The 56,116-nt window shown below is 71.1% G+C and carries 51 protein-coding genes (1 of these 51 only partly in view); 23 read left to right on the top strand and 28 right to left on the bottom strand.

Annotated elements, in window-relative coordinates:
- Window positions 1-242 carry the end of a DUF3109 family protein gene (locus ACZ4EG_RS38035; protein ID WP_453547715.1) on the top strand. 607 nt of this gene lie to the left of the window's left edge, so the window shows 242 of its 849 coding nt (coding positions 608-849); its start codon lies off the left edge, out of view; the stop codon is at window positions 240-242.
- A 31-nt stretch (window positions 243-273) separates the two neighbouring features.
- Here the strand turns inward: ACZ4EG_RS38035 and ACZ4EG_RS38030 are convergent, their stop codons facing one another.
- The gene (locus ACZ4EG_RS38030) at window positions 274-1,977 is read right to left on the bottom strand and encodes a BACON domain-containing protein (RefSeq protein WP_467793853.1); all 1,704 of its coding nucleotides are present in this window, start codon (window positions 1,975-1,977) and stop codon (window positions 274-276) included.
- Between the two features lie 199 nt (window positions 1,978-2,176).
- Between ACZ4EG_RS38030 and radA the strand changes: the two genes are divergently transcribed.
- Both radA and disA read left to right on the top strand, forming a co-directional pair.
- Window positions 2,177-3,586: a DNA repair protein RadA gene (radA, locus tag ACZ4EG_RS38025; protein ID WP_467793852.1), complete on the top strand. Its 1,410-nt coding sequence runs from the start codon at window positions 2,177-2,179 to the stop codon at window positions 3,584-3,586.
- Window positions 3,587-3,665: 79 nt separating this feature from the next.
- A complete protein-coding gene (gene disA, locus ACZ4EG_RS38020) occupies window positions 3,666-4,790 on the top strand; it encodes a DNA integrity scanning diadenylate cyclase DisA (protein WP_263211139.1) in 1,125 nt (374 codons plus the stop codon).
- 53 nt (window positions 4,791-4,843) lie between these two features.
- Here the strand turns inward: disA and ACZ4EG_RS38015 are convergent, their stop codons facing one another.
- Window positions 4,844-5,686, bottom strand: a complete 843-nt coding sequence (locus ACZ4EG_RS38015) for a hypothetical protein (protein WP_467793851.1) — start codon at window positions 5,684-5,686, stop codon at window positions 4,844-4,846.
- Window positions 5,687-5,866: 180 nt separating this feature from the next.
- Between ACZ4EG_RS38015 and ACZ4EG_RS38010 the strand changes: the two genes are divergently transcribed.
- The 5 genes from ACZ4EG_RS38010 to cseC all read left to right on the top strand — a co-directional run bounded on the left by ACZ4EG_RS38010 (window position 5,867) and on the right by cseC (window position 10,352).
- On the top strand, window positions 5,867-6,742 hold the full coding sequence (locus ACZ4EG_RS38010; RefSeq protein WP_467793850.1) for an HhH-GPD family protein: 876 nt from the start codon (window positions 5,867-5,869) through the stop codon (window positions 6,740-6,742).
- Window positions 6,743-7,010: 268 nt separating this feature from the next.
- Window positions 7,011-7,550 carry a SigE family RNA polymerase sigma factor gene (locus ACZ4EG_RS38005; protein WP_263211134.1) on the top strand — a complete coding sequence of 180 codons (540 nt, stop codon included), beginning with the start codon at window positions 7,011-7,013 and terminating at the stop codon, window positions 7,548-7,550.
- Window positions 7,538-8,191, top strand: a complete 654-nt coding sequence (locus ACZ4EG_RS38000) for a hypothetical protein (protein WP_467793849.1) — start codon at window positions 7,538-7,540, stop codon at window positions 8,189-8,191. Before ACZ4EG_RS38005 ends, ACZ4EG_RS38000 begins: the two co-directional genes overlap by 13 nt.
- 104 nt (window positions 8,192-8,295) lie before the next feature.
- Window positions 8,296-9,000 carry a two-component system response regulator CseB gene (gene cseB, locus ACZ4EG_RS37995; protein ID WP_467793848.1) on the top strand — a complete coding sequence of 235 codons (705 nt, stop codon included), beginning with the start codon at window positions 8,296-8,298 and terminating at the stop codon, window positions 8,998-9,000.
- A 47-nt stretch (window positions 9,001-9,047) separates the two neighbouring features.
- Window positions 9,048-10,352: a two-component system sensor histidine kinase CseC gene (gene cseC / locus ACZ4EG_RS37990; RefSeq protein ID WP_453547702.1), complete on the top strand. Its 1,305-nt coding sequence runs from the start codon at window positions 9,048-9,050 to the stop codon at window positions 10,350-10,352.
- 203 nt (window positions 10,353-10,555) lie between these two features.
- Here cseC and ACZ4EG_RS37985 read toward each other — a convergent pair whose 3' ends face one another.
- The 3 genes from ACZ4EG_RS37985 to ACZ4EG_RS37975 all read right to left on the bottom strand — a co-directional run bounded on the left by ACZ4EG_RS37985 (window position 10,556) and on the right by ACZ4EG_RS37975 (window position 13,211).
- Window positions 10,556-11,002 carry a VOC family protein gene (locus ACZ4EG_RS37985; protein ID WP_453547700.1) on the bottom strand — a complete coding sequence of 149 codons (447 nt, stop codon included), beginning with the start codon at window positions 11,000-11,002 and terminating at the stop codon, window positions 10,556-10,558.
- Window positions 11,003-11,061: 59 nt separating this feature from the next.
- Window positions 11,062-11,484 carry a helix-turn-helix transcriptional regulator gene (locus ACZ4EG_RS37980; protein WP_453547803.1) on the bottom strand — a complete coding sequence of 141 codons (423 nt, stop codon included), beginning with the start codon at window positions 11,482-11,484 and terminating at the stop codon, window positions 11,062-11,064.
- Between the two features lie 104 nt (window positions 11,485-11,588).
- Entirely contained in the window at window positions 11,589-13,211 is a 1,623-nt protein-coding gene (locus ACZ4EG_RS37975; RefSeq protein WP_453547698.1) for an MDR family MFS transporter, read from the bottom strand.
- Window positions 13,212-13,358: 147 nt separating this feature from the next.
- Between ACZ4EG_RS37975 and ACZ4EG_RS37970 the strand changes: the two genes are divergently transcribed.
- Entirely contained in the window at window positions 13,359-13,970 is a 612-nt protein-coding gene (locus ACZ4EG_RS37970) for a TetR/AcrR family transcriptional regulator (RefSeq protein ID WP_453547695.1), read from the top strand.
- Here ACZ4EG_RS37970 and ACZ4EG_RS37965 read toward each other — a convergent pair.
- The gene (locus ACZ4EG_RS37965) at window positions 13,960-14,511 is read right to left on the bottom strand and encodes a M23 family metallopeptidase (protein ID WP_453547692.1); all 552 of its coding nucleotides are present in this window, start codon (window positions 14,509-14,511) and stop codon (window positions 13,960-13,962) included. The two genes, ACZ4EG_RS37970 and ACZ4EG_RS37965, sit on opposite strands and share 11 nt — an antisense overlap.
- 372 nt (window positions 14,512-14,883) lie before the next feature.
- Between ACZ4EG_RS37965 and ACZ4EG_RS37960 the strand changes: the two genes are divergently transcribed.
- Both ACZ4EG_RS37960 and ACZ4EG_RS37955 read left to right on the top strand, forming a co-directional pair.
- A complete protein-coding gene (locus ACZ4EG_RS37960) occupies window positions 14,884-18,171 on the top strand; it encodes an NACHT domain-containing protein (protein WP_467793847.1) in 3,288 nt (1,095 codons plus the stop codon).
- Between the two features lie 159 nt (window positions 18,172-18,330).
- Window positions 18,331-18,924 carry an HAD family acid phosphatase gene (locus ACZ4EG_RS37955; RefSeq protein WP_453547688.1) on the top strand — a complete coding sequence of 198 codons (594 nt, stop codon included), beginning with the start codon at window positions 18,331-18,333 and terminating at the stop codon, window positions 18,922-18,924.
- A gap of 85 nt (window positions 18,925-19,009) precedes the next feature.
- On the opposite strand, the gene ACZ4EG_RS37950 is transcribed toward ACZ4EG_RS37955, so the two are convergent.
- The gene (locus ACZ4EG_RS37950) at window positions 19,010-21,535 is read right to left on the bottom strand and encodes an ATP-dependent Clp protease ATP-binding subunit (RefSeq protein ID WP_453547686.1); all 2,526 of its coding nucleotides are present in this window, start codon (window positions 21,533-21,535) and stop codon (window positions 19,010-19,012) included.
- A 430-nt stretch (window positions 21,536-21,965) separates the two neighbouring features.
- On the opposite strand from ACZ4EG_RS37950, the gene ACZ4EG_RS37945 reads away from it, so the two are divergent.
- On the top strand, window positions 21,966-22,664 hold the full coding sequence (locus tag ACZ4EG_RS37945; protein ID WP_467793846.1) for an SCO3374 family protein: 699 nt from the start codon (window positions 21,966-21,968) through the stop codon (window positions 22,662-22,664).
- On the opposite strand, the gene ACZ4EG_RS37940 is transcribed toward ACZ4EG_RS37945, so the two are convergent.
- From ACZ4EG_RS37940 to ACZ4EG_RS37895, 10 genes are all read right to left on the bottom strand, one after another.
- Entirely contained in the window at window positions 22,643-22,978 is a 336-nt protein-coding gene (locus ACZ4EG_RS37940) for a histone-like nucleoid-structuring protein Lsr2 (protein WP_453547682.1), read from the bottom strand. The genes ACZ4EG_RS37945 and ACZ4EG_RS37940 overlap by 22 nt on opposite strands.
- Window positions 22,979-23,212: 234 nt before the next feature.
- Window positions 23,213-23,746, bottom strand: a complete 534-nt coding sequence (locus tag ACZ4EG_RS37935; protein WP_467793845.1) for an amino-acid N-acetyltransferase — start codon at window positions 23,744-23,746, stop codon at window positions 23,213-23,215.
- Window positions 23,747-23,755: 9 nt separating this feature from the next.
- Entirely contained in the window at window positions 23,756-24,151 is a 396-nt protein-coding gene (locus ACZ4EG_RS37930; RefSeq protein WP_390711636.1) for a BlaI/MecI/CopY family transcriptional regulator, read from the bottom strand.
- A gap of 201 nt (window positions 24,152-24,352) precedes the next feature.
- Window positions 24,353-24,532, bottom strand: coding sequence for a hypothetical protein (locus ACZ4EG_RS37925; protein WP_453547677.1), 180 nt, complete (start codon window positions 24,530-24,532; stop codon window positions 24,353-24,355).
- Window positions 24,533-24,618: 86 nt separating this feature from the next.
- On the bottom strand, window positions 24,619-25,263 hold the full coding sequence (locus ACZ4EG_RS37920; RefSeq protein ID WP_453547801.1) for a hypothetical protein: 645 nt from the start codon (window positions 25,261-25,263) through the stop codon (window positions 24,619-24,621).
- 1,015 nt (window positions 25,264-26,278) lie between these two features.
- A complete protein-coding gene (locus ACZ4EG_RS37915; protein WP_453547674.1) occupies window positions 26,279-27,076 on the bottom strand; it encodes a type III pantothenate kinase in 798 nt (265 codons plus the stop codon).
- A gap of 5 nt (window positions 27,077-27,081) precedes the next feature.
- Window positions 27,082-28,068 carry a carboxylating nicotinate-nucleotide diphosphorylase gene (nadC, locus tag ACZ4EG_RS37910; protein WP_453547672.1) on the bottom strand — a complete coding sequence of 329 codons (987 nt, stop codon included), beginning with the start codon at window positions 28,066-28,068 and terminating at the stop codon, window positions 27,082-27,084.
- Between the two features lie 5 nt (window positions 28,069-28,073).
- On the bottom strand, window positions 28,074-29,795 hold the full coding sequence (locus ACZ4EG_RS37905; RefSeq protein WP_467793844.1) for an L-aspartate oxidase: 1,722 nt from the start codon (window positions 29,793-29,795) through the stop codon (window positions 28,074-28,076).
- The gene (panC, locus tag ACZ4EG_RS37900; RefSeq protein WP_467793843.1) at window positions 29,792-30,793 is read right to left on the bottom strand and encodes a pantoate--beta-alanine ligase; all 1,002 of its coding nucleotides are present in this window, start codon (window positions 30,791-30,793) and stop codon (window positions 29,792-29,794) included. Before panC ends, ACZ4EG_RS37905 begins: the two co-directional genes overlap by 4 nt.
- 70 nt (window positions 30,794-30,863) lie before the next feature.
- On the bottom strand, window positions 30,864-31,784 hold the full coding sequence (locus ACZ4EG_RS37895; RefSeq protein WP_363296471.1) for a Rossmann-like and DUF2520 domain-containing protein: 921 nt from the start codon (window positions 31,782-31,784) through the stop codon (window positions 30,864-30,866).
- A gap of 196 nt (window positions 31,785-31,980) precedes the next feature.
- Here ACZ4EG_RS37895 and ACZ4EG_RS37890 point away from each other — a divergent pair, with 196 nt between their 5' ends.
- Both ACZ4EG_RS37890 and ACZ4EG_RS37885 read left to right on the top strand, forming a co-directional pair.
- Window positions 31,981-33,153: a threonine aldolase family protein gene (locus ACZ4EG_RS37890; RefSeq protein ID WP_467793842.1), complete on the top strand. Its 1,173-nt coding sequence runs from the start codon at window positions 31,981-31,983 to the stop codon at window positions 33,151-33,153.
- Between the two features lie 120 nt (window positions 33,154-33,273).
- The gene (locus ACZ4EG_RS37885) at window positions 33,274-34,380 is read left to right on the top strand and encodes a DUF5937 family protein (RefSeq protein ID WP_453547663.1); all 1,107 of its coding nucleotides are present in this window, start codon (window positions 33,274-33,276) and stop codon (window positions 34,378-34,380) included.
- 30 nt (window positions 34,381-34,410) lie between these two features.
- On the opposite strand, the gene ACZ4EG_RS37880 is transcribed toward ACZ4EG_RS37885, so the two are convergent.
- The 3 genes from ACZ4EG_RS37880 to ACZ4EG_RS37870 form a co-directional block, all read right to left on the bottom strand.
- Window positions 34,411-35,043 (bottom strand): AAA family ATPase, encoded by a 633-nt coding sequence (locus tag ACZ4EG_RS37880; protein WP_453547661.1) that lies wholly within the window; start codon window positions 35,041-35,043, stop codon window positions 34,411-34,413.
- A 102-nt stretch (window positions 35,044-35,145) separates the two neighbouring features.
- Window positions 35,146-35,817: a response regulator transcription factor gene (locus ACZ4EG_RS37875; protein WP_363296467.1), complete on the bottom strand. Its 672-nt coding sequence runs from the start codon at window positions 35,815-35,817 to the stop codon at window positions 35,146-35,148.
- Window positions 35,818-35,939: 122 nt separating this feature from the next.
- Window positions 35,940-37,145 (bottom strand): sensor histidine kinase, encoded by a 1,206-nt coding sequence (locus ACZ4EG_RS37870; RefSeq protein ID WP_467793841.1) that lies wholly within the window; start codon window positions 37,143-37,145, stop codon window positions 35,940-35,942.
- Window positions 37,146-37,263: 118 nt separating this feature from the next.
- Here ACZ4EG_RS37870 and ACZ4EG_RS37865 point away from each other — a divergent pair, with 118 nt between their 5' ends.
- Window positions 37,264-38,310: an SAM-dependent methyltransferase gene (locus ACZ4EG_RS37865; RefSeq protein ID WP_453547656.1), complete on the top strand. Its 1,047-nt coding sequence runs from the start codon at window positions 37,264-37,266 to the stop codon at window positions 38,308-38,310.
- Between the two features lie 27 nt (window positions 38,311-38,337).
- Here ACZ4EG_RS37865 and ACZ4EG_RS37860 read toward each other — a convergent pair whose 3' ends face one another.
- A complete protein-coding gene (locus tag ACZ4EG_RS37860) occupies window positions 38,338-39,489 on the bottom strand; it encodes an NADH-quinone oxidoreductase subunit D (protein WP_453547654.1) in 1,152 nt (383 codons plus the stop codon).
- A 31-nt stretch (window positions 39,490-39,520) separates the two neighbouring features.
- Between ACZ4EG_RS37860 and ACZ4EG_RS37855 the strand changes: the two genes are divergently transcribed.
- Both ACZ4EG_RS37855 and ACZ4EG_RS37850 read left to right on the top strand, forming a co-directional pair.
- A complete protein-coding gene (locus tag ACZ4EG_RS37855; protein ID WP_453547652.1) occupies window positions 39,521-40,024 on the top strand; it encodes a PH domain-containing protein in 504 nt (167 codons plus the stop codon).
- Complete coding sequence (locus ACZ4EG_RS37850) at window positions 40,021-41,352, top strand: PH domain-containing protein (protein WP_467793840.1); 1,332 nt, start codon at window positions 40,021-40,023, stop codon at window positions 41,350-41,352. Before ACZ4EG_RS37855 ends, ACZ4EG_RS37850 begins: the two co-directional genes overlap by 4 nt.
- Window positions 41,353-41,422: 70 nt before the next feature.
- Here the strand turns inward: ACZ4EG_RS37850 and ACZ4EG_RS37845 are convergent, their stop codons facing one another.
- Together ACZ4EG_RS37845 and ACZ4EG_RS37840 are read right to left on the bottom strand one after the other, a co-directional pair.
- Window positions 41,423-42,655 carry a hypothetical protein gene (locus ACZ4EG_RS37845; RefSeq protein WP_467793839.1) on the bottom strand — a complete coding sequence of 411 codons (1,233 nt, stop codon included), beginning with the start codon at window positions 42,653-42,655 and terminating at the stop codon, window positions 41,423-41,425.
- Window positions 42,656-42,787: 132 nt separating this feature from the next.
- On the bottom strand, window positions 42,788-43,915 hold the full coding sequence (locus ACZ4EG_RS37840; protein WP_467793838.1) for an alpha/beta hydrolase: 1,128 nt from the start codon (window positions 43,913-43,915) through the stop codon (window positions 42,788-42,790).
- A gap of 228 nt (window positions 43,916-44,143) precedes the next feature.
- Between ACZ4EG_RS37840 and ACZ4EG_RS37835 the strand changes: the two genes are divergently transcribed.
- The 6 genes from ACZ4EG_RS37835 to ACZ4EG_RS37810 all read left to right on the top strand — a co-directional run bounded on the left by ACZ4EG_RS37835 (window position 44,144) and on the right by ACZ4EG_RS37810 (window position 49,238).
- Window positions 44,144-45,955, top strand: coding sequence for a phosphatidylglycerol lysyltransferase domain-containing protein (locus ACZ4EG_RS37835; RefSeq protein WP_453547642.1), 1,812 nt, complete (start codon window positions 44,144-44,146; stop codon window positions 45,953-45,955).
- Between the two features lie 98 nt (window positions 45,956-46,053).
- The gene (gene folP / locus ACZ4EG_RS37830) at window positions 46,054-46,965 is read left to right on the top strand and encodes a dihydropteroate synthase (RefSeq protein ID WP_390711654.1); all 912 of its coding nucleotides are present in this window, start codon (window positions 46,054-46,056) and stop codon (window positions 46,963-46,965) included.
- Complete coding sequence (locus tag ACZ4EG_RS37825; RefSeq protein WP_363296457.1) at window positions 46,962-47,465, top strand: nuclear transport factor 2 family protein; 504 nt, start codon at window positions 46,962-46,964, stop codon at window positions 47,463-47,465. Before folP ends, ACZ4EG_RS37825 begins: the two co-directional genes overlap by 4 nt.
- Window positions 47,466-47,713: 248 nt before the next feature.
- On the top strand, window positions 47,714-48,073 hold the full coding sequence (folB, locus tag ACZ4EG_RS37820; RefSeq protein ID WP_453547638.1) for a dihydroneopterin aldolase: 360 nt from the start codon (window positions 47,714-47,716) through the stop codon (window positions 48,071-48,073).
- Entirely contained in the window at window positions 48,070-48,681 is a 612-nt protein-coding gene (gene folK, locus ACZ4EG_RS37815; RefSeq protein ID WP_453547636.1) for a 2-amino-4-hydroxy-6-hydroxymethyldihydropteridine diphosphokinase, read from the top strand. The genes folB and folK overlap by 4 nt, the downstream gene beginning before the upstream one ends.
- 71 nt (window positions 48,682-48,752) lie before the next feature.
- Window positions 48,753-49,238 carry a DUF3180 domain-containing protein gene (locus ACZ4EG_RS37810; protein ID WP_467793837.1) on the top strand — a complete coding sequence of 162 codons (486 nt, stop codon included), beginning with the start codon at window positions 48,753-48,755 and terminating at the stop codon, window positions 49,236-49,238.
- A gap of 650 nt (window positions 49,239-49,888) precedes the next feature.
- On the opposite strand, the gene folE is transcribed toward ACZ4EG_RS37810, so the two are convergent.
- From folE to ACZ4EG_RS37785, 5 genes are all read right to left on the bottom strand, one after another.
- Window positions 49,889-50,494: a GTP cyclohydrolase I FolE gene (folE, locus tag ACZ4EG_RS37805; RefSeq protein ID WP_390711658.1), complete on the bottom strand. Its 606-nt coding sequence runs from the start codon at window positions 50,492-50,494 to the stop codon at window positions 49,889-49,891.
- 128 nt (window positions 50,495-50,622) lie between these two features.
- The gene (gene ftsH / locus ACZ4EG_RS37800; RefSeq protein ID WP_467793836.1) at window positions 50,623-52,662 is read right to left on the bottom strand and encodes an ATP-dependent zinc metalloprotease FtsH; all 2,040 of its coding nucleotides are present in this window, start codon (window positions 52,660-52,662) and stop codon (window positions 50,623-50,625) included.
- A gap of 187 nt (window positions 52,663-52,849) precedes the next feature.
- Entirely contained in the window at window positions 52,850-53,410 is a 561-nt protein-coding gene (gene hpt, locus ACZ4EG_RS37795; RefSeq protein ID WP_328876609.1) for a hypoxanthine phosphoribosyltransferase, read from the bottom strand.
- 77 nt (window positions 53,411-53,487) lie between these two features.
- The gene (gene tilS, locus ACZ4EG_RS37790; protein ID WP_453547628.1) at window positions 53,488-54,528 is read right to left on the bottom strand and encodes a tRNA lysidine(34) synthetase TilS; all 1,041 of its coding nucleotides are present in this window, start codon (window positions 54,526-54,528) and stop codon (window positions 53,488-53,490) included.
- Window positions 54,529-54,720: 192 nt separating this feature from the next.
- The gene (locus tag ACZ4EG_RS37785; RefSeq protein ID WP_453547625.1) at window positions 54,721-55,845 is read right to left on the bottom strand and encodes a zinc-dependent metalloprotease; all 1,125 of its coding nucleotides are present in this window, start codon (window positions 55,843-55,845) and stop codon (window positions 54,721-54,723) included.
- Window positions 55,846-56,116: the final 271 nt, after the last annotated feature.

Below are 56,116 nucleotides of genomic sequence, written 5' to 3'. Positions count from 1 at the left end.
AGGTCTCCATCGGTGAGTACGACCGCCGGGGCTGGGGTCCGGGCGGCCACGACCTGCACTGGTGGTGCACGTCGGCGACGTCGGCGCACGGCGCGGGCGACCCGGTGTACGTCTCCTACCGGGCCGAGCTGACCGAGCTGATGGGCAAGGCCGGCTACGACCGGCTGGTCGAGCTGTGCGAGGAGCGGCTGGCGTCCGGGCTGCCGCTGCTGGCACCGCACCCGGCGGACCCGACGGCCTGACCGGCTGCCGGTCACCGCTCGGGCGCCCCGATCACGGGTTCTGGCCGCCCGAGGGGGCCGGCGCGCCACTGTCGGTCGGCGGTGGGGTCGAGCCACCGGAGGGGGTCGGGGACGGGTCGGTCGGTGTCGGGGTCGGGTCGGGTGACGGCGGGTCGCTGGGCGAGGGGTCGGTGGGGGCCGAGGTCGTGGGCGTCGGGTCCGGGGCGGAGGTCGGGGGCGGGCCCGACGGGTTCGTGGGGCCGGTGGGCGCGGTGCCGTAGCCGTCGATCGAGACGACGGCGCCCGCCGGTGACACCGCCACCTGGGCGCTCCAGCGGCCGGACGGCTCGCGCAGATGGTCGACGTACACCTTGATCGTCAACGACTCGCCGGGCCGGAGGGTTCCCGTGGACCGGCTGAGGTAGAGCCAGCGGGCCGAGCTGGCGACGGACCAGCGGACCGGCGAGGGACCGGAGGCGGTGAGCGTGATCAGGGTGGTGTCGCCGCTGTTGCCCGCCGACACCGCGAGCTGCCCGGCCCCCTTCTTCCCGGCCCCGGAGACGCTGATCACCTGCACGGAGACGTCGGACTTCCCGTTCCTGCCCACGTGGGCGCCGGGTCCGGGGTTCGCGTTGCCCGCGTTCTCGTAGTCGCCGGCCGGGTGGCCGCCCAGGCTGTCGGGTCCGTGTGCCTCGCTGGCGGTGGCCGTGTTGCTCTCCGGGTCGTCCCCGGCGGGGGAGCCGCGGTAGGCGGCCCACAGGGCGAGCACGGGGGCGGCGACGACGGTGGCGACGACGGTCGTCGTGACGGCACGCGCGCGTAGCCGGTCACGGCGGGCGGCACGGTCCTTGGGGTCCATAGGGAAGCCGCGCCGGTCGAAACGCGGAAGCGCCGCGCCCCGCGCACGCGGGTGGCGTGCCGGCGCGCCGTTCAGGGCGGCGCGGGGCGCCTCAAGGACGGGCAGCTCGGCGGGCGTGACGCTGGCGCCGGGCCAGCGGCCCGGGACCGCGCGTTCGGCGGTCCGGCGGCAGCGCGGGCAGTCGTCGACGTGCCGGATCAGCTCACGCCGTACGGCCGTGCTGAGGACGAGCTGGTCGTCCCCGGTGAGGAGGGCCACGCCGGGACAGCCGCCGGTCTCGACGACGGCGAGGGCCGCGCGGGTGCGCTCCACCTCGCAGGCGGCGGAGGCCAGCAGCTCGCGGGCGACGGTCCGGTCCATGCCGAGGACGGCGGCGACCTCGTGGGCGGCGAGGTGGTGCCGGACGGCGAGTTCGAGCGCCTCGCGCTGCTCCGGGGTGGTCCCGGCGGCCTCCGGCCAGGCGAGCAGCGCGAGTTCGCGCCGCCGCTGCTCCTGGACCTCCCCGGACGCGGGCGGGTCGGCGGGCTGCGGGCCTTGCCGCTGGGCTCCGGCGCGGCCCGCCGCGTGCGTGCCCTGACGTTTCTGCTTGGCCTCGGCCAGCTTGCGCAGGCACGCCCAGCGGGCCAGCGCGTACAGCCAGGCCCGGCGGTCCGCCTCGTCCGGGACGCGCTGCCCGCGCCGCTCGGCCAGCGCGAGGACGTCGCCGAGCGCGGCGGTCGCCGTGTCGTGGTCGCACAGCACCGACAGGCAGTAGGTGAACAGACCGTCCAGATACGGCTCGTAGCGCGCCGGCGTCCGGTGCGCCAGCGCGCGCGCCGCGGCACGGTCACGCGCCTCCCGGTGCGCCCGGTGCGCGCCGGTGGTGCGGGTCGAGGTCTCCGGGCTGCTGCTCATCACCTGTGCGACCGTAGGCGGCGGTGGATGGCCCCTTCTTCCCACTTGAGCACTTTTAATCCGTACGGGTGAAACGATCCCTCATAAGGGGACAGGAACCCCTCATTCCGCGGCTCGTTCACGACGGTGAGTGGCCGGTCCGGTCCCGTACCCGTCCGGTGGCCGGTGCCGCACTGTCAGTGCAGGCGGCTACGGTTTCCGCATGGCTGCCCGTACCAAGACCACCAAGGACCGCCCGTCCTACCGCTGCACGGAGTGCGGCTGGCAGACGGCCAAGTGGCTCGGCCGGTGCCCCGAGTGCCAGGCCTGGGGGACGGTCGAGGAGTACGGCGCGCCCGCGGTGCGGACGACGACGCCAGGGCGCGTCACCACGTCCGCGCTCCCCATCGGGCAGGTCGACGGGCGCCAGGCCACCGCCCGCCCGACCGGTGTGCCCGAGCTGGACCGGGTGCTCGGCGGCGGACTCGTGCCCGGCGCGGTGGTGCTGCTGGCGGGCGAGCCCGGCGTGGGCAAGTCGACGCTCCTGCTCGACGTGGCGGCCAAGTCCGCGAGCGACGAGCACCGCACGCTCTATGTGACCGGCGAGGAGTCGGCGAGCCAGGTGCGGCTGCGCGCCGACCGCATCAAGGCCATCGACGACCATCTGTATCTCGCGGCCGAGACCGATCTGGCGGCCGTCCTCGGCCACTTGGACGCGGTGAAGCCGTCCCTGCTGATCCTCGACTCCGTACAGACGGTGGCCTCGCCGGAGATCGACGGGGCGCCCGGCGGCATGGCCCAGGTGCGGGAGGTGGCGGGGGCGCTGATCCGCGCCTCGAAGGAGAGGGGCATGTCCACGCTCCTTGTGGGCCATGTCACCAAGGACGGGGCCATCGCCGGACCCCGCCTGCTCGAACACCTCGTGGACGTCGTGCTGCACTTCGAGGGCGACCGCCACGCGCGCCTCCGGCTCGTGCGGGGCGTCAAGAACCGGTACGGCGCCACGGACGAGGTCGGCTGCTTCGAACTGCACGACGAGGGCATCACCGGCCTCGCCGACCCGAGTGGACTCTTCCTCACCCGCCGTGCCGAACCCGTCCCCGGCACCTGCCTCACGGTGACCCTGGAGGGCCGCCGCCCGCTGGTGGCGGAGGTCCAGGCGCTGACCGTCGACTCCCAGATCCCCTCCCCCCGCCGTACCACCTCCGGCCTGGAGACCTCCCGCGTCTCGATGATGCTCGCCGTGCTGGAGCAGCGGGGCAGGATCAGCGCGCTCGGCAAGCGGGACATCTACTCGGCGACGGTGGGCGGGGTGAAGCTCTCGGAGCCTGCCGCGGACCTCGCCATCGCCCTGGCCCTGGCCTCCGCGGCCGGCGACACCCCGCTGCCGAAGAACCTCGTCGCCATCGGCGAGGTCGGTCTCGCGGGCGAGGTCAGACGGGTCACGGGCGTGCAGCGCAGGCTCTCGGAGGCCCACCGTCTGGGCTTCACGCACGCGCTCGTGCCGGGCGATCCGGGCAAGATCCCTCCGGGTATGAAGGTCCTGGAAGTCGCCGACATAGGGGACGCGCTCAGAGTCATTCCCCGCTCCCGTCGCCGAGAGGCCCCACGGGAGGCGGAGGACCGCCGGTAGACTTTGCCCTGGTCTCGCCCGTCCGTGCGAACCGAGTGCGCGAACGGCAGCGCCCAGAACCTGCGACCGGAGGAGTGCAGTGGCAGCCAACGACCGGGCAGCAGCTCCCGGAAAGTCCGGTGGGAGTGCCGGTTCCGATGGCCTGATGCGCGCCTCGCTGAGTGCCGTGGCACCCGGTACGGCCCTGCGTGACGGGCTCGAACGCGTACTGAGGGGCAACACGGGCGGACTCATCGTGCTCGGCTCCGACAAGACCGTCGAGGCGATGTGCACCGGCGGTTTCGTCCTGGACGTGGAGTTCACGGCGACGCGACTGCGCGAGCTGTGCAAGCTCGACGGCGGCATCGTGGTCTCCTCGGACCTCTCGAAGATCCTGCGAGCGGGTGTCCAGCTGGTCCCGGACCCCACGATCCCCACGGAGGAGACGGGCACCCGGCACCGCACGGCGGACCGTGTCTCCAAGCAGGTCGGCTTCCCCGTGGTCTCCGTCTCCCAGTCGATGCGCCTGATCGCCCTGTACGTCGACGGGCAGCGCAGGGTGCTGGAGGACTCGGCGGCGATCCTGTCCCGCGCCAACCAGGCCCTGGCCACGCTGGAGCGCTACAAGCTCCGCCTGGACGAGGTCGCGGGCACGCTGTCTGCGCTGGAGATCGAGGACCTGGTGACGGTCCGCGATGTGTCCGCCGTCGCACAGCGCCTGGAGATGGTGCGCCGTATCGCCACCGAGATCGCCGAATACGTGGTCGAGCTGGGCACGGACGGGCGGCTCCTGGCGCTCCAGCTGGACGAGCTGATCGCGGGTGTGGAGCCGGAGCGCGAGCTGGTGGTCCGGGACTATGTGCCCGAGCCGACCGCCAAGCGTTCCCGCACGGTCGACGAGGCCCTGTCCGAGCTCGACGCCCTCAGCCACGCCGAGCTCCTCGAACTGCCCACGGTGGCCCGTGCCCTCGGCTACACCGGCTCCCCCGAGGCCCTCGACTCGGCGGTGTCCCCGCGGGGCTTCCGCCTCCTGGCCAAGGTGCCGAGGCTGCCGGGCGCGATCATCGACCGTCTCGTGGAGCACTTCGGCGGCCTGCAGAAGCTCCTCGCGGCGAGCGTGGACGACCTCCAGACCGTGGACGGCGTGGGCGAGGCCCGGGCACGCAGCGTGCGCGAGGGTCTGTCGCGGCTGGCGGAGTCGTCGATCCTGGAGCGGTACGTCTGAGCCGAGGCAGGAACTGGTCCGCCAAGGCAGGGACTAGTCCGCCAAGGCAGGCCCTAGTCCGCCGACAGCACGAACGACGTCGGCGCGATGCTGTACCCCGAGGCCTTCGCCTCCAGCAGATACGTACCCGCCGCCGCCGACCCCGCCGGAGGCGTGGCGCACTGCGGAGCGCTCGGCTTGCGGTCCCACTTCACCGTGTAGGTGATGCTGCTGCCCGCCGGCACCCGGTAGACCAGGCTTCCGGCGCCTTTCGGGCAGTCGGCCGACGACCAGTACGAGTCGCTGCCGTGGGCCTGCGTGATCGTCAACACCGCGCTCTTCGGACCGAGATCCACCTTGCAGTCGCCGGACGACGAGTTCTTCGCGGTGAGTTCGAAGGTCGGTGTCAGATCCGGCGAGTACGAGTTGTGCCGGCTGCGCAGGCTCAACGTGACCGCTCCGGAGGAGCAGTTGGGCAGCCCCGAGGAGGCGGGCAGCGTGGCCGCCGCATTGACGCTGCCGTCGGAGGAGCCGGAACCCGATCCCGATCCGGAGCCGTCGCCCGAACCGCTGCCGTCCGTCGAGCCGGAGCCACCGCCGTCGCCCGACCCGCCGTCACCGGACCCGCCGTCGCCGGACCCGGTGTCGCTCCCGCCGGTGCCCCCGCCCCCCGACTCGTCACGTCCGCCGGGGTGTTGGCTGTACGCCGGCCCGCTCCCGGACGGACCCGCCGTGATCGTGGACGCGGGATTCTTGCCGTCGGGCGTGCCGGTGTTCTTCTTGCCGCCCCCGCCACCCGCCGTGGCGATCCAGGCGATCAGCAGCGCCAGGACGGCGACCACCGACAGCATGACGACCCTCCGTCGCCAGTAGATGGAGGAGGGAAGCGGCCCGACCGGATTGCGCAGAGATCCCACGGCGCAAACTTTACGAGAGATCCGCCCGCTTGCTCGCGCCACCCGCCGCCCGGAACCAACTTTTCCGGATCATCATCCCGGCAACTTCCCACGAAGTGGCTTCGCTTCACGCTCCGCACGCCCCGCCCCGGCGCCGCCACGAACCGTGTCCGGCCAACGCGTGGCAGGATCGGAAGGGCCATGACTGAGATGCTCCACGCCCCCGTGATCGCCTGGTTCGACACCCACGCCCGCGACCTCCCCTGGCGCCGCCCGGCGGCGGGCCCGTGGGGCGTGATGGTCAGCGAGTTCATGCTCCAGCAGACCCCGGTCAGCCGGGTCCTGCCCGTCTACGAGCAGTGGCTGGCCCGCTGGCCCCGCCCCGCGGACCTGGCCGAGGAAGCGCCCGGTGAGGCCGTCCGCGCCTGGGGCCGGCTCGGCTACCCGCGCCGAGCGCTGCGTCTGCACGGCGCCGCGGTCGCCATAACGGAACGGCACGGCGGCGACGTACCGACGGACCACGCACAGCTGCTCGCGCTGCCCGGCATCGGCGAGTACACGGCCGCGGCGGTGGCCTCCTTCGCCTACGGGCAGCGGCACGCCGTGCTGGATACCAACGTCCGCCGGGTCTTCGCCCGCGCGGTCACCGGTGTGCAGTACCCGCCGAACGCCACCACCGCCGCGGAGCGCAGGCTCGCCCGTGAGCTGCTGCCCGAGGACGAGGGCACCGCCGCGCGCTGGGCCGCCGCCTCCATGGAGCTGGGCGCGCTGGTGTGCACGGCGAAGAACGAGAGCTGCCCGCGCTGCCCGATCGCCGCCCAGTGCGCCTGGCGGCTGGCGGGCAAGCCGGAGCACGAGGGCCCGCCGCGGCGCGGCCAGACGTACGCCGGTACGGACCGTCAGGTCCGCGGCAAGCTCCTCGCCGTACTGCGCGAGGCGCACGTCCCCGTGCCGCAGCCGGCTCTGGACCGGGTGTGGCACGAGCCGGTGCAGCGCGCCCGGGCGCTGGACGGGCTCGTCGCGGACGGTCTGGTGGAGCCGCTGCCGGGCGGTCTGTATCGGCTGCCGCTGAGCTGACGCACAGACAAGTCACAGAGCCAGGGGGCTGTTTCACAGCCACCCCACCCACCAAATCACCCCATACAAAGGCAATTCGAGCGCCCCCCTTACCCCGAACTCATTTCCGTTACACAACCGACGGACAGCCGAGTGCTACCCGCAGGCTGCTTCGGACAGCGCCGTGACAACAGCTCCGTAACTTCATTCCTGTGCCCGGCACGACCAACCGGAGCACAGCGACAGAGGCACGGGGCCGGAGAAAAACGGGGAACGGAGGCGGTTGATCATGGCGCAGGGCGAGGTGCTCGAATTCGAGGAGTACGTCCGCACTCGGCAGGACGCGCTGCTGCGCAGTGCACGCCGTCTGGTCCCGGACCCGGTCGACGCGCAGGACCTGCTCCAGACGGCGCTGGTGCGGACGTACGGCCGCTGGGAGGGCATCGCGGACAAGCGGCTCGCGGACGCCTATCTGCGCCGGGTGATGATCAACACGCGTACCGAGTGGTGGCGGGCCCGGAAACTGGAGGAGGTCCCCACCGAGCAGCTGCCGGACGCCTGTGTGGACGACGCCACCGAGCAGCACGCGGACCGCGCGCTCCTCATGGACATCATGAAGGTGCTCGCTCCGAAGCAGCGCAGTGTCGTCGTGCTGCGACACTGGGAGCAGATGTCCACGGAGGAGACGGCCGCCGCCCTCGGCATGTCGGCCGGAACGGTCAAGAGCACGCTGCACCGGGCGCTCGCCCGGCTCCGCGAGGAGCTGGAGGCCCGCGATCTGGACGCACGCGCGCTGGAGCGTGAGGAGCGGGAGCGGTGCGCGGCCTGACCGACGAAGAGCCCACAGCGGCTCGCGGGGTCTACCAGGCGGCGATCACGGCGGTGGCCGTGATCGCCGCCCTCGGCCTTTTCGTCGCCGCCTGTGCCACAGGCGGCACCGGTGCCCGTGACGAGGGCCCGGCACACTCCGACTCGGTGGCGGGGGCGGTGGCCTCCCCCGCCCCCAACCCCTCAGACACGTACCAGCAGGTGGACGCGGTCGCGCTGGTCAGGAGCGACCCGCGGGTCTCGACCGCGGTCAAGCGGTATCTGAAGCCGTGCGCCGGCGACGAGTACCCGGTCGACGTGTCGTACGGCGATCTGACCGGCGGCCCGGTGGAGGACATCGTGGTCAACGTGCTGACCTGCGCGGACGCGGTGGGTGTCGGGTCGTATGTGTACCGCGCGGAGGGCGGCGCGTACGAGAATGTGTTCAAGGCCGAGGAGTCCCCGGTCTACGCGGAGATAGACCGCGGCGACCTGATGGTGACCAAGCAGGTGTACGACAAGGGCGACCCGGTGTCGAGTCCGTCCGGGGAGAACGTGTACACGTACAGCTGGACCGCGGGGCGCTTCGTCCAGGAGGACTACCACCACACCGACTACAGCAATGCGGTCGGTGGCGATCCGTCGCCGGTGCCGTCCGGCTGATGTGAACCCGACACACGATCCGTGCGTCAAGTCAATGACGGCACGAGAACCGCACGGCACGAGAACCACACGGCACGAGAATCACGAGGACTGAGAGCAGCGGGATGGCAGACCAGACCCATGTCCTGTTCGTCGAGGACGACGACGTCATCCGCGAGGCCACCCAGCTCGCCCTGGAGCGGGACGGCTTCGCGGTCACCGCGATGCCCGACGGGCTGTCCGGCCTGGAGGCGTTCCGGGCGAACCGCCCCGACATCGCGCTGCTGGACGTCATGGTCCCGGGCCTGGACGGGGTGAGCCTGTGCCGGCGCATCCGGGACGAGTCGACGGTGCCGGTGATCATGCTGTCGGCGCGGGCCGACTCCATCGACGTCGTCCTCGGTCTGGAGGCGGGCGCCGACGACTATGTGACCAAGCCCTTCGACGGCGCCGTCCTGGTCGCCCGGATCCGCGCGGTGCTGCGCCGCTTCGGCCACGCGGGCGGGGGCGTCCATGCGGACCCCGGCCCCTCCGCGATGGACGGCGGCGTGCTGACGTTCGGCGAGCTGGAGATCGACACCGAGGGCATGGAGGTGCGCCGGGCCGGACAGCCGGTGGCCCTGACGCCCACCGAGATGCGGCTGCTGCTGGAGTTCTCCTCGTCGCCGGGCACGGTGCTCTCGCGCGACAAGCTGCTCGAACGCGTGTGGGACTACGGCTGGGGCGGGGACACCCGGGTCGTCGACGTCCATGTGCAGCGGCTGCGCACGAAGATCGGCCAGGACCGCATCGAGACGGTCCGTGGCTTCGGCTACAAGCTGAAGGCCTGAGCGGGGCGGGCATGCGGGGGAGCAAGCGGCGGCCGATGGGGCGGCACATGCGGCGCGCCGGCATCCGTACGGGACTCAGATGGAAGCTGAGCGCGGCCATCGCGCTGGTCGGCGCGCTGGTGGCGATCGCGCTGAGCCTGGTCGTGCACAACGCCGCGCGGGTGTCGATGCTGGACAACGCGCGCGACCTCGCCGACGAGCGGCTGCAGATCGCCCAGCGCAACTACGACCTGTTCGGGCGGCCGAACTTCCCCAGCATCGACGTCGACGACCCCGGGCTGCCGCCCGCGCTGCGGGAGAAGGCCGAGGAGGGCCGCCGGGCCACCTACGTCACCGACCACGGCGGCGTGCCGGACATCTGGGCGGCGGTCCCGGTGAAGGGCGGGCACATTCTGTCGCTGCACACCCGCTTCACCGACCGCAGCACGAACGTGATGAAAGACCTCGACCAGGCCCTGGTCATCGGCTCCATCGCGGTCGTGCTCGGCGGCAGCGCGCTCGGTGTGCTCATCGGCGGGCAGCTGTCGGGCCGGCTGCGCAAGGCGGCGTCCGCCGCGAACCAGGTCGCCAAGGGCGAGCCGGACGTCCGGGTGCGGGACGCCATCGGCGGTGTCGTACGGGACGAGACCGACGACCTCGCCCGGGCGGTGGACGCCATGGCGGACGCGCTGCAGCAGCGGCTGGAGGCCGAGCGCCGGGTCACCGCCGACATCGCGCACGAGCTGCGCACGCCGGTGACCGGGCTGCTGACGGCCGCCGAGCTGCTGCCGCCGGGGCGGCCGACCGAGCTCGTGCTGGACCGGGCCAAGGCGATGCGCACGCTCGTCGAGGACGTGCTGGAGGTGGCCCGCCTCGACGGCGCCTCCGAGCGAGCCGAGCTGCAGGACATCATGCTGGGCGAGTTCGTCAGTCGCCGCGTGGCCGCCAAGGACCCGGCGATCGCCGTACACGTGGTGCACGAGTCGGAGGTCACGACCGACCCACGTCGTCTGGAGCGGGTGCTGTTCAACCTGCTCGCCAACGCCGCCCGGCACGGCAAGCCGCCCATCGAGGTCATCGTGGAGGGCCGGGTCATCCGGGTCCGCGACCACGGCCCCGGCTTCCCCGAGGAACTCCTCGCCGAGGGCCCGAGCCGCTTTCGCACCGGCAGCAAGGACCGCGCCGGGCAGGGCCACGGCCTGGGCCTGACCATCGCCGCGGGCCAGGCCCGGGTCCTCGGCGCCCGCCTGACGTTCCGTAACGTACGCCCCGCGGGCGCACCGCCCCACGTACCGGCCGAGGGCGCGGTAGCAGTCCTGTGGCTCCCGGAACACGCCCCGACGAACACGGGCAGCTATCCGATACTGCCGTAGCACCGATCCGCTGCCGCGGCGCCGGGCCACCGGGTCGCCGAGGGGACGGGCTCAGCAGACCCCACGCGATCCCCGGCGCGCACTGGCGACGGACCGCTGGAGGCTGGGCGCCGCCGCGGATCGACGCCGTCTCACCCGGCGTCGCGGACAGCCCACGACGGCCCGTGCCGAGAAAAATCGCCCGCGCCGCAAGCCACAACGGCTCAGCAGGCCCAGTCCTTGTCCATGTCGAGGCCACCCTCGCGGGGCTGGGTGAAGGAGAACCAGTTGCCTGAGTCGTCGCGGAAGAGGGCCTCCGTGCCGTAGGGGCGCTCCTGCGGCTCCTGGAGGAACTCCACGCCGCGGTCCTTGAGCCGCTTGTAGTCGCCGTGGATGTCGTCGGTGGTCAGTACACCCGCGCCCAGCGCCCCCTTGGCGACGAGCTTCTTGACCATCTCGGCGGACTCGGGGTCCATCGCCGGCGGCCCGGGCACCATCAGCGTGAGCTCGACGTCGGGCTGGTCCGGGGAGCCGACGGTGAGCCAGCGCATCCCACCCTCGCCCATCGACATGTCCGTACGGACCTCAAGGCCCAGCTTCTCGGTGTAGAACTCCTTGGCCCGGTCCTGGTCGAGTACCCAGACGGTGGAAATCCTGAGTCCCTTGATCATGGCGTGCTCCTGTCCGCGGGGATCGGCTGCTTGCCCCGCCACCGTAGGCAGCCGGGATCTCAGCCCGCTTCTCCAGAATTGCTCCGGGTGCTGCCGGGGCCGCTTCTGAACCCGCCCGCCCAGAGCATGGCGTAGCAGCCCGGTATGAGCGCGGCCCCGCGGCCCACGTGCTTGACCCGGTACTCGCTGGGAGTCAGCCCGGTCCACGCCTTGAACCGCGTCGAGAACGTGCCCAGGCTGCTGAAGCCGACCAGATGGCAGATCTCGGTCACCGAGAGATTGGCGGTGCGCAGCAGGTCCTGGGCCCGCTCGATGCGACGGTGCGTCAGATACTGGCCGGGCGTCTCGCCGTACGTCTCCTTGAAGGCGCGGATGAAGTGATAGCGCGAGTACCCGGCGTGGGCCGCCACCGCGTCCAGGTCCAGCTCCGGGTCGGCCCAGTCGCGGTCCATGGCGTCCTTCGCCAGGCGCAACTGGCGCATCTTGTCCATACGGCGATGGTGGCACGCGGCACTGACATCGGGTCCCGGGCACGAAGAAGGCCCCCGGGGCGGACACCGTCCGGGGGCCTTCGTTCAGGGGCGGCTCAGACGGCCTCGATCACCGGGGCCGGCGCCGCGTCACCGCTGTCGGCCGCGGTCTCCGCCTTCTGGGGCCCGCTCTTGAGCGGGACCTCCTTCACGAACAGCGCCGCGGCCAGCACGATCACCGCGATCACCGCGCCGAGCAGGAACGCCGAGTGCGTACCGGCGGACACCGCGTGCTGGTACGCCTCCCGCACCGGCGCGGGCAGCTTGGCCAGGCTGGCCGCATCGAGCTGTGCGGACTTCTCGGTCATCTTGGCGGCCAGCGCCCCGCCCCGCTCGGCCATGACGTCCTGGACCCGCTGGTTGAACAGCGCGCCCATGATGGCGACACCGAAGGAGGAGCCGAGCGTACGGAACAGGGTGGTCGACGAGGACGCGACGCCCATGTCCTTCATCTCCACGCTGTTCTGCGCGACCAGCATGGTGATCTGCATCAGGCAGCCCATGCCGAGACCGAGGACGGCCATGTACACGCCCGAGGTGAACCGGGAGGTGCCGGTGTCCATCAGCGACAGCAGGTACAGGCCCGTGACCATCAGGACGGCGCCGACGATCGGGAAGACCTTGTAGCGGCCGCTGTTGGTGGTGACCCGCCCGGCCACCATCGAAGTCACGAGCATCGCGCCGAGCATCGGCAGGAGCAGCAGACCGGAGTTGGTGGCGGAGGCACCCTGCACCGACTGCTGGTACAGCGGCAGGAACAGTGTGGCGCCGAACATCACGAAGCCGGTGATGAAGCCGATGACCGACATCAGCGTGAAGTTGCGGCTGCGGAAGATGTGCAGCGGCAGGACCGGCTCGGCGGCCTTGGTCTGCCAGAACACGAAGCCGACCAGGGCGACGACGCCGATGGCGATCAGTTCCATGATCCGCGCGGACGTCCAGGCGTACTCGGTGCCACCCCAGGTGGTCACGAGCACGATCGAGGTGATGCCGACGGTCAGCAGCGCGGCGCCCAGGTAGTCGATCCGCGTCTTGGTGCGCTTCTTCGGCAGGTGCAGCACGGCGCTGATCAGCAGCAGCGCGACGGCGCCGAGCGGCAGGTTGATGTAGAAGGACCAGCGCCAGCCCCAGTTGTCGGTGATGGTGCCGCCGACCAGCGGGCCGCCGATCATCGCGAGCGCCATGACGCCGGCCATCATGCCCTGGTACTTGCCGCGCTCCCGCGGCGGGACGAGGTCGCCGATGATCGCCATGACGCCGACCATCAGACCGCCGGCGCCAAGACCCTGGACGGCCCGGAACCCGATCAGCTCGCCCATGTTCTGGGCCATGCCGCTCAGCGCGGAACCGATCAGGAAGATCACGATCGAGGTCATGAAGGCGCCCTTGCGCCCGTACATGTCGCCGAGCTTGCCCCAGATCGGGGTGGACGCCGCGGTGGCCAGTGTGTAACCGGTCACCACCCAGGACAGGTGCTGCAGGCCGCCCAGCTCACCGACGATGGTCGGCATCGCCGTGCCCACGATCATGTTGTCGAGCATCGCGAGCATCATCGCGATCATCAGCGCGAGCAGGACGACCCGCACGCTCCGCTGCTTCTTGCCCGGCCTCCCCGGCTGCTCGTCGGAGACCCCTTCGGGTGACTCCTGGCTCACCGAAGCCGCTTGTGTGTCCGCCATCTTTCCCACTCCCCCAGCGACTGGTACTTACTTGCCGCCCGGCTAGTTGTCTACACTGGGAAGTTAGCGTCGCAACTAGCCGGGCGTCAAGTAAGTTCCCTAGTCGGGCGGCAAGTAAGTTTCCGCGGGAGCGCGAGGAGTACGAGGATGGGCGTCACCATGGACGGCACCAAGCAGCAGCGCCGCGGCAACACCCGCCAGCGCATCCAGGACGTCGCGCTCGAACTCTTCGCCGAGCAGGGCTACGAGAAGACGTCATTGCGAGAGATCGCCGAGCACCTCGACGTGACCAAGGCGGCGCTCTACTACCACTTCAAGACGAAGGAAGAGATCATCGTCAGCCTCTTCGAGGGTCTGACGCAGCCGATGGAGGACCTGATCGAGTGGGGCAGCCGGCAGCCCCACACCTTGGAGACCAAGCAGGAGATCGTACGGCGCTACAGCCAGGCCCTGGTCGGCGCGGAACCGCTCTTCCGCTTCATGCAGGAGAACCAGGCGACGGTCCGCGAACTGCGCATCGGCGAAACCTTCAAGGACCGGATGCACAGTCTGCGGGACATCATGATCGACCCCGCGGCACCCCTCGTCGAGCAGGTCCGCTGCGTCAGCGCGCTGTTCACGCTGCACGCCGGGATGTTCGTGATGCAGGACCTGGAAGGCGACCCCGAGAAGCGGCGCGAGGCCGTTCTCGAAGTCGCCGTGGACCTCGTCACGCAGGCGCACCGGGGCGCCTGCCGGGAGGATCAGGTCAGACCTTGACGCCCTTGGCGTGCAGGAAGGCGACCGGGTCGACCGCGGAGCCGTAGTTCGGGGTCGTACGGATCTCGAAGTGCAGGTGCGGACCGGTGGAGTTGCCGGTGCTGCCGGACAGGGCTATGTGCTGGCCGGTCTTGACGACCTGCCCGATCTTGACGTCGATCCGGGACAGGTGGGCGTACTGCGAGTACGTCCCGTTGCCGTGCTTGATGACGACGGCGTTGCCGTACGCGGGACCGTCACCGGCGCCGTTGCCACCGGCCTTGACGACCGTGCCGCCGTGCGCGGCGACGACTTCCGTGCCCGTCGGCACGGCGAAGTCCTGCCCGCTGTGCTTGTGCGCCCAGTGGCTGCCGTCCTGCATGAAGCTGGCCGAGAGCGTGTACTTCTGCACCGGGTCGACCCAGGAGGTGGCGGACGCGGTGGCGGCGCTTGCGACCCCGGTTCCCACGACGGCCGTGGCACCCAGGCCGGCGGCCAGGACGGCCACCCGGGTACGGAGGTTGGACGTGCGGGTGGAACGGGACGTAACGCGCTTGAACATCTGGACCTCGTGGAGTCGGGGACTTGGAACCACCCGGCGCACAACCGTCCGCCGGATGGGGCATCTCTTGGTAACCCGCCGTCCCGCCTGGTCTCAAACCCCCCCGTCTACGGCGAAAGCTAGTACTCAGCCGCATAATCCGAAGACTCTTGACAGACAGGAGTTTTTCGGGCATCACCCCTCCGACGTCGCCCATTCACGGAGGATTGGGTAGCAAACATCCCTTTTGGCCTGCATTGAAGTCCCACTATCTCCTCTAGTAACGGACATATCGCCTGTGCGGCATGTCACCGGCTTCCAAGATCGACGGACACCGGAATGTGACCGGCGCTACGCTGGCCGGCGTTCGCGCGACTACGGGGGTGGGCGGGGATGGATCCGGCAGTGCTCGGCACCAGGCTCGCGTCGGGTCTGGTCGGCCCGCTGGTGAAGAAGCTCTTCGTGCAGGACGGGCCGGGGGCGGGGCTGGTCGACAAACCGGTGCGGCTGTCGGCCCTCGTCTCCTTCCGGGGCGAGAAGCGGACCCTGACCGACAAGGACGTACGAAAACTCGCGACCCGTCTGGTCAAGGAGGCCGTGGACTCGCCCGGGGAGCGGCCGTTCCCGGCGGACGAGGAAGAAGCGGTCACCCACGCCCTCACCGGCAAGCTCCTCGCGCTGGGCGAGCTCGACATGGACGACGTGCAGGCGGTGCAGCTCGGCTACCGGGAGCTGGCACGCAAGCTGCACCACCGGGCACCGACCAGGGACCTGACGGCCGACGCGTCCTTCTTCCTCGACTCGGTCACCGAGTGGGCCTGTCTGCACATCATCGACTTCTTCACCCGGCGCTCCACCTTTGTCGCCCACACGCTGATCGAGCAGAGCCGGGCCCAGGCGGAACTCATCGCCAAGCTGGACGAGCTGATCATCCGCAGCCCGCGACCGTTCGCCCGGGACGCGACGTTCGAGCGGCGGTATCTGGCGTATGTGGCCAAGAAGCACGGGCAGCTGACGATCTACGGCATCGATCTGGTGAACTCACCCGCCAAGTGGCCCTTGGACGTGGCGTATCTGAGCCTGGAGGCCACCGGGGAGAAGGCCCGTCTCGCGGACTTCGCCACGGGTCTTTCGCGGGAGGCCTTACCGGGCGGCGACGGCACGACGGCCGACGCCGTGCTCGCCGAGCTCCGGGCGGAGCTGCGGACCCTGGAGTCCCGCCCCGCCGACCAGATCCTGGCCGAACACGATCGCGTCCTGCTGCGCGGCGTCGCCGGCTCCGGCAAGACCACCCTCGTGCAGTGGCTGGCCGTCTCGGCCACCCGCGGCGAACCCGAGGGCCCGATGGCCTATCTGTACGGCCGCGTTCCGCTGGTCCTCCCGCTGCGCTCGCTCACCCGGCACGGAGAGCGGCTCCCCTCCCCGGACGGCTTCCTGAAGGCCTCCGGCTGTCCCCTGGCCGGGGCCCAGCCGGAGGGCTGGGCGGACCGCGTGCTCGACCGCGGCCGGGGCCTGGTCCTGGTCGACGGCATCGACGAGGTCCCCGAGACCGAGCGCGAGCGCGCCCGCGTCTGGCTCGGCGAGCTGGTCGCGGCCTACCCCGGCAACCGTTGGCTGGTGACCTCGCGCCCGAGCGCCGTACAGGACGACTGGCTGGCCGACGACGAGTTCACCGAGCTCACGCTCTCCGCGATGAGCCCGGCGGACGTGGCGTCCTTCGTCCGCCGCTGGCACACGGCGGCCCGCGGCGGGAACGAGGACGAGGACGCCGACCTGCGGACGTACCAGAGCCAGCTGCTCGCCGCCATCCGCGGCAAGGCCGACCTGGGCCGCCTCGCCACCAACCCCCTGATGTGCGGTCTGATCTGCGCCCTGCACCGCGACCGTCGCGGCTATCTCCCGCACGGCCGCAAGGAGTTGTACGAGGCCGCGCTCACCATGCTGCTCACCCGCCGGGACCGGGAGCGGGACGTGTCGGCCGTCGTGGAGCTGCAGCAGGAGCCGCAGACACAGCTCCTGCAGCGGCTCGCCTACTGGCTGATCCGCAACGGCCGTACGGAGCTGGACCGGGAGCGCGCCGAGCAGATCATCGCCGAGGCACTGCCCGCCGTACCGGCCGCCGCCGCGCTCGGTGAGGCGCCCGTCGTCTACCGCCACCTCCTCAACCGCAGCGGGCTGCTCCGTGAACCCGCCCCGGACACGCTGGACTTCATCCACCGCACCTTCCAGGACTATCTGGGGGCGCGCGCCGCGGTGGAGGTCTGGGACATCGGCCTGCTCGTCGAGCACGCGGCCGACGACCAGTGGGAGGACGTGATCCGGATGGCGGTGGCCCACGCCCGCCCCCGGGAGCGGGCCGAGATCCTGACCGGGCTGCTGGAGAAGGGCGACGCGTCGCTCGAAGGACGGGAGCGCGACCGGGTCTTCCTGCTGGCCGCCGCCTGTCTGGAACATGCGGCGGAGCTGGATCCCGGGGTCCGGGCCGCCGTGGAGAAGCGGGCGGGAACGCTGATTCCCCCGGCGAGCGTCACGGCGGCGGAGCAGCTGGCGGCCGTGGGTCCGCTCGTGCTCGACCTGCTGCCGGATCCGGAGGAACTGGAGCAAGGGGACGCGGTGATGGTGCTGATGACGGCCACGCGCGTGCGGTCGGACGCGGCGATCCCGTATCTGGCGCGATTCGCCAAGAACGTCTCGTCGCTGGTGATGTCGCGCCTGTTGTGGGCATGGGACCAGTTCGACACCGAGCGCTACGCCCTGGAAGTGCTCGCTCATGTCGATCCGACGGCGGTCGTGTTCCCCGTCACCAACACGGCCCGGCTGCGGGCGCTGCGCGCACTGGGCGGGCGTCCCATGGTGGAGTTCGTCGGCCGGGGCGTGGGGGTGGGCGAGCTGAGGTCGTACGTCGCCGACTTCCCGCCGGACAGGCTGGCCATCAGGGGCTATCTGGGACTCGACGACCTCTCCTTCCTCAAGAACGCGCCGTCGCTGACCGAGCTCGACATCACCGACTGCCCCAGCCTCAAGGACCTGGCCCCCCTGGCCGGACTCGGCCTGCGGACGCTGCATCTGCGCAGGCTGGGCTCCGGCCCGGAGCTGCGGGCCCTGGCGACGCTCGACCGGCTGACGGATCTCGTGCTCGAACTCGCGCCGACCGACACCTGGAACCTGGACCTGCTCTCGCAGCGCGCTCCCTTGAGCCGGCTCGTCCTGGACGCCGGCACCGCCCCGGAGGACGGACTGGCGGGCCTCGGGCGTCTCACCCGGCTGGTCGAGCTGAGCCTCAACGCCCGCAGCAGCCCCTCGTCGGCGGCCGACTGGGCGGATCTGGTCTCGCTGCCCGCGCTGGGCCGTCTCAGCCTGAACGGCGCCTCGCTCGGGCTGTGTCCGCGCTCCTTCGCCCTGCCCTCCGTGCATCTTCTGGCCCTCGCGGACGACCGCCCCGAACCCCTGGCCATGGAACGGATCCCCACGCTGTTTCCCCGGCTGGTCGAGTTGCACATCCTCGGCGGCGAGGACGTCAGGCAGCGCCTCGACCTCGAACCGCTCCTGGATCTGCCCGACTTGAGGTGTGTCTACTTCCCGGCCGGGCCCGCGCCGGTGCGCGGGCTCGACCAACTGCGAGGCAGACAGGTCCAGATCCTGGAGCAGATGGGGGGCGCGCCGTGGAAGTCGCGGCGCTAGACGGCGAGTTCGGGTTGGGGCGCGCCCAGAATTCACAGCACGGTGTGACGCAGATCTCTGTACGCCTACCCCCCGGTAACCTTACGGTTCCCCTCGCGCCATCCTCACCCAAGATCATGCCCCTGACAGGCCTGTACGGACGTGAGAGGACCCCCACCGATGACCAGACGCCCCTGGGCTCGCCGTATCACCGTGACCGCCGTCTCGGCGGCCGCGCTGGCGGCCATGGCCACCCCGGCCGACGCCGCGACCGCCACCAAGGTCGACTACGCGACCTGGCAGCAGGACTGCCAGAGCGTGATGGGCCAGGCCCTGCCGTATCTGAAGGACCGTATCGACGACGCCAAGCCCGGCGAGAAGCAGGCGATCGTCTTCGACATCGACAACACCACGCTGGAGACCGACTTCGGTTTCAGCTACCCGCAGCCGGCCAACAAGCCGGTCCTGAACGTCGCGAAGTACGCCCAGGAGCACGGCGTCTCCCTCTTCTTCGTCACCGCCCGCCCGGGCATCATCGCCGCGCCCACCGAGTTCAACCTCGAATACGACGGCTATGACGTCTCCGGTCTCTATGTCCGCGGCTTCTTCGACCTCTTCAAGGACGTCGGCGCGTACAAGACCGCCCAGCGCGTCGCGATCGAGAACAAGGGCTACACGATCATCGCGAACATCGGCAACAGCGCCACCGACCTGTCGGGCGGCCACGCCGAGAAGACGTTCAAGCTGCCCGACTACGACGGCCAGTTGTCGTAACCGCGGATCTTCGCGGCGCAGCGCATACGAAAGGGGCCGGTGCTCGAAAGCACCGGCCCCTTTCGTCGGCTCGACCCGCGGGGGGTCAGGCGTCCTTGCTCAGGTTCGGCCCGGCACCGCCGGCCGCCTGCTCGATCGGCGGGACGTCGGGCAGCGCCGACTTCTCCTCACCCCGGAAGGTGAAGGTCTGGGTCTCGCCCTCGCCCTCGGTGTCCACGACCACGATGTGACCGGGGCGCAGCTCGCCGAAGAGGATCTTCTCCGAGAGCGAGTCCTCGATCTCGCGCTGGATCGTGCGGCGCAGCGGCCGGGCGCCCATCACGGGGTCGTAACCCTTCTTGGACAGCAGCTCCTTGGCGGCCTGGGAGAGCTCGATGCCCATGTCCCGGTCCTTCAGGCGCTCGTCCACCTTGCTGATCATCAGGTCGACGATCCGCAGGATGTCGGCCGGGGTCAGCTGCGGGAAGACGACCACGTCGTCGACGCGGTTCAGGAACTCGGGGCGGAAGTGCTGCTTGAGCTCGTCCGACACCTTGTTCTTCATGCGCTCGTAGTTGGACTTCGTGTCGCCCGTGGCCGCGAAGCCCAGGTTGAAGCCCTTGGAGATGTCCCGGGTGCCGAGGTTGGTCGTCATGATGATGACCGTGTTCTTGAAGTCCACGACCCGGCCCTGGGAGTCGGTCAGACGACCGTCCTCCAGGATCTGCAGCAGCGAGTTGAAGATGTCCGGGTGGGCCTTCTCGACCTCGTCGAAGAGGACGACGGAGAACGGCTTGCGGCGGACCTTCTCGGTCAGCTGGCCGCCCTCTTCGTAGCCCACGTAGCCGGGGGGCGAACCGAAGAGCCGCGACACCGTGTGCTTCTCGCTGAACTCCGACATGTCGAGGGAGATCAGCGCGTCCTCGTCGCCGAAGAGGAACTCGGCGAGCGCCTTGGACAGCTCGGTCTTACCGACACCGGACGGACCGGCGAAGATGAACGAGCCACCCGGACGCTTCGGGTCCTTCAGACCCGCGCGAGTACGGCGGATCGCCTTCGAGAGCGCCTTGACGGCGTCGTCCTGGCCGATGACCCGCTTGTGCAGCTCCTCCTCCATGCGGAGCAGGCGGCTGGACTCCTCCTCGGTCAGCTTGAAGACCGGGATGCCGGTGGCCGTGGCGAGGACCTCGGCGATCAGCTCGCCGTCGACCTCGGCGACGACGTCCATGTCGCCGGCCTTCCACTCCTTCTCCCGCTTGGCCTTGGCGGCCAGGAGCTGCTTCTCCTTGTCGCGCAGGGAGGCGGCCTTCTCGAAGTCCTGCGAGTCGATCGCGGACTCCTTGTCCCGGCGGACGGCGGCGATCTTCTCGTCGAACTCGCGCAGGTCCGGCGGCGCGGTCATCCGGCGGATACGCATCCGGGAGCCGGCCTCGTCGATCAGGTCGATCGCCTTGTCCGGCAGGAAGCGGTCCGAGATGTACCGGTCGGCCAGGGTGGCGGCCTGGACCAGGGCCTCGTCCGTGATCGAGACGCGGTGGTGGGCCTCGTAGCGGTCGCGCAGACCCTTGAGGATCTCGATCGTGTGCGGCAGGGACGGCTCGGCGACCTGGATGGGCTGGAAGCGGCGCTCCAGGGCCGCGTCCTTCTCCAGGTGCTTGCGGTACTCGTCCAGCGTGGTCGCACCGATGGTCTGCAGCTCACCGCGGGCCAGCATCGGCTTCAGGATCGAGGCGGCATCGATGGCGCCCTCGGCGGCACCCGCACCGACCAGCGTGTGGAGCTCGTCGATGAACAGGATGATGTCGCCGCGGGTGCGGATCTCCTTGAGCACCTTCTTCAGGCGCTCCTCGAAGTCACCGCGGTAGCGGGAGCCGGCGACCAGGGCGCCGAGGTCCAGCGTGTAGAGGTGCTTGTCCTTGAGCGTCTCGGGCACCTCGCCCTTGACGATGGCCTGGGCGAGACCCTCGACGACGGCGGTCTTGCCGACGCCGGGCTCACCGATCAGGACCGGGTTGTTCTTCGTACGGCGGGACAGCACCTGCATGACCCGCTCGATCTCCTTCTCGCGCCCGATGACCGGGTCGAGCTTGGACTCACGAGCGGCCTGGGTGAGGTTCCGGCCGAACTGGTCCAGGACGAGGGAGGTCGAGGGGGTGCCCTCGGCCGGGCCGCCGGCGGTGGCGGTCTCCTTGCCCTGGTAGCCCGACAGCAGCTGGATGACCTGCTGGCGGACACGGTTGAGATCGGCACCCAGCTTGACCAGGACCTGGGCGGCGACGCCCTCGCCCTCACGGATCAGGCCGAGCAGGATGTGCTCGGTGCCGATGTAGTTGTGGCCCAGCTGAAGAGCCTCGCGGAGCGACAGCTCCAGGACCTTCTTGGCACGGGGGGTGAAGGGGATGTGCCCGGAAGGGGCCTGCTGGCCCTGGCCGATGATCTCCTCCACCTGCTGGCGGACCGCCTCGAGCGAAATCCCGAGGCTCTCAAGGGCCTTGGCGGCGACACCCTCACCCTCGTGGATCAGGCCCAGGAGGATGTGCTCGGTGCCGATGTAGTTGTGGTTGAGCATCCGGGCTTCTTCCTGAGCCAGGACGACAACCCGCCGCGCGCGGTCGGTGAACCTCTCGAACATCGTTAATCGCTCCTCAGAGCGGTCAGGCAGTGGGGGGAACTTCCCCTCCCTGTCCTTCCGCAGCTTAGTCCCGCAAGCGGGGACCGCTCATTCCAACTGCCGACACCGTCGATGGCCTCCTGACCCCGAACGCCGACATATGCTCCAACCCGATGGTGCGAGACGATGTTCCCGCAGGCCAGGCAGTTACCCCTGTCTCCAGTACGCCGATGGCGAACGTGAGACGGCCCGCCCTGCGTGTCGCCCCCTCCCACTAGGGATGTCTTACCCGTACGGACTGACACTCCATGCCGTGGGCACCGGTTCCCTCCGCTATGGGCGAACAACCTTGCGTCTGCCCGGGCCCCCTCGAGCCCCCTCGTCGGAGACTCTCCGCTGTCGATTGAACACTCAGCGTAACTCGCGAGGGTCTTCGGCGGTTGCACTTGGCATGGCTGGCACAGTCCCCAAGGTTCCGCTCCCCCGTCGTCCACTCGATGCGCACGATCCCTCCGGTCCGTACGACCCCTACGATCCGGTCGGCCCGGGCGACCCCGCGGCCCGGATCCGGCACTGGTACGAGAACGAACTGGGGTGGCCGACAGTGCCCGGTGAGCCGGTACGGCTCATCACCGGGCTGCGCTTCGACGTGCTGGACGTGCCGGCCGGGGCGGGCGCCGTGGCGCTGCGGCACCTGGCGCCGGGCTCTCCCGTGGCCCTTCAGGGGGACCGGATGCGGCTACTGGTGGCCGCGGGCAGCGCGGAGGAACTTCCGGGGCTGCTGGACTGGCTGGAGTGGGGCGCGCTGGTCCTCGATCTCGTCGCGCTGGGCGCGGGCGGGCGCATGGACGCGCCACTGCCTCCCGAGCGGGCCTCCACCGGGCCCCGGCCGCTGCCCCGGGGCCGCTCCGGTGCCGGTCCCGCCCTGCGCGCCCCCGACTCCGTGGAGGGGGCCGCCGTATGGCTGCGGCCCCCCGAGCCAGGGTGCGGGGCCGAGGCTTCGCTGCCGACGCTGTCGGCCATGGGGGGCGTGGGGGGCACCCCCGATCTCGTACGACTCGTGGACACGGTGGCGACGCAGTGCCACCGGATCCGGCTGCGGCGCGTATGCGCCGGGCCGCCGGTTTCTCAGCCGTTGGCCTTCTCATAGGCCTCGCGGATGGACGCGGGAACACGGCCACGGTCGTTGACCTCGTAACCGTTCTCCTTCGCCCAGGCACGGATCTGCGCGGTGTCCTGGCTGCCACCGGAAGCGGCACGGGCCTTTCCGCGCCCGCCCGAAGCACGGCCACCGGTACGCCGACCGCCCTTCACATAGGGCTCAAGAAGGCCACGCAGCTTGTCCGCATTGGCGGTCGTGAGGTCGATCTCGAACGTCTTGCCGTCCAGCGCGAACGTCACGGTCTCGTCCGCCTCGCCGCCGTCGAGGTCGTCGACAAGAAGGACCTGAACCTTCTGTGCCACCGGATTTCCTTTCATCGATAACTTCAAGGGCCGGGGGTCTGCGGCGTCCGCCGTTTCGCCGCCCCCTGTTATATGCAGTACTGCAGTACGTCGGAAAGCAAACCGCTTTTGCTGGAAAAACACAAACCCCTGGGAGAGACTCAGGGGCCGCCCCCGCCCTGGAAACATGCGCGTTTCGGACATAGGGAACCTGGGCATGGCCGTAGGGCCGGAATACCGGACCAAGCGCGGCGATCACAGATGCAGAAGCATCCGGCTGTTGCCCAAGGTGTTCGGTTTCACTCGTTCGAGACCGAGGAACTCCGCGACGCCCTCGTCATAGGAACGCAACAGCTCCGCGTAGACATCGGTGTCGACGGGTGTCTCGCCGATCTCCACGAAGCCGTGCTTCACGAAGAAGTCGACTTCGAAGGTCAGACAGAAAACACGGCGAACGCCGAGCCAGCGCGCGGTGTGCAGCAACTTCTTCAGCAACTGATGGCCGACACCCGCGCCCTTCAGGCCGGGCTTCACCGCGAGAGTTCGGACTTCCGCGAGGTCTTCCCACATCACGTGCAGTGCGCCGCAGCCGACCACCTCGGCGTTGTCGTCCCGTTCCGCGACCCAGAACTCCTGGATGTCCTCGTAAAGCGTGACGGTCGCTTTGTCGAGCAGGATGTGGTCTCGGACGTACACGTCGAGGAGGCGGCGCACGGCCGGCACATCGCTGGTCCGGGCCCGCCGGACCGTGATGGCTCTAGCGGTGACTTCGGGACGCTCTGCTGACATGAGCGGACGCTATCGCCCGCCGCCGTCCTGTGCGGAGCCGGGGTTCTCGGCGCCGGTATCGGTGGGGGTATCCATGGTTTCCGGACCCTGGACGATCCGCACCGCGTCCCTGAGGGCCTGTCGCTGTTCGTCGCTCATCATCCCGAAGAAGGCGACGAGAGCGGCGGCCGGGTTGTCGCTCTGCGACCAGGCGTCGTTCATCAGGGCGGCGGCGTACGCGGCGCGTGTGGAGACGGCCTCATATCGATAGGCCCGGCCTTCCGCCTCGCGGCGCACCCAGCCCTTCTGATGGAGATTGTCCAAAACGGTCATCACCGTGGTGTACGCGATGGACCGTTCCTGCTGAAGGTCTTCAAGGACTTCTCGAACGGTCACCGGGCGGTTCCACTTCCACACCCGCGTCATGACCGCGTCTTCGAGTTCTCCCAATGGGCGAGGCACACCTCAGAACAATAGTGGGAGATCCCGGCAATGGCGTGCCGGACGTGCACTTTCAGCGCCAAACGCGAACAAAAGGGGCGTACGGCTCGAAGGACGTGAGCGGCCGGGAGCCGTACGCCCTGGTTCCGGTCGTTCCGGGCGTCGCCGAACGCCTGTCGGAGTCCGTCAGGCGTCGCTGCTGCTGGCGGAGGCCTTCCGTGCGCCCTCCGCGCGCGCGATGGCGTCGACGACGGCGTCCTCCTTGGCCTTGGCGGCCCCGCCCTGGGTCTTCACGATCACGCGGACCAGACCGATGAAGAACACGGCCATGACGACCGGGGGCACGAGCGCGGAGACGTAGTCCATGCGACCAGGGTAGCCACGGGAGGACGAACAGCCGGGTTGGGGTGGACCCATCCCTGTTTCGGCACGTCGCCCGTCCGCCGTGTCCGTCAGCCCGCCGCGAGCCGGTGCTGCGGCGGATCGGCGGGCGGCGAGGACGGCTTCCGGCGCGGGAAGACCTCGCCCGGGGTCGGAATGGGCCGGGAGGGCTTGGGGGCGGCGGGCTCGGCGGGCTCGGGTCCCGGACGCTCCGCGGGACGCTCGGCGGGCTTCTCCGCGGGCTTCTTCCCCTGCTCCTCGCTCGCGCCCTTTGCACCCCTCGCGCCCCCGGGAAGGGCCATCAGCCGCGTACGGGCCTGTACGGGCGTACGGCAGGCGGGCACGCTCGGGAGCCCGGCGCCTCGGCCCGCGCCGCGCACAGGCCCCTCACAGCGCTCCAGGAGGGCCGCGGCGACCGGACTTCCGCTCAGCGCACGCAGTGCGGCGAGGTCGTCCCCGACGGGCCGGTAACCGGCCTCCAGCGCCTCGTCCAGGAGGGTGAAGTACCCGGTGGCGGTCCCGGGCAGGGCGGCGCGGTACCGGGCGAGGTCGGCCACCAGGAAGGCACGCAGCCGGGCGCCCTCGCGCATCGCCTCGTCGAGCGAATCAGCGAGGCTCAGACAGTCCTGGACGTCCTCTGCCGAGGTGGGACCGGGGTGAAGGGCGAGGGCGAGAGCGCGGCGGAGCACACGCAGCTCCGCCACACCGAACACCATGCCGCCGCGGGATCCGTATGGCGTGGGCATGCACCGAAGATACGCACTAATCAGACAAACCCGACATAGAAGCCGGGCGTGGCGCCCACAAGCCACCCGCCTGGCCGCTGCCACGCCCCACCAGGCTCCGGGCTGCCCGCCGCCGACTCCGGCCTGAACATCCACCCGCCCAAACACCGCCCGAACGAAAGCAGGGGCGACGTCCCGGCGGGAGCATGGGCACCGTCCCGGCGGAAGCGCGGGCGCCGCCTCAGCGGGAACACAGGCCCCACCCCGGCAGAAGCAGGGGCACCACCCCAGCGGGAACACAGGCCCCACCCCAGCAGAAGCAGGGGCACCACCCCAGCGGGAACACAGGCCCCACCCCAGCGGGAGCAGGGGCACCACCCCAGCGGGAACACAGGCCCCACCCCAGCGGAGCACGAGCCGCGCCCCAGCGGGAAGACAGGCACCGCCCCGGCAGGAGCAGGGGCACCGCGGCCCGGAGGAAGCACAGGCCTTATCCCAGCGGGAGCACAGGCACCGCCCCGGCAGGAGCGCGCGCCGCCCCAGCACGAGCACAGGCCCCAGCCCAGCGGACCACGAGCCCCGCCCCCGGCAGGAGCACAGGCACCGCCCGGGCAGGAGCGCGGGCGCCGCCCTGGCAAGAGCGCGCGCCATCCCGGCAGGAGCACAGGCCCCAGCCCGGCGGGAGCACAGGCGGCGGCCCAGCACGAGCGCGCGCCGCCCCGGCACGAGGACGAGCCCCACCCAAGCGGGAGCACAGGCCTCGCCCCGGCAAGAGCAGGGGCACCGTCCCGGCGGAAGCACAGGCCCCATCACAGCGGAGCACGAGCCCCGCCCCCGGCGGGAGCACAGGCGGCGGCCCGGCAGGAGCGCGGCACGTGGGAGGGTGCCCGGCCGGCGGGTTGGAGGCGCTGGCGGTAGGCCGGTCCGAACCAGGTCGTGCCGGTGTCTGTCGGCACAGGAGCGGGGCGCACAGGTGTCTCGACCGGTCGGTGGGCCGGTGCCGGGCTCACATGCGCGAGACGTTGCGCTCGTACACCAGGCGCAGTCCGATCAGGGTCAGCCACGGCTCGTGTTCGTCGATGACCGACGACTCGCCGAGGACCATCGGGGCCAGGCCGCCCGTCGCGATCACCGTCACGTCCTCGGGGTCGTCGGTCAGTTCCCGGGCCATCCGGCTCACCACACCGTCGACCTGCCCGGCGAACCCGTACACGATGCCCGACTGCATGGCCTCGACCGTGTTCTTGCCGATCACGCTCCTGGGCCGGGCGACCTCGATCTTGCGCAGCTGTGCGCCCCGGACGCCGAGCGCCTCGACCGAGATCTCGATGCCGGGCGCGATGACACCGCCGACGTACTCCCCGCGCGCGGACACCGCGTCGAACGTCGTCGCCGTACCGAAGTCCACAACGATCGCGGGGCCCCCGTACAGCTCGACGGCCGCCACCGCGTTGATGATGCGGTCCGCGCCGACCTCCTTGGGGTTGTCGGTGAGGATCGGCACTCCGGTCTTCACGCCGGGCTCCACCAGCACGGCGGGCACATCGCCGTAGTAGCGCCGGGTCACCTCGCGCAGCTCGTGCAGCACCGACGGGACGGTCGCGCAGATCGCGATGCCGTCGATGCCGTCCCCGAGGTCGTCGCCGAGGAGCGGGTGCATGCCCATCAGGCCCTGCAGCAGCACCGCCAGCTCGTCCGCCGTGCGGCGCGGGTCCGTGGAGATCCGCCAGTGCTCGACGATGTCCTCGCCGTCGAACAGGCCGAGAACGGTCTGTGTGTTGCCCACGTCGATCGTGAGGAGCATGGCCGTTACTCCGCCTCGCGCAGGTCCAGGCCGATGTCCAGGATCGGCGAGGAGTGGGTCAGGGCCCCGACGGCCAGGTAGTCCACGCCGGTGTCCGCATAGGCCTTGGCGTTCTCCAGCGTGAGCCGGCCGGAGGCCTCCAGCATCGCCCGGCCGTCGACGATCGCCACCGCCTCCTCGCACTCCAGGGGCGTGAAGTTGTCCAGCAGGATCAGGTCGGCGCCCGCGTCCACGACCTCGCGCAGCTGGTGCAGGGTGTCGACCTCGACCTCGATCGGCACGTCGGGGAAGGCCGCCCGCACGGCCTCGAAGGCCTGGGCGACGCCGCCCGCGGCGACCACGTGGTTGTCCTTCACCAGCGCCGCGTCCGACAGCGACATGCGGTGGTTGACGCCGCCGCCGCAGCGCACCGCGAACTTCTCCAGCGACCTGAGACCCGGCGTCGTCTTGCGGGTGTCCCGGACCCGGGCCTTCGTGCCCTCCAGGACGTCCTCCCACGCGCGCGTGGCGGTCGCGATGCCCGACAGACGGCACAGCAGGTTGAGCGCACTGCGCTCGCCGGTCAGCAGGTCCCGGGTGTGCGTGGTGACCGACAGGAGCTTCTGCCCGGCCTCCACCCGGTCGCCGTCCTCGACGTGCCGCTCGACCTCGAACTCATCCGTGCAGACCACGGAGAGCACGGCCTCGGCGACCCGGAGGCCGGCCACCACGCCCGCCTCGCGTGCGGTGAAGTCGGCGGTGGCCACGGCGTCCTCGGGAATGGTCGCGACGCTCGTCACGTCCACGCCGTGGGCGAGGTCCTCCTGGATGGCCACGTTGGCGATGTCCTCGACCTCCACCGGGTCGAGTCCGGCGTCGGCCAGGAGCTGCGCGAGCGCGGGGTCGAGCCCGCACTCCAGGTACGCGTCGTCTCCTTCGGCACCCTCGGCGCCGCAGGCGCAGCCGTCGCCGCAGCCGCCGGTGGGGGCGAGGGGAAGGTCGTCGGTGCTCACTTCTGTCACTGCTCCTGGGGACGCGGGTGGTGCTGGGTAGGGGGGAAGTCTGCGGTGTCGGTGGTGCGTACGGCCAACGTGCGGTCCGGATTCAGCCGTACGACGATGTGGCGCCGCCAGCCGGCGTCGTCGCGGTCGGCGCTGTCCTCGCGCCAGTGGCAGCCGCGGGTCTCCTCGCGCAGCCGCGCGGCGGCGACCAGGACGCGGGCCACGCACATGAGGTTGGTGGCCTCCCAGGTGTCGACGCCCGGCTCGGCGGTCTTGCCGTTCTCGTCGAGGGCGTCGCGGGCCTCGGTGTGCAGCTGCTGGAGCTGGTCGGCGGCCTTGGCGAGGGAGTCGTCCGAGCGCAGGACGGCCGCGCCCTCGGTCATGATCCGCTGGATCGCGAACCGGGCCTCGGGGGCGAGGAGCGGGTGGGCGGGCGTCTCGGGGTGCTCGACCGGCTCGGGCACGCGCGCGTGCAGGCCGTTGCCCGCGTGGCTCGCCGCGATGTCGGCGGCGATCCGCTCGGCGTAGACGAGCCCCTCCAGGAGGGAGTTGGAGGCGAGCCGGTTCGCGCCGTGCACGCCGGTGCAGGCGACCTCGCCGCACGCGTACAGGCCCGGGACGGTCGTACGGCCCCGGGCGTCGGTGCGCACGCCACCGGAGGCGTAGTGGGCGGCCGGGGCGATCGGGATGGGCTCGGTGACCGGGTCGATGCCGTTGGCGCGGCAGGCGGCCAGGATCGTCGGGAAGCGGTGCTCCCACATGTCGGCGCCGAAGTGCCGGGCGTCGAGGAACATGTGCTCGGCGTCCTGCTCCTGCATGCGCCGCATGATGCCCTTGGCGACGATGTCCCGGGGCGCGAGCTCGGCCAGTTCGTGCTGCCCGATCATGAAGCGCACCCCGTCGGCGTCGACCAGGTGGGCGCCCTCGCCGCGCACCGCCTCGGAGACCAGCGGCTGCTGGCCCTCCGCGTCGGTGCCGAGGAACAGCACGGTCGGGTGGAACTGCACGAACTCCAGGTCGGAGACCTCCGCGCCGGCACGCAGCGCGAGGGCCACGCCGTCGCCCGTGGACACGGACGGGTTGGTGGTCGCCGAGAACACCTGTCCCATGCCGCCGGTCGCGAGGACCACGGCGGGGGCGTGCACGGCGCCCACGCCGTCGTGCTGGCCCTCGCCCATGACGTGCAGGCTGACACCCGCGGTACGGCCGTCCGCGTCCGTGAGCAGGTCCAGGACCAGCGCGTTCTCGATCGTACGCAGGCCACGCGCGCGTACGGCCTCGACGAGCGCCCGGGAGATCTCCGCGCCGGTGGCGTCGCCGCCGGCGTGCGCGATGCGGCGGCGGTGGTGGCCGCCCTCGCGGGTGAGCTCCAGCCGCCCTTCGGAGGACTCGTCGAAGTGCGCGCCGGTGTCGATGAGCCGCCGTACCGCGTCGGGACCCTCCGTGACGAGGATCCGTACGGCCTCCTCGTCGCACAGGCCCGCGCCCGCGATCAGGGTGTCGTCCAGGTGCTGTTCGGGGGTGTCGCCCTCGCCGAGGGCCGCGGCGATGCCGCCCTGGGCCCAGCGCGTGGAGCCGTCGTCGAGCCGGGCCTTGGTGACCACGACGGTCTTCAGGCCCGCGGCCTCGCAGCGCAGGGCCGCGGTGAGGCCGGCCACCCCGGAGCCGACGACCACCACGTCCGCGGAGATGGACCACCCGGGGGCGGGCGCGTGCAGTCGTATGCCTGTGCTGGTCACGAGGCGGCTCCGAAGGTTCCGAAGGTGAGAGGGAGGTTGTCGATCAGCCGGGTCGTCCCGACCCGGGCGGCGACGGCGAGGACGGCTTCGCCGGTGAAGTCGTCACCGATGTCGGTGAAGTCGGACGGGTCGACCAGGGCGAGGTAGTCCAGTTCGAGCGGCGGGTCGAGGCGGGCGGCCTCGTCCAGGACCAGACGGGCGGCGGCACGGACGGCCGCGGCGGCCCCGGGCACGGCCTTGGCGACGGCGTGCGCGTCGGCGGCCGCGCGGGACTCCCCTATGGCGCTGAGCGCCTCGGCACGCGCGCGTGTGGAGGGCACTTCGAGGGCCCGAGCGCGCAGCGCCTCCTGCGCGGCGTGCCGGTCGCGGCCGGCGAACAGGGACTGGGACAGGGCGAGGGCCGTGTGCCGCTCCTGGGGCGAGAGATACCGGTTGCGGCTCGACAGGGCGAGGCCGTCCTCCTCGCGCACGGTCGGTACGGCGACGATGTCGACGCCGAAGTTCAGGTCCCGCACCATGCGGCGGATCAGGGCCAGCTGCTGGGCGTCCTTCTGGCCGAAGAGGGCCACGTCGGGGCGGGTGAGGTGGAGCAGCTTGGCGACCACCGTGAGCATGCCGTCGAAATGCCCGGGCCGCGAGGAGCCCTCCAGGCGCTCGCCCATGGGGCCCGCGGTGATACGCACCTGGGGTTCGCCGCCGGGGTAGACCTCGTCCACGGAGGGGGCGAACACGGCGTCCGCGCCGGACTGTTCGGCGATCTTCAGATCGGCTTCCAGGGTGCGCGGGTAGCGGTCGAGGTCCTCGCCCGCGCCGAACTGCAGCGGGTTGACGAAGACGGTGACGACGACCTCGCCGTCCGGCCCGGCGCTCTCGCGCGCGCCGCGGATGAGCGTGGCGTGGCCCTCGTGCAGGGCGCCCATGGTCATCACCACGGCACGGCGACCGTGACGCACACGCGCGTGCAGCTCGTCGGCGGTGCTCAGCAGGGCGGTGGTCATCGGAAGTCTCCGTTCCGGGGCACGCGTGTGGTCGGACGGCTCTCCTGCGCGGTCGTGGGCCCGGACCGGCTCATCGGGTGTCCCCCTCGGTCCGGCCGGCGAGCACCCCGAGGAGGTCCTCCGCGAGTTCCGGCTTCAGCAGCCCGTGCGCGAGCGCGCGGTCGGCGGTCGCGCGGGCCATCGCCAGATAGCCCGCGACGGTCTGCGGGGAATGCCTGCGCAGTTCGGCGACGTGTGCGGCGACCGTGCCCGCGTCGCCGCGCGCGACCGGCCCGGTCAGCGCCGCGTCGCCGGAGCGCAGGGCGTTGTCCAGGGCGGCGCCGAGCAGCGGGCCGAGCATCCGGTCGGGGGCCTCGACGCCGGCGGTGCGCAGCAGCTCCATGGACTGGGCGACCAGGGTCACCAGGTGGTTGGAGCCGAGGGCGAGGGCCGCGTGGTAGAGCGGGCGGTTCTCCTCGGCGATCCACTCGGGCTCGCCGCCCATCTCGATGACGAGGGCCTCGGCGGCCAGCCGCAGTTCCTCGGGGGCGGTGACGCCGAAGGAGCATCCGGCGAGCCGCTGGACGTCAACCGGGGTGCCGGTGAAGGTCATCGCGGGGTGCAGGGCCAGCGGCAGCGCGCCCGCGCGCAGGGCGGGGTCCAGGACCTTCGCGCCGTACCGCCCGGAGGTGTGCACGAGCAGTTGGCCCGGCCGTACGGCGCCGGTCTCGGCGAGGCCCGCCACCAGGCCGGGCAGGGTGTCGTCGGGGACCGTGAGCAGCACCAGGTCGGAGCGCTGGAGGACGTCGGCGGGCGGGGCGACCGGGACGTCGGGCAGCATCAGCGCGGCACGTCGCCGGGAGGCTTCGGAGACCGCGGAGACGGCCACCGGCCGGTGCCCGGCGAGCTGGAGGGACGCGGCCAGCGCGGGGCCCACGCGACCGGCGCCGACGACGCCGACGGTGAGCCGCGCGGGGCGGTCCTTGAGGTCTGGCTGCTGGTCTGTACTCACGCCACGGTGGCCTTCCCGTTCCAGTCCGCTCTGGGTACCGGACGATTTCTCGTCATGTTAACGCTATCGGCTTGAGGACCGATCGCGTTGTCCACAGGCTGTGGGTTTCCACACGTCCGCACGGCGGGCCCGGCGGCAGTTCGCCCGGCGAAAATCCGGCTGCTCGCGCGGAGGCCGACAGGGCATGATCCGGCGCATGACTGATACGGGTGAACAGGGCGAAGAGCGCTCGGCGCAGCAGCGGTTGCGGGAGCGGCGGTCTGCGGCCCACCGGAACGCACAGCGCGTCCTGTCGCGCGCGGGCTGGCGGGGCACGATCCGCGAACGGCTCACGCTGCTGCGGGAGACACCGCCCCAGGTGTACGACCTGGACGAACCGGCGGACATGTACGGCGACCGGATCGTCGCGTCCCTGGAGGAACGGGTCGCCGCGCTGCTGGGCACGGAGGCGGCCGCGTTCTTCCCGACCGGCACGATGGCCCAGCAGGTGGCCCTGCGCTGCTGGGCGGGCCGCACCGGCGACCCCACGGTCGCCGTGCATGCGCTGGCCCACCCCGAGGTGCATGAGCGGAACGCGTTCAGCCAGGTCAGCGGGTTGCGCCCGGTCCGGGTGACCGATGCGCCCCGGCTCCCCACCGCCGAGGAGATACGCGACTTCCCGGAGCCCTTCGGGGCGCTGATGCTGGAACTGCCCCTCAGGGACGCCGGTTTCGTACTGCCTTCGTGGGAGGAGCTCACCGAGCTCGTCGCGGCCGCCCGGGAGCGCGACGCGGTGGTGCACTTCGACGGCGCGCGCCTGTGGGAGTCCACCGTCCACTTCGGCCGCACCCTGGATGAGATCGCGGGCCTCGCGGACAGCGTCTACGTCTCGTTCTACAAGTCCCTCGACGGCTTCGGCGGAGCCGCGCTCGCCGGTCCGAAGACCCTGGTGGAGGAGGCGAAGACCTGGCGGCACCGGTACGGCGGCATGGTCTTCCAGCAGTTCCCCACCGCGCTGTCGGCGTTCGTCGGGCTGGAGCGGGAGTTGCCCCGGCTGCCGGACTATGTGCGCCACGCGCGCGTGGTGGCCGCCGCGTTGCGCGAGGGGTTCGCGGAGTCCGGGGTGCCGTGGGCGCGGGTGAACCCCGAGGAACCGCACACCCACGAATTCCAGGTGTGGCTGCCGTACGACCCCGAGGTGGTGGCGGAGGCGGCGGTGCGCCAGGCCGAGGAGACCGGGACGCTCCTGTTCGGCAACGGGTGGCAGCCGGGCGGCCCCGGCCTTGCCCTCACCGAGGTCACGGTGCGCTCCGCGGGCCTGGAGTGGACGGCGGCCGACGTACGGGCAGCCGTCGCGGACTTCGTGACCAGGTTGCCGGAGAAGGCCTAGCCACAAGATCCGCGGGCGACGCCGCCGGACGGACCGCGCCGGTCGAGGCGGGAAGTCCCCGATTGACGGCCGCCGTCAATCGGGGACGGGCTTGTCAGTGGCGGCGTGCACCATGGGGGCATGAGCGTGCGCATCGACATCGCGGGGCTGCGGCCGGAGAGGGTCGCCGTCGTGCCCTCGCCCCTGGCCGAGCTCGGCATGGCGCTGCACGCGCTGTCCGAGCCGGGGCACCACCCGGGGCTGCAGGGCTGGGTCACCGGCGTGAGTGCCCGGCTCGACTCGCATCTGGCCGACCGGATGTGCGAGGCCGACTTCCTGTGGCGGACGACGTTCTCCGATCTGTTCCTGCCGTTCGCGGGCATCCCGGGCGGGTCCGGGCTTCCGGGCGCCACGCTCGCCGAGGACCTCGATCTGCTGGACAAGCTGACGGACGAGCAGTTCGTGGACACAGCGCTTGAGTTCACCTGCGCGCTTCCCTACGGACTGCCTGGCCCCGGCCCGCTCGCCGACGCCGAGCTGCGCCGACGCGCCTTGGAGCTGGCCGCGGCGCGGGGGCCGCAGCAGATGCGCTTCGCCGAGCGGCTGCTGGCCGACCCGCCCCGGATCCGGGGCTGGCTGCGGCAGTTCCTGGAGGACTGCGACGAGGCGTTCTTCGCGGAGACCTGGTCCCGGCTGCGCCACCAGCTCACGGCGGACGCCCGGCACAAGACGGAGCTGCTGCGCCGCAAGGGCCTGGCGGAGGCGCTGGCATCCGTGTCCCCGGTCGTGACCCTGGACGAGCCGGCCGGCCGGATCACGGTCGACAAGCTGGGCGAGGGGCGTACGGCCACGGCGGACGGCGGCCTCCTGCTCGTACCGACGAGCCTGGGCTGGCCCCACCTGATGGTGCTGCACCGGTACGACTGGCAGCCGGTCCTGCACTATCCGGTCGGCTCCCCCGAACTCGCCGCCCCGCCCTCCGTCGAGCAGCTCACCCTGCGGATGACCGCCCTGTCCCACCCCGTCCGCATGCGCATCTGCCGCAATCTCGCCCGCAGCGCGTACACCACGAGCGAGCTGGCCCAGGTCCATGGCATGACCGCCCCCGAGATATCCCGGCACCTGAGCGTCCTCAAGAAGGCGGGCCTGATCACGACCCGGCGCCGCGGGCGGTACGTCCTGCATCAGCTGGACGTGTCGGTGGTGGCGCGGCTGGGCAGCGACTTCCTGGAGGGGATCCTCAGATAGCCGGGCCGCCGGAGACAGCCGGGCAGCCCGTCAGTCGAAGCGGATGTGCTTCACACCGACCCCGGCCTGCCTGAGCCGCGTCCGCAGCGCTCCCTCGGTGTTGGGCCTGAGGGTCAGCCCGGCCAGGACGGCGATCCGGTCAGCGGTCTTCGGCACGGTCGAGTGGTCGGTCCACAGGTGCTCGGCGAACTCCGGCTCGCTCAGCCGCTCCAGGCAGTGGTCGAGCTGCCGCACGGCCCAGCTCTCCCTGCGCAGACCGGCGTTCTTCCCGGCGACGTGGCGCAGGAGGTGCCCGAAGCCGCGCTCGCGCAGCCGCCGAAGGACGGTCTCGCGCTGGGCGAGGAGCGTGAAGTGGCGTACGTCGTGGCCCAGTTCGCGCAGCCGGCCGACCGTCTCCTCGAAGCAGACGGGGTCGGTGACGGTCATGGGGGCGATCACCGCGCCGTCGCGCTTGGTGAGGGCGAGGTCGAGCACCTCGACGACGCCCTGTCGCCAGGAGGTCAAGTCCCGGAAGTCTCCGCGTAGTTCGGGCGGGAGCGTACGGTGCAGGCCGAAGCCGGCGTACTCCGGATCGCAGATCACGCTGCCCGGAAGCCGACGCTGGATCTCGTGTGCGGTCTGTGTCTTGCCGCCCCCGAAGGGGCCGTTGATCCACAGGAGCATGCGCAGACCCTAGTGCCCGCCGGGCACGCGGGAGTCACGTTTCCGGGAGTCGTCCCGGAGTCGCGCTTCCGGGAGTCGCCCCCGAGACACGGTTGCGCGGACTCAGCCGAGCCCGCCGGCCCGTACCAGCCCCGTCTCGTACGCCAGGACCACCACCTGCACCCGGTCCCGCAGTCCCAGCTTCGTCAGGATGCGGCCGACGTGGGTCTTGACCGTCGCCTCGGACAGCACCAGCCGGGCGGCGATCTCGCCGTTCGACAGGCCCTGCGCCACCAGCACCATGACCTCGCGCTCACGGTCGGTGAGCCGCTCCAGCTCCTTGTGCTGGGGTTCGCGGCCGGTGGCGGGCAGCATCGGCGCGAAGCGGTCGAGCAGGCGGCGGGTGGTGGAGGGGGCGACGACGGCGTCGCCGCTGTGCACGGCGCGGATCGCGGTCAGGAGTTCACCGGGCGGCACGTCCTTGAGCATGAAGCCGGAGGCGCCCGCCTTCAGCCCGGAGAAGGCGTACTCGTCGAGGTCGAAGGTGGTCAGGATCAGCACCTTCGGCGGGTCGGGCTCGGAGCAGACGCGGCGGGTGGTCTCCACGCCGTCCAGCTTCGGCATGCGGACGTCCATCAGCACCACGTCGACGGGGGTGGAGCGCAGCACCTGCAGGGCCTCGACGCCGTCGCCCGCCTCCGCGACGACCTCCATGTCCGGCTGGGCGGCGAGCACCATCCGGAAACCGGTGCGCAGCAGCACCTGGTCGTCGACGAGCATCACGCGGATCGTCATCGGGGCCTCTTCCGTTTCCGTCTTTCCGACTGCTTGCCGGTATGTCTGTGGGTCTGGTCGTGGGGCTGCTGGTGCGTCCGCTGGGGGGCGTGACAGGTGTCAGCAGGGGGTGCGCTGCCGCGTCAGTGCGCCGGTTTGAGCGGGAGCAGGACGCTGATACGGAAGCCTCCCCCGGGACGCGGGCCCGCGTCGAGGGTGCCGCCCACCATGCCGACCCGCTCGCGCATGCCGATCAGCCCGTGGCCCTGGCCGTCGGCACCGCCCTCCTCGTACAGCTCGTGCGGGGCTCCCTTGCCGTCGTCCTCGACGAGCAGGCCCAGCCCGTCGTCGAAGTAGACCAGGCGCACGCTGGCGCCCGCGTTCGGCCCCCCGTGCTTGCGGGTGTTGGTCAGCGCCTCCTGCACGATGCGGTACGCCGTGAGCTCGACACCGCTGGGCAGCGGGCGCGGGGTGCCCTCGACCTTGAAGTCGACGGGCAGGCCGGAGCTGCGGCACTGCTCGACGAGGTCGTCGATCTGCTCGACGTCGGGCTGCGGGACGTACTCACCGACCTCCTGGTGCTCCCCGGTGCGCAGGACGCCCAGCAGGCGGCGCATCTCGGCGAGGGCCTGGCGGCCGGTCGAGGAGATCGTCTCCAGGGCCTTCTTCGCCTGGTCGGGCGCGGAGTCGAGGACGTAGGCGGCGCCGTCGGCCTGCACCACCATCACCGACACGTTGTGCGCGACCACGTCGTGCAGCTCGCGCGCGATCCGGGCGCGCTCGGCGGCGACCGCGACCTTGGCCTGTGCCTCGCGCTCCTTCTCCAGCCGGGCGGCGCGCTCCTCCAGCTGTTCGAAGTAGGCGCGGCGGGTGCGCATCGAGTCGCCCAGCACCCAGGCCAGGGCGAAGGGCACCGTCTGGAAGACCGCTATCGCGACCTTGCCCGGGAGGCTCGCCTCCGCGGCGGGCCAGCGGATCTGCGCCAGGGGGGCCGCGCACAGGCTGATGGTCAGGGCGAAGCGGGAGGCCCAGCGCGCTCCGAGGGTGGCCACCGTGTAAGTGATCACCAGCATGGCGAAGTCGGCGACGGTCGTCTCGATGTCCAGGACCAGCTGCGCCAGTCCGGTTGCGGCGGCCAGGAGCAGCATCGGTTCCGGGAAGCGGCGGCGCAGCGCGACGACGACGCACAGCACGGCGGACACCGCGAGTCCCGCGGCTACCGATCCGTGGTGGTCAGGGGCCCCGTTGACGCTGGTCACGCTCACGCCGGAGATCCCGAAGAGGACGACGGCCCAGAAGGTGTCGACCCACGTCGGGTGCCTGCGGAGGAAGTCATAGAGGCGCTGCACGTAACCCAGAGTAGGGAAGCGAGATGTGTGCAGGGGTCAACCGGAGGATCGATCCGGGCCCGACGCGCGTACTCCGCAAGGTGGAGGCCGTGATCATCTGTCCGCCTAGTCTGTTGCGGTGACGGACGAAACAGCGGCCGATACGGCGGACGAAGCGGCAGGCGGGGCGGCGGGCGGCTGGCGTGGCTGGCGGGCCGCGGCGGAGGCGGCGCTGTACGGGCCCGGCGGCTTCTACCGGCGCCCCGAGGGCCCGGCCGGGCACTTCCGTACGTCGGTGCACGCCTCGCCGCTGTTCGCCGAGGCCGTGGCGGGGCTGCTGTGCCGGGTCGACGAGGCGCTGGGGCGGCCCGGAACGCTCGACTTCGTCGACATGGGTGCCGGGCGGGGCGAGCTGGTCTCCGGCGTGCTCGCCGCGCTGCCCGCCGACGTGGCCGCCCGCGCGCGCGGGTACGCCGTCGAGGTCGCCGACCGCCCCGAAGGCCTCGATGGGCGGATCATCTGGCTGAGCGAACCCCCGGAGGGGATCACCGGGCTGCTCTTCGCCAACGAGTGGCTGGACAACGTACCCGTCGAGGTCGCGGAGGTGGACCCGGCGGGCGTCCCGCGGCTGGTGCTCGTACGGGAGGACGGGGCCGAGCGGCTCGGGGAGCCCCTGGCGGGGGCGGAGGCGCGGTGGCTCGCGCGATGGTGGCCGCTGCCGGCCGAGGAGGGACTGCGCGCGGAGATCGGGCTGCCCCGGGACACCGCCTGGGCGTCGGCCGTCTCACGCGTCGCGCGGGGGCTCGCGGTGGCGGTGGACTACGCGCACACGGCGGACGCACGCCCCCCGTTCGGGACGCTCACCGGCTTCCGGGAGGGGCGGGAGACGGCGCCCGTGCCGGACGGGTCGTGCGACATCACGGCGCACGTCGCGCTGGACGCCTGCGCCACGCTCCACACGGCGCGCACGCTGCCAGGCGCACGCCTGCTCACGCAACGCGAGGCATTGCGCGCCCTGGGCATCGCGGGCGCACGCCCTCCGCTCGCGCTTGCCTCCACCGACCCCGCGGCATACGTCCGCGCCCTCGCGAGCGCCGGCGAAGCCGCCGAGCTCACCGCGCCGGGCGGACTCGGCGACTTCGGCTGGCTGCTCCAGCCGGTTGGAATTCCGGACGCACCTCTCTAGAGCGGCCTGCTCGTCGTCCGGGGCGGCCTACTTGTCGATGTCCCCGACCACGAAGAACATCGACCCCAGGATCGCCACCATGTCGGCGACCAGCGTTCCCGGCAGCAGCTCGGTCAGGACCTGGATGTTGTTGTACGAGGCCGAGCGCAGCTTCAGCCGGTACGGGGTCTTCTCACCCTTGCTGACCAGGTAGTAGCCGTTGATGCCGAGCGGGTTCTCGGTCCATGCGTAGGTGTGGCCCTCGGGCGCCTTCAGGACCTTCGGGAGCCGCTGGTTGATCGGGCCGGGCGGCAGCTCGGCGAGCCGGTCGAGGCAGGCGTCGGCCAGGTCCAGCGCGTTGTGGGTCTGCTCCAGGAGGCACTCGAAGCGGGCCAGGCAGTCGCCCTCGCTCCGGCTCACCACCTTCAGGGTGTCCTGGAGTTCCCCGTACGCGAGGTAGGGCTCGTCGCGCCGCAGGTCGAAGTCGACGCCCGAGGCGCGCGCGATGGGGCCGCTCACGCCGTACGCGTGCACGATCTCCGGCGCGAGCCCACCCACGCCGCGGGTACGCCCCCGGAAGATCTCGTTGCCGAGCACCAGGTCGTCGAAGACGTCCATGCGCGAGCGCACGGCAGCGACGGCCGCACGCGCGCGTGAAGCCCATCCGGCCGGCAGGTCCTCCTTCAGACCGCCGACGCGGTTGAACATGTAGTGCATACGCCCGCCGGAGACCTCCTCCATGACGTTCTGGAGGACCTCGCGCTCCCGGAACGCGTAGAAGACCGGGGTGATGCCGCCCAGCTCCAGCGGATAGGACCCGAGGAACATCAGGTGGTTTAGCACCCGGTTCAGCTCGGCCAGCAGCGTGCGCGTCCACACCGCGCGCTCGGGCACCTCCATGCCGAGCATCCGCTCCACGGCGAGCACCACGCCCAGCTCGTTCGAGAACGCCGACAGCCAGTCGTGGCGGTTGGCGAGCATCACGATCTGCCGGTAGTCGCGGGCCTCGAAGAGCTTCTCCGCGCCCCGGTGCATATAGCCGATGACCGGCTCCGCGTGCACGATGCGCTCGCCGTCCAGCACGAGCCGCAGCCGCAGCACTCCGTGCGTGGAGGGGTGCTGCGGGCCGATATTCAGCACCATGTCGGTGCTCTCCGCGGCGCCGCCGATCCCGACCGTGGTCTCCGTCGTAGGAGTCATGGACACAGTCTCCCCTACGTAGGCTTGCCGCATGGAGACGGGGAGCCCGGAAAATGCCGAGGCGACGGGGGCGGAGCCGGTCTGGACCGGGCTGCCGCCCGGCCTGCTGCGCATGCGGAGGCTGCTGCTGGCGGTGTGGCTGGGGACGACGGCCCTGGTCGTCGGGCTGCTGCTCGGTCTGCTCGCCGGGCCGGGGTGGGCCGGCTTCGCGCTGCTGCCGCTGGCCCTGCTGGCGTGGGGCTGGGCGCTCCTCGGCCGCAACTGGCGCTCGTGGCGGTACACCGAGCGCGCCGACGACCTGTTGATCAGCCGCGGGGTGCTGTGGCGCGAGGAGACCGTCGTGCCGTACGGGCGGATGCAGCTCGTGGAGGTGACATCCGGTCCCGTCGAGCGGCACTTCGGGCTGGCCTCCGTGCAGCTGCACACCGCGGCCGCGGCGACCGACGCGACGATCCCGGGCCTCGACCCGGCCGAGGCGGAGCGGCTGCGCGACCGGCTCACCGAGCTGGGCGAGGCCCGATCGGCGGGCCTGTGACGACACCGGGCCTCGACGACGTACGACAGGGGCCGGCCGTGCCCGAGCGGCGGCTGCACCCCGTGACGCCGTTCCGGCGCGCGTGGGCGCCGGTCGCCGTGATAGCCGGGTGGGCGGTGCACGACCCGAACCAGGCCCAGGAGCAGCTGACGAGGCTGACCACGACCATGCTGCTGGCCGGGCTCGCCGTGCTGGTCCCAGTGGCCGCCCTCTACGGCTTCATGTCCTGGTGGTTCACCCACTTCTCGGTGACCGACAGCGAACTACGCATCCGTACCGGCCTGTTGTTCCGGCGCACCGCCCACATCCGGCTGGAGCGGATCCAGGCCGTGGACGTGACGCAGCCGCTCCTCGCGCGCGTGGCGGGTGTCGCGAAGCTCAGGATCGACGTCGTCGGGGCGGACAAGAAGGACGAACTGGCCTTTCTGGGCGAGGACGAGGCCCGCGCGCTGCGCGCGGAGCTGCTCGCGCGCGCGGCCGGTTTCGCGCCCGAGACGGCACGCGAGGTCGGTGAGGCGCCGGCGCGCGAGCTGATGCGGTTGCCCGCGCGCGAACTCGCGATCTCCCTGGTGCTGACGGGCGCGACCTGGGGGTCCCTGGTCGCGGCGCTCGTCGTACCGCCGGTGCTGTGGCTGGCCACGCACAGCGTGGTGACGGTCCTCGCCACGGCTCTGCCGCTGCTCGGCGCGACGGGCGCGAGCAGCGTGGGACGGTTCGTCGCCGAGTACGACTGGACGGTGGGCGAGTCCCCGGACGGGCTGCGCATCGACCACGGGCTGCTCGACCGCACGCACGAGACGGTGCCGCCGGGGCGGGTGCAGACCGTACGGATCGTGGAGCCGCTGCTGTGGCGGCGGCGCGGCTGGGTACGGGTGGAACTGGACGTGGCCGGGTCCTCGAACTCCGTCCTGGTGCCGGTCGCCCCGCGCGCGGTGGCCGAGTCGGTCGTCGCGCGCGTGCTGCCCGGGGTGACGGTGCCACCGCTGCGGTCCCTCGCCCGGCCCCCGCGACGAGCCGGACGGTGCGTGCCGCTGTGGTGGCGCGGTCACGGCATCACGGTCACGGACACCGTCTTCGCCGCGCGGCACGGCCTGCTCCGCCGGCGCCTGTCCCTGGTCCCGCACGCCAAGGTCCAGAGCGTACGGCTCACCCAGGGCCCCTGGGAGCGCCTCTGGCGGCTTGCCGACGTCCACGTGGACACGGGAGCCAACAAGACGGTGACAGCCCGCCTGAGAGACGCCCAGCAAGCCGCAGCACTGCTCCAGAGCCAGGCAGAAAGATCCCGGACGGGCCGCCGTGACGCCCGCCCGGACCGATGGATGACCTGAGCCGGCGGCAAGGCGCCGGCAAAGCGAACGGCCGACGCCGGTTCCCCGGTGTCGGCCGTGTGCGGTGGGCTCAGGAAGCCGCGGTGCGCAGGTTCTGCATGTCGATCTGTTCCGTCTCGTCGTGGGCCGTCAGGTCGATGACCTGGCCGACGACGCGCGACCCCTCGTCGGCGGGCTTGAACGCGGCCTCGGACTCGGCCTTGTGGAGGGCGAGCGCCTCCTGGCCCACCACGTCGGCGAGGTCCTCGTTCTGCACGGCAGCCAGCTCGGTGGACTCCTTCTGCGTACCGAAGAAGTCGAACCCGCCCGTGACCAGCGGACGCGGCATGGGCGCGGCCGGCAGTACGGCCACCGCGGTCGGCACCGTGAAGTGTCCCGCGGGCTGCTGCACGTTCTTGCCGGTCTCGGCCGGCACCGTCGTGGTGGTGGCGGCCGCGTGCTCGTGCCCGTCGGCCGCCTCGGGCTGCCCCTGTGCCTCGTCCTCCTGGGCGGCCTCCCGGACCGTCTCCCGGACGGATTCCGCCCCGGCGCCGTCACCGGCCGTCGCTTCGACCGAGGGCGCTTCGGCGGCGGGATGCTTCACCTCGTCCGCGACGCCGTCCCCTTTGGCGGCGGATCCCGCCTCGGAAGGCTCCTCCCCCTCGTCGAACCGGGACAGCGCCGCCTGAGCCCGCAGGAACAGCCGGGAACCGTCGGGCGAGAAAACCCCGGGAACCGCCTGCTTCGCGTCCTCGGCCGTCTCCGCACCCTCGGCGGCCTGTGCGGCCTCGGTCTCCCGCTCGGCCTCGGTCTCCCGCTCGGCGTCCGGCGCCGGCGAAGGCGCGGGCAGCAGCGCGCGCGAGGGCGCGGCCGTCTCTATCTCCAGCAGCCGGCGCCCCTCCAGGGCACTCGCCCGCTCGGTCTCCGCCGTGGCGTACCGCCGCAGCAGCGCGGCGTGCTCGTTGCGCAGCCCGGCCAGCTCGGTCCGCTTCGCGCGCAGCCGCTGCTCCAGCTTGGTGCGCAGCTCGCGCGACTCCTCCAGGTCGGTCTCCAGTTCGGCGACCCGTTCCTCGAAGCGCCACTCGTCACTCGCCCGCGCGCGCGTGAGGTCGGCCACCTGCTTGCCCGCGAGGCCGTCCCAGCGGCGCATCACGGCCGCACCGACGACCGCCGTCGCCGCGGCGATGGCAGCGACGACGCGCAGCACGCCCGTATCGGAGAACAACCAGGGACCAAACGCGCAGACGAGAGAGACGCCTGCGATCGCCGACGGCGGGAACAGCCGGTGCAAAGGCGGGGAATGGCGGTGACGTCCACGTGGCATGGCCAGAAACTTACCGCGCGTAGGGGAATCATGGTGCCCCGCCCCGTAAAAACACAGCCATAACGATGCCTTCACCCGACACCAGGAACGACACGACCGATCAGCGGGCCGCCGAATTCGGCAAGATCGCTTTCAGCGGTCGCTCAGCCGCCCGCTCAGCCACTGCAACGTCGCCGGAATCTCGCGCCGCCAGGTGTTGAAGTTGTGCCCGCCGCTCGGAAGGATGATCGACGAGATCCCGGTCAGATTCGTGGCCTGCACCTGATCGATGAACCTGAGCGTGTCCTTGTAGTTGTGCTCACCGATCCTGCTGCTGGTGACCAGCAGCGAAGTGGCCGGGGCGGGCAGATGCTTGAGGCACCACCACAGATCGGCACGATTGCGCAGATTCCGGTCGCCGCGGAAGAGATCACCGGTCGTGGGGTCGATCGGCGCCTTGTAGTAGGGCGACAGACCCGCGGCCGCCGCGTACGACGCCGGGTGGTGCATGGCGAGCTTCAGCGCGCAGTATCCGCCGGTGGAGTCCCCGACGATCCCCCAGCTGCCCGGTTTTCTGCCCACCCTGTAGTGGTCCGTCACGGCCTCGGGCAGATCCTTGGCGAAGAACGTCTCCGTCTGCGGGCCGCCCGGGATGTCCACGCATTCCGTGTCCCGCGGCGGTGCCACCGTCGGCCGCAGCATCACCAGGATCATCGGCTGCATCCGCCCGTTCTTGGCCAGTTCCTGCGCCGTACGCGGGTAGTGCAGCTTGTCCACCAGCGCCTGCGCCGTACCGGGGTAGCCGGTGAGTATGACGGCGGCGGGGAACGTGCGCGTGCGGTACCGGGGCTGGAAGTACTCCGGCGGCAGATAGACGTACGCAGGTGTGGCGATATGAGTCGTACGTCCCACGATGTCGACCTTCTGGATCTGTCCGGTCGACCGAGGCCCCGATCCGCTCACCCCCTGCAGCTGTTGGGTGCTCAGCACCTGGAGCGGGCCGCCGGGCGCGCCGTTGGCCGTGTGGTCGACCACGACGCCCTGGGCCGTCTCCCTGCCGAACAGGTCCGCCCAGCTCGCGTAGAAGCCGAAGGCCTGGTTGGCGGCGATCCCCAGGGACGAGAAGAGCGCCAGCTGGACCGCCAGCAGCAGTCCGACCCGCCCGGTGACGGACCGCCAGTTCTGCCGCGCCAGCCGTGGCCACAGCCACACCGTGCCGATGAACAGAAGCATGGCGAGCACGACCGTCAGCAGCAGCACCTTGTTGCTCGTGAGACCCATGGGCTGAACCTGCCTGCGCTTTCCGCCGGCGGCTCACCCACTCGTTCGTAGCGAGGGCTTGCCCCGGGCTTTCCTTTGCCTTTTGACGGGCTTTCCGGTGGGGAGTGAACCTCTTTCCCCAAGACACCGTCCTAGAGGGCGCAATGTCGCCGGATGCCCCGATCGGCACCGGATTCAAGGTCTCTCGCAGAACTACGGGATGCGATGTCTGTCAGGATAGATGGGGAAATGTCGGGCGAGGTTCCGAGCCGATCAAGCGCGATGCGGCGCATAGTCCGCGGCCCGCGCCCCGAGGCCGTCCCCGCACTGGTCGGCAGGGCGTGCGCTCTCGTGGGCGTCCTGGACATTGCCGCGGGCGTGTTCCCGCGCTTCCGTCACAGCCGTATGCACGCCATAGCCGAGGTACTGCCCGGCGCGCTCGGCCCGTTCGCCGCGGCGCTCTCGCTCAGCACCGGCGTGCTGTTGCTGCTGCTCGCACACGGGCTCAAGCGGCGCAAACGCCGGGCGTGGCGGGCCGCGGTCGCGCTCCTGCCGGCCGGTGCGGTCGCGCAGTTCGTGTACCGGCACTCCATCGTCGGGGCGCTGATCTCGGTGGCGCTGCTGCTGCCCCTCCTGCGCCACCGGGACGAGTTCGCGGCCCTGCCGGACCCGCGCAGCAGGTGGCGCGCGCTCGCCAACTTCGTGCTCATGGGCGCCGGTTCTCTCGTCCTCGGACTGGTCATCGTCAGCGTCCACCCCGACCGCACCATCGGCGACCCGAGCGTGGCCGATCGCCTGACGCATGTCATGTACGGCCTGTTCGGCTTCGAGGGACCGGTCGACTACCAGGGCAACACCTCCTGGACGGTCGCCTTCTCGCTGGGCGCCCTCGGCTGGATCACCGCGATCACCACCATCTACCTGGCCTTCCGGCCCGAACACCCGGCCGCACAGCTGACCGAGGAGGACGAGTCCCGGCTGCGCGCCCTGCTGGACAAGCACGGCAGCCGCGACTCCCTCGGCCACTTCGCCCTGCGCCGCGACAAGGCCGTCGTGTTCTCGCCCAGCGGCAAGGCGGCGGTGACGTACCGCGTCGTCTCCGGCGTGATGCTCGCCAGCGGTGATCCCATCGGCGACGTCGAGGCCTGGCCGGGCGCCATCGAGCGCTTCATGGACGAGGCCAAGGCCCACTCCTGGACGCCCGCCGTCATGGGCTGCTCCGAGACCGGCGGCGAGGTGTGGACCCGGGAGACCGGCCTGGACGCCCTGGAACTGGGCGACGAGGCGGTGGTGGACGTCGCGGATTTCTCCCTCGCCGGACGCGCGATGCGCAACGTGCGACAGATGGTCAAGCGCATCGAGCGAGCCGGCTACGAAACCCGGGTACGGCGCATCCGTGACCTGGGCGAAGCCGAACTGGAGCGCATCCGGCGCGCCGCGGAGGACTGGCGCGGAACGGACACCGAGCGCGGCTTCTCCATGGCGCTCGGCCGGATCGGCGACCCGGGCGACGGGGACTGCCTGATCGCCACCGCCCACAAGGCGGACGACGAGCCCGGCGAGTACGGCGACCTGAAGGCGATCCTGCACTTCGTGCCCTGGGGCACCGACGGCGCCTCCCTGGACCTCATGCGCCGCGACCGCTCCGCCGACCCCGGCATGAACGAGCTGCTCATCGTGGCCGCGCTCCAGGCAGCCCCGAAGTTCGGCATCACCCGCGTCTCGCTGAACTTCGCGATGTTCCGCTCGGCGCTGGCGCGCGGCGAGAAGATAGGCGCGGGCCCGGTGCTGCGCGCCTGGCGCGGGCTGCTGGTGTTCCTGTCCCGCTGGTTCCAGATCGAGTCGCTGTACAAGTTCAACGCCAAGTTCCAGCCGCGCTGGGAGCCGCGCTTCGTCGTCTACCGGGCCTCCGGCGACCTGCCCCGCATAGGCTTCGCGGCCATGCAGGCGGAGGGCTTCGTCGACCTCGCCCTGCCACTGCCGCGCTTCCTGCGCCGCCGCACCCCCGCCCGGCGCCCGTGCTCGCACGGGCTGGCGGAACGGGACGTCAAAGCGGCCTGACCCGAACCGGCCCGAGCGGAACCCCCGACCTCCAGCCCCGGGGGCTTCCGCTCGGGCCACGGGACCTGCCGCCCCGGCCCGGGGCCTACGCTGAACATATGAGCAACCAGAGCGGGCGCGGCCGAGTGACGGGCCTTCCGGCATGGGACCGCTGCGCGGTCATGGGGGTCGTGAACGTCACCCCCGACTCCTTCTCCGACGGCGGCCGCTTCTTCGACACGACCGCCGCCGTCAAACACGGGCTCGAACTGGTCGCCGAGGGCGCCGACCTGGTCGACGTCGGCGGCGAGTCCACCCGCCCCGGCGCCACCCGCGTCGACGAGGCCGAGGAGCTCCGGCGTGTCATCCCCGTCGTCCGCGGTCTCGCCTCCGAAGGCGCCGTCGTCTCCGTCGACACCATGCGCGCCTCGGTCGCCGAACAGGCCCTCGCGGCCGGCGCCGCCCTGGTCAACGACGTCAGCGGCGGCCTCGCCGACCCCGCGATGATCCCGGTCGTCGCCGCCTCCGGCGCCCCCTTCGTGGTCATGCACTGGCGCGGCTTCCTGGCGGGCGGCAACGTCCAGGGCGTGTACGACGACGTCGTCACCGAGGTCGTCGACGAACTCCACGCGCGCGTGGAGGCCGTCCTGGCCGGCGGCATCGCCCCCGACCGCATCGTCGTCGACCCCGGCCTCGGCTTCTCCAAGGAGGCCGAGCACGACCTCGCCCTGCTCGCCCGCCTCGACCGCCTGGGCGCGCTGGGGTATCCCGTCCTGGTCGCCGCCTCCCGCAAACGGTTCCTCGGCCGCGTCCTGGCCGGGCCCGAGGGGGCGCCCCCGCCGGCCCGGGAGCGGGACGCCGCCACGGCCGCCGTCTCCGCGCTCGCGGCACAGGCCGGGGCATGGGCGGTGCGTGTCCACGAGGTGCGCGCCACGGCGGACGCGGTACGGGTCGCACGGGCCGTGGAAGGCGCGCGCGCAGTGGGCACGCGCGCCGTGGGCGGTACACAGGGCGCGGAAGGAGCCCGGTGAGCGCCCCCCACACCGACGTCGAACAGGTCGAGCTCGCCAACACCGCCTTCTACGAGGCCATGGAGCGGGGCGACTTCGACGAACTGTCCTCGCTCTGGCTCACCCCGTCCGACCTCGGCGTCGACGAGGAGTACCACGACCCGGCGGACGCGGGCGTGATCTCCTGCGTGCATCCGGGCTGGCCCGTGCTCACGGGCCGCGGCGAGGTCCTCAGGTCGTACGCGCTGATCATGGCGAACACCGACTACATCCAGTTCTTCCTCACCGACGTCCATGTCTCCGTCACCGGTGACACCGCCCTGGTGACGTGCACCGAGAACATCCTCAGCGGCGGCCCCGCCCCCGAGCCCGGCGCGGAGCTCGGCCCGCTCGTGGGCCAGTTGGTCGTCGCCACGAATGTGTTCCGCCGCACATCCCTCGGCTGGAAGCTCTGGTCCCACCACGCCTCCCCGGTACTGGCCGAGAACGACGAGGAAGAGGACGACGACACACCTGCCTGAGCGGATGGGTGGCCCGCAGGGACCAAGAAGTGGTTGGAATCACGAACTCGCGGGTAAGTGGGGCTACCAACCCATGAGGCACCGGGTTCCCCAGGGGAAACGTGCGATGAACCCTCTCGGCTCCGGCCGAGGCCCCCGCCTCTGAGGCCCGGTTCTGTCAGTGCCCGCAGGTAGATTCGTCTGTGGTCGGTGTGCCGTCCGCACACGGCACGGACCGGCCGTTACCGACGATTGCAGGAGTGATTCGCGTGGATCGTGTCGCGCTGCGCGGCCTGAAGGCCCGCGGGCACCACGGTGTGTTCCCCAAGGAGCGCGAGGAGGGCCAGCCCTTCATCGTGGACCTCGTCCTTGGTCTGGACACCCGGCCGGCGGCGGCCGACGACGACCTCGCGCGGACCGTGCACTACGGCATCGTGGCCGAAGAGGTCGTGGCCGTGGTCGAGGGCGAGCCGGTGAACCTCATCGAGACGCTCGCCGAGCGCATCGCCCAGACCTGCCTGAAGCACGAAGGAGTCATGGAGGTCGAGGTCTGCGTCCACAAGCCGGACGCCCCGATCACGGTCCCCTTCGACGACGTGACCGTCACCATCACCCGGAGCCGAGTATGACCGCATTCTTCACGCGGGGTCCCAGCGACCCGACCGTACAGCCGGTACCCGCCTCCGTCGTCGAACAGGTCGACGCCGCCGACACCACTCTGAGCAACCCCAAACGGGCCGTGATCTCCCTCGGCTCCAACCTCGGCAACCGCCTGGAGACCCTCCAGGGCGCCATCGACGCGCTGGAGGACACCCCCGGCGTCCGCATCAAGGCCGTCTCCCCCGTGTACGAGACGGAGCCGTGGGGTGTGGAGCCCGGCAGCCAGCCCTCGTACTACAACGCGGTCGTGGTCCTGAAGACCACGCTCCCCCCGTCCTCCCTCCTGGAGCGGGCGCACGCCGTCGAGGAGGCCTTCAACCGCGTACGGGACCAGCGCTGGGGCCCGCGCACCCTCGACGTCGACATCGTCGCGTACGCCGAAGTCGTCTCCGACGACCCGCACCTCACCCTTCCCCACCCGCGCGCCCACGAGCGCGCCTTCGTGCTGGCCCCCTGGTACGACGTGGACCCCGACGCCCTGCTGCCCGGCCGCGGCCCGGTCGCGGGCCTCCTCGGCGCCGTCACCCGTGCCGGTGTCCAGGCCCGCACGGACCTGGAACTCCACCTGCCCGAGTAGTCGTTAAGGTCAAGGGCCGAGACGTCCGCACGGTCCGGCCACACCTACTCCGGGGGAGCTGAAGGAACACCGTGAGAGAGCTGCGCATCAGGGTGCTGGTCGGCGTGTTCGTCGTTGCCGGAGTGCTGTCCTGGGCGGGCGCCCGCCTGTGGAACTCGGTGGGCACGCTGCCGAGCGTCCCGCTGGCCGCCCCCATCGTCCTGGCCCTGATCGCCGCGGTTCTGCTCGCCACGGCGCTCTCCCTGCGCGCCCGCCTCAAGGCCCAGCGCGAGCGCCGCCCCGGCGCCAAGGGAGTCGACCCCCTGATGGCCGCCCGCGCGGTCGTCTTCGGCCAGGCCAGCGCCCTGGTCGCCGCGCTCGTCGCCGGGATGTACGGCGGCACGGGCGCCCTCCTCCTGGAACTCCTCGACATCCCCGCCCGCCGCGACCAGGCCATCTACGCCGCCCTCTCGGTCCTGGCCGGCATCGCCGTCATAGCGGCAGCCCTCTTCCTGGAACGCGTCTGCAAACTCCCGGAGGACGAGGACCACGACCACACCGGGGCCGAACCGGTGTGAACCCCTACCAGCCCTGGCGTGCGAGATACCCGTTGACCAGAAAATCGGGGTAGGGGTGAAGGCGGTAGCTGTAAAGGGTGAACGGTTTCGGGCCCTCGGCTCTGCGCTGACAGAAAGGGCACGTCGGCGCTGACCAGCAAACGGCCACGCCACGTCGCGGGCCGGAATCCGTCCCCGTCCGTGCAGCCGTCCAGAAAGCCTTCGGACGTCTCCCGGTCCCTGAGGACGACCCGGGGAAACCGCTGCCGCATATGGTGCGGGTCCCCACTCACGTACTGCCTCATCAGATCCGCCAAATATGACGAGCCCACACGTACGCGGAAGCCGGGCACGTCCCGCCGCAGGTAACCCGAGGGCCGCGTCACCGCTTCCAGGCGGGCGGGCAGCCCGGTTGCCGCCGTGAGGGCCGCCGCGTAACGCGAGGCGAATCCCTCATTGGCACCGATCATGTAGCCGAACTCGTAGCCCGGCTTGATGGTCAACCGCTCGCGGCACAGCTTTCGCGGAGGTGTCCATGTTTCGCGCCTGCATACGTCCGCCCACGGCGTTCACCATCTGCTTGCTGGACAGCCCATACCCCGTCGCGATCCCCCTTGATCAGCGATCATCTCGACTGCTCGGGGCCGTATCGGGCACCACCGACAATCAGGTCAGCGCGCCAGTATCAGGCTCATTGCCTCGGCACGGGTCGTAGCATCCCGAAGCTGGCCGCGCACCGCCGACGTCGTGGTCTTGGCGCCTGGCTTGCGGATGCCACGTACCGACATGCACATGTGCTCGGCCTCGATGACGACGATCACGCCTCGTGCCTCAAGGATCCTCATGAGGGAGTCGGCGATCTGCGTGGTGAGTCGTTCCTGCACCTGCAGGCGACGGGCGAACACCTCGACCAGCCGCGCAAGCTTCGACAGACCTGTGATCTTGCCCGTCTCCGCCGGGATGTACCCGACATGGGCCACACCATGGAACGGCAACATGTGATGTTCGCACAAAGATACGATTTCAATGTCCTTGACCAGGACCATCTCGTCGTGACCAAGATCGAACGTGGTCGTCAGGACGTCCTCGGGCTCCTGCCTGTGTCCCGCCAAGAGCTCCCGATAAGCCCGCGCCACCCGCGCCGGTGTCTCCCTCAGGCCTTCGCGGTCCGGGTCCTCGCCGACCGCGATCAGCAGTTCACGTACGGCGTTCTCGGCGCGCTTCTCGTCGAACTCGCCGATGGTGCCTTCGCCGTCCAGCGTCACGGGGTCGGTCATCTGGTGCCTCGTTCCTGTTTCTCCTACGCGGGCATGCAGAAATGCCGCGCCCCCCAAGGCTAGAACCTTGGGGGGCGCGGCATCCATTCCGGGCCTGGTGCGGCGGATGGGGCCGCACCAGCGGGCGGTCAGCTCTCCGGGCGGTCCTCCGGGGCCTGCTCCGTCACCGGGGCGGGCTCCGACGCCGTGGACTTGGCGGTGCTGATCGCGGGCGTAGCGCCGTTCGCGCCGTTGGTCAGTGCCAGCTCCTTCGGGGAGAGCACCGGCGGGCGGGTGGACGGCGTACGGCGGGAGGAGCCGGTCCACGCGGGCCGCGGCGGGCGCTTGTGGATCGGGGCGAAGATCTCGGCGATCTCCTCCTTGCCGAGTGTCTCCTTCTCCAGGAGCGCCAGGACGAGGTTGTCGAGGACGTCGCGGTTCTCGACCAGGATCTCCCAGGCCTCGTTGTGCGCGTTCTCGATGAGCTTCTTGACTTCCTCGTCCACCAGCGCGGCGACCTCTTCCGAGTAGTCGCGCTGGTGAGCCATCTCACGTCCGAGGAACGGCTCGGTGTTGTCGCCGCCGAACTTGATCGCACCCAGGCGCTCGGTCATGCCGTACTGGGTGACCATCGCGCGGGCGGTGGTGGTGGCCTTCTCGATGTCGTTCGCGGCACCCGTGGTCGGGTCGTGGAAGACGAGCTCCTCGGCCGCGCGGCCGCCCAGCATGTACGCCAGCTGGTCCAGCATCTCGTTGCGCGTCGTGGAGTACTTGTCCTCGTCCGGGAGCACCATCGTGTAGCCGAGGGCACGGCCGCGGGACAGGATCGTGATCTTGTGGACCGGGTCGGAGTTCGGGGAGGCCGCCGCGACCAGGGCGTGTCCGCCCTCGTGGTACGCGGTGATCTTCTTCTCCTTGTCCGACATGATCCGGGTCCGCTTCTGCGGACCCGCCACCACGCGGTCGATGGCCTCGTCCAGCATGGAGTTGTCGATCAGCTTCTTGTCGCTGCGGGCGGTGAGCAGCGCGGCCTCGTTGAGGACGTTGCTCAGGTCCGCACCGGTGAAGCCCGGGGTGCGACGGGCGACCGCCGAGAGATCGACGTCGGGCGCGACCGGCTTGCCCTTCTGGTGAACCTTGAGGATCTCCAGACGGCCCTGCAGGTCCGGCGGGTCGACCGCGATCTGGCGGTCGAAGCGGCCGGGGCGCAGGAGGGCCGGGTCGAGGATGTCGGGGCGGTTCGTCGCGGCGATGAGGATCACACCGCCCTTGACGTCGAAGCCGTCCATCTCGACGAGCAGCTGGTTCAGGGTCTGCTCGCGCTCGTCGTGACCACCGCCGAGGCCGGCGCCGCGGTGGCGGCCGACCGCATCGATCTCGTCGACGAAGACGATCGCCGGGGCGTTCGCCTTGGCCTGCTCGAACAGGTCACGTACCCGGGAGGCACCGACACCGACGAACATCTCGACGAAGTCGGAACCGGAGATCGAGTAGAAGGGGACCCCTGCCTCGCCGGCGACGGCACGCGCGAGCAGCGTCTTGCCGGTACCGGGGCGGCCGTAGAGGAGCACGCCCTTGGGGATCTTGGCGCCGACGGCCTGGAACTTCGCCGGCTCCTGCAGGAACTCCTTGATCTCCTGGAGCTCCTCGACGGCCTCGTCACAGCCCGCGACGTCCGAGAAGGTCGTCTTCGGGGTGTCCTTGGTGATGAGCTTCGCCTTGGACTTGCCGAAGTTCATGACCCGGGAGCCGCCGCCCTGCATCTGATTCATCAGGAACAGGAAGACGACCACGATCAGGACGAAGGGGAGCAGGGAGAGCAGCACGCCGACGAAGGCGTTCTGCTTCGTCGGGGAGACGGTGTACCCGTCGGGGATCTGCTTGTCCTGGTACTTGGTCTGCAGCGTGCCGGCGAGGGTCACGCCCTGGTCGCCGATGTAGCTCGCCTGGATCTTCGAGCTGCCGTCGACCTTCACGCCGTCCTTGAGCGTGACCTTGATGCTCTGCTCGTCACCAGTGGTGAGCTTGGCCGACTGGACCTTGTTGTCGTTGATCGCCGCCACGACCTGGCCGGTGTCCACCGTCTTGTAGCCGCCGGACGAGCCGACGACCTGCATCAACACGACCACGGCAAGGACGGCCAGCACGATCCACATGACCGGCCCACGGAAGTATCGCTTCACGTCCATCCATACGGAGCGGTGTCGCCCCGTCCCTCCTGCCATAGTGAGTTTGATAAGACAGTTCTTCTGACGGTACCCCAGCATTGTTGCGCGAAGCCGCACAGGACTGCTGCCAATCCCGTCTCTGCATGCTCCAACGGCGCGAAACCCGCTGGGGTTCCCGATCGTCTTACGAGACTGGGCCGTGTGAGGCTCAGCCGCCGTAGACGTGAGGCGCGAGCGTACCGACGAACGGGAGGTTCCGGTACTTCTCGGCGTAGTCGAGGCCGTAGCCCACGACGAACTCGTTGGGGATGTCGAAGCCGACCCACTCGACGTCGATGGCCACCTTGGCGGCGTCCGGCTTGCGCAGCAGCGTGCACACCTTGAGCGACTCCGGCTCGCGCGAGCCGAGGTTGGACAACAGCCAGGACAGGGTCAGGCCGGAGTCGATGATGTCCTCGACGATCAGGACGTGCTTGCCCTTGATGTCGGTGTCGAGGTCCTTGAGGATCCTGACGACACCGGAGGACTGAGTACCCGCGCCGTACGAGGACACGGCCATCCAGTCCATGGTGACGGGGGTGGACAGCGCCCGGGCGAGGTCCGCCATGACCATCACCGCACCCTTGAGCACGCCGACGATCAGCAGGTCCTTGCCCGCGTACTCCGCGTCGATCTTCGCGGCCAGCTCGGCCAGCTTCGCGTCGATCTCTTCCTTGGTGATGAGCACCTGCTGAAGGTCGGCACCCATGTCGTTCGCGTCCACCCGCATCACTTTCGGTCGTCCCGGTTCACGGCCGGCCGGCCCCTCCCGAAGGGGAGACCGGGCGTCTCCCCCATCAGGGAGATTCAGCCTTGCCGAATCACCAGTCTGCCACCCTGGCGCTGGGCGACGACTTTGCCCGGGAGATTGATGGCTCCCTGGCCGCGCCAGCCGGTGATCAGCCGGTCGACTTCCTCGATGTGCCGGGCGAACAGCGATCCGGCCGGGGCGCCCGCTCGGATGGCGGCGCGGCGCAGGATGCGGCGGCGCACGGCGGGCGGCAGGGCGTAGAGCTTGGCGCACTCGAGGAGGCCGGTGGCGTCGAGGACTGCGGATTCGGCCTGGCTGGCCCAGGCGTCCAGGGCGTCGGCGTCGTCGCGGGAGAGCTGGGCCGTGCGGGCGAGGGCCTCGACGACGCCCTTGCCGAGGGCCTTCTCCAGGGCGGGCAGGCCCTCGTGGCGGAGCCGGGAGCGCGTGTAGGCCGGGTCGGCGTTGTGCGGGTCGTCCCACACCGGGAGCGACTGGACCATGCAGGCCTTGCGGGCGGTCTGCCGGTCGAGCTGGAGGAAGGGGCGGCGATAACGGCCGTCGGCCCCCGAGACCGCGGCCATTCCGGACAGGGAGCGGATGCCGGAGCCGCGGGCGAGGCCGAGGAGGACGGTTTCGGCCTGGTCGTCGCGGGTGTGGCCGAGCAGGATCGCGGTGGCGCCGTGGCGTTCGGCCGCGGCGTCGAGGGCGGCGTAGCGGGCGTCGCGGGCGGCGGCTTCAGGGCCGCCTTCGCGGCCCACGGTCACGGCGATGGACTCGACCGGGTCGAGGGCGAGTTCGCGCAGCCTCAGGGCGACCTCGTCGGCGCGCAGGTCGGAGCCGGGCTGGAGGCCGTGGTCGACGGTGATGCCGCCGGCGCGGATGCCGAGCTTGGGCGCTTCGAACGCGAGGGCGGAGGCGAGTGCCATGGAGTCGGCGCCGCCGGAGCACGCCACGAGCACGAGCGGGGACGGGGAACGCTCGTACGCGCCGCCCGGGGAGTCGGCGGCGGGGATATGGGGGCTGTGGTCGGTGAGGATGTCGTGAAGAACGCGGCGGACCGCCAGGCGTATCGCCGCGACCGCAGGATGGGGACCCATGTCCGGTTCCCTTCATGAAGTTTTCGGGGGTGAGCCCGAGGCCGGTCACTCAGAGTGTGTCGATGGTGACAGAAACGGGCGGTTCCCCGAGCATTGCACGCCTACCCATCCCTCACGGTCCCTCGGACGGGTGATTGAAGGGGCGTTCGCCTGCCGTCGGCCGGATTCCGTTCACGACGTGCTCCATGCGCCTCACGACTCCGGCTTGCGGTGCACCCGTGCGACCCAGTCCGCCGGTTTGGCGATCTCCGCCTTGGTCGGCAGGGTGTTCGGGGAGGTCCACACGCGGTTGAAGCCGTCCATGCCGACCTGTTCGACGACGGCCCGTACGAAGCGTTCGCCGTCCCGGTACTGCCTGAGTTTGGCATCCAGACCCAGCAGCTTGCGCAGTGTCATGTCCAGGCGGGAGGCGCCCTTGGCGCGGCGCTGCTGGAACTTCTCGCGAATCTCCGAGACGCTCGGTACGACTTGCGGGCCGACCCCGTCCATGACGAAGTCGGCGTGGCCCTCCAGGAGGGACATCACGGCGGTGAGGCGGCCGAGGATCTCGCGCTGGGCGGGGGTCTGCACGAGCTCCACGAACGACCGGCCGCCGTCGTCCTCCTCGCCCTCGGGGCGGCCGCCGGCGAGCGACTGGGCGGCCTCTCGGATGCGTTCGAGGACCGTCATCGGGTCGACGTCGGTCTCCGCCAAGAACGACTGGATTTCACCCTCCAGGTGATCGCGCAGCCACGGCACCGCGGTGAACTGCGTGCGGTGCGTCTCCTCGTGCAGGCACACCCACAGGCGGAAGTCGTGCGGCTGTACGTCGAGTTCGCGCTCCACATGGACGATGTTCGGCGCGACCAGCAGCAGCCGGCCGCCGCCGTTCTCGCCAGCCGGGAGCTCACGGCTGGCCGGGGCGAAGGTCTCGTACTGGCCGAGGACGCGGGAGGACAGGAAGGAGAGCAGCATGCCGAGTTCGACGCCGGTCACCTTGCCGCCGACGGCGCCGAGGACCGCGCCGCCGGGTGTGCCGCCGCGCCGCTCCTGCATCTTGTCGAGCAGTGGCTTGAGGATCTCCCGGAACCCGGCGACGTTCGCCCGCACCCAGCCGGGGCGGTCGACGACGAGTACGGGGGTGTCGTGGGTGACTTCGGTGCCCATGCGGGTGAAGCCCCGCACGTGCTCCTCCGAGGCCTTGGCATGCCGACGCAACTCCGCGACGACGGCCCGGGCCTCGTCACGGCTCACGTCGGGCCCCGGCCGCACGAGCCGGGTCGCGGTCGCCACCGCGAGATTCCAGTCGACCATCTCCGTGCCACCGATGCTCGTCATGCGTCAACCGTACGTGAGCGTTCCCACTTGGGGCAGGCTGTGACGGGGTCGGCGACGTACGGGTTGATCGCAGGGCACTGACACGGGCACGGTCGAACCACTCTCGGCCCCACCCCGGAACGGCCGGCCGCGGGTGCCCACGACGGTGAGCGACAGGAGGTACGGCTGTGCGCCGCCGCTGGACGCCGGACGATGCGCTCGCGCCACGGCAACGGCCGGCGGCCGGAGGCGGCAGCACATGCACCGCGCTACGGCGACAGACAGCGAGGCA

Source organism: Streptomyces sp. NPDC025638, from assembly GCF_055558775.1.
Note: the sequence above shows the minus strand (reverse complement) of the source record. Positions and strands in the feature narration are given on the sequence as shown.

Bases quoted from the DNA above. Each gene is read 5' to 3' on its own strand.
- radA (WP_467793852.1), top strand. From the start codon at position 2,177: ATGGCTGCCCGTACCAAGACCACCAAGGACCGCCCGTCCTACCGCTGC.
- ACZ4EG_RS38010 (WP_467793850.1), top strand. From the start codon at position 5,867: ATGACTGAGATGCTCCACGCCCCCGTGATCGCCTGGTTCGACACCCAC.
- ACZ4EG_RS38005 (WP_263211134.1), top strand. From the start codon at position 7,011: ATGGCGCAGGGCGAGGTGCTCGAATTCGAGGAGTACGTCCGCACTCGG.
- cseB (WP_467793848.1), top strand. From the start codon at position 8,296: ATGGCAGACCAGACCCATGTCCTGTTCGTCGAGGACGACGACGTCATC.
- cseC (WP_453547702.1), top strand. From the start codon at position 9,048: ATGCGGCGCGCCGGCATCCGTACGGGACTCAGATGGAAGCTGAGCGCG.
- ACZ4EG_RS37985 (WP_453547700.1), bottom strand. From the start codon at position 11,002: ATGATCAAGGGACTCAGGATTTCCACCGTCTGGGTACTCGACCAGGAC.
- ACZ4EG_RS37980 (WP_453547803.1), bottom strand. From the start codon at position 11,484: ATGCGCCAGTTGCGCCTGGCGAAGGACGCCATGGACCGCGACTGGGCC.
- ACZ4EG_RS37975 (WP_453547698.1), bottom strand. From the start codon at position 13,211: ATGGCGGACACACAAGCGGCTTCGGTGAGCCAGGAGTCACCCGAAGGG.
- ACZ4EG_RS37970 (WP_453547695.1), top strand. From the start codon at position 13,359: ATGGGCGTCACCATGGACGGCACCAAGCAGCAGCGCCGCGGCAACACC.
- ACZ4EG_RS37965 (WP_453547692.1), bottom strand. From the start codon at position 14,511: ATGTTCAAGCGCGTTACGTCCCGTTCCACCCGCACGTCCAACCTCCGT.
- ACZ4EG_RS37960 (WP_467793847.1), top strand. From the start codon at position 14,884: ATGGATCCGGCAGTGCTCGGCACCAGGCTCGCGTCGGGTCTGGTCGGC.
- ACZ4EG_RS37955 (WP_453547688.1), top strand. From the start codon at position 18,331: ATGACCAGACGCCCCTGGGCTCGCCGTATCACCGTGACCGCCGTCTCG.
- ACZ4EG_RS37950 (WP_453547686.1), bottom strand. From the start codon at position 21,535: ATGTTCGAGAGGTTCACCGACCGCGCGCGGCGGGTTGTCGTCCTGGCT.
- ACZ4EG_RS37945 (WP_467793846.1), top strand. From the start codon at position 21,966: ATGGCTGGCACAGTCCCCAAGGTTCCGCTCCCCCGTCGTCCACTCGAT.
- ACZ4EG_RS37935 (WP_467793845.1), bottom strand. From the start codon at position 23,746: ATGTCAGCAGAGCGTCCCGAAGTCACCGCTAGAGCCATCACGGTCCGG.
- ACZ4EG_RS37930 (WP_390711636.1), bottom strand. From the start codon at position 24,151: ATGACGCGGGTGTGGAAGTGGAACCGCCCGGTGACCGTTCGAGAAGTC.
- ACZ4EG_RS37925 (WP_453547677.1), bottom strand. From the start codon at position 24,532: ATGGACTACGTCTCCGCGCTCGTGCCCCCGGTCGTCATGGCCGTGTTC.
- ACZ4EG_RS37920 (WP_453547801.1), bottom strand. From the start codon at position 25,263: ATGGTGTTCGGTGTGGCGGAGCTGCGTGTGCTCCGCCGCGCTCTCGCC.
- ACZ4EG_RS37915 (WP_453547674.1), bottom strand. From the start codon at position 27,076: ATGCTCCTCACGATCGACGTGGGCAACACACAGACCGTTCTCGGCCTG.
- panC (WP_467793843.1), bottom strand. From the start codon at position 30,793: ATGACCACCGCCCTGCTGAGCACCGCCGACGAGCTGCACGCGCGTGTG.
- ACZ4EG_RS37890 (WP_467793842.1), top strand. From the start codon at position 31,981: ATGACTGATACGGGTGAACAGGGCGAAGAGCGCTCGGCGCAGCAGCGG.
- ACZ4EG_RS37885 (WP_453547663.1), top strand. From the start codon at position 33,274: ATGAGCGTGCGCATCGACATCGCGGGGCTGCGGCCGGAGAGGGTCGCC.
- ACZ4EG_RS37880 (WP_453547661.1), bottom strand. From the start codon at position 35,043: ATGCTCCTGTGGATCAACGGCCCCTTCGGGGGCGGCAAGACACAGACC.
- ACZ4EG_RS37875 (WP_363296467.1), bottom strand. From the start codon at position 35,817: ATGACGATCCGCGTGATGCTCGTCGACGACCAGGTGCTGCTGCGCACC.
- ACZ4EG_RS37860 (WP_453547654.1), bottom strand. From the start codon at position 39,489: ATGACTCCTACGACGGAGACCACGGTCGGGATCGGCGGCGCCGCGGAG.
- ACZ4EG_RS37855 (WP_453547652.1), top strand. From the start codon at position 39,521: ATGGAGACGGGGAGCCCGGAAAATGCCGAGGCGACGGGGGCGGAGCCG.
- ACZ4EG_RS37845 (WP_467793839.1), bottom strand. From the start codon at position 42,655: ATGCCACGTGGACGTCACCGCCATTCCCCGCCTTTGCACCGGCTGTTC.
- ACZ4EG_RS37840 (WP_467793838.1), bottom strand. From the start codon at position 43,915: ATGGGTCTCACGAGCAACAAGGTGCTGCTGCTGACGGTCGTGCTCGCC.
- ACZ4EG_RS37835 (WP_453547642.1), top strand. From the start codon at position 44,144: ATGTCGGGCGAGGTTCCGAGCCGATCAAGCGCGATGCGGCGCATAGTC.
- folP (WP_390711654.1), top strand. From the start codon at position 46,054: ATGAGCAACCAGAGCGGGCGCGGCCGAGTGACGGGCCTTCCGGCATGG.
- folK (WP_453547636.1), top strand. From the start codon at position 48,070: ATGACCGCATTCTTCACGCGGGGTCCCAGCGACCCGACCGTACAGCCG.
- folE (WP_390711658.1), bottom strand. From the start codon at position 50,494: ATGACCGACCCCGTGACGCTGGACGGCGAAGGCACCATCGGCGAGTTC.
- ftsH (WP_467793836.1), bottom strand. From the start codon at position 52,662: ATGGACGTGAAGCGATACTTCCGTGGGCCGGTCATGTGGATCGTGCTG.
- hpt (WP_328876609.1), bottom strand. From the start codon at position 53,410: ATGCGGGTGGACGCGAACGACATGGGTGCCGACCTTCAGCAGGTGCTC.
- tilS (WP_453547628.1), bottom strand. From the start codon at position 54,528: ATGGGTCCCCATCCTGCGGTCGCGGCGATACGCCTGGCGGTCCGCCGC.
- ACZ4EG_RS37785 (WP_453547625.1), bottom strand. From the start codon at position 55,845: ATGACGAGCATCGGTGGCACGGAGATGGTCGACTGGAATCTCGCGGTG.